Origin of the sequence: Acinetobacter parvus DSM 16617 = CIP 108168, from assembly GCF_000368025.1 — a bacterium.
Lineage (GTDB): Bacteria > Pseudomonadota > Gammaproteobacteria > Pseudomonadales > Moraxellaceae > Acinetobacter > Acinetobacter parvus.
Genome location: NZ_KB849212.1, coordinates 1334435 through 1392105, shown reverse-complemented (window position 1 = coordinate 1392105; position 57671 = coordinate 1334435). Strand labels below are relative to the sequence as shown.

The 57671-nt window shown below is 43.7% G+C and carries 56 protein-coding genes, 2 pseudogenes and 1 riboswitch (1 of these 59 cut by a window edge); of the genes and pseudogenes, 43 read left to right on the top strand and 15 right to left on the bottom strand.

Annotated features, from left to right (window positions below; genetic code table 11):
- From F988_RS13340 to urtE, 7 genes are all read left to right on the top strand, one after another.
- On the top strand, nt 1-214 hold the 3' portion of the coding sequence (locus F988_RS13340) for a YqiA/YcfP family alpha/beta fold hydrolase (RefSeq protein WP_004683583.1). 374 nt of this gene lie to the left of the window's left edge; only the last 214 of its 588 coding nucleotides appear in the window; its start codon lies beyond the left edge, outside the window; it ends in the stop codon at nt 212-214.
- Nucleotides 215-231: 17 nt separating this feature from the next.
- Nucleotides 232-2115 carry a DNA topoisomerase IV subunit B gene (gene parE, locus F988_RS13335; protein WP_004683582.1) on the top strand — a complete coding sequence of 628 codons (1884 nt, stop codon included), beginning with the start codon at nt 232-234 and terminating at the stop codon, nt 2113-2115.
- Nucleotides 2116-2375: 260 nt separating this feature from the next.
- Entirely contained in the window at nt 2376-3653 is a 1278-nt protein-coding gene (urtA, locus tag F988_RS13330) for an urea ABC transporter substrate-binding protein (RefSeq protein ID WP_004683581.1), read from the top strand.
- Between the two features lie 91 nt (nt 3654-3744).
- The gene (gene urtB / locus F988_RS13325; RefSeq protein ID WP_004683579.1) at nt 3745-5367 is read left to right on the top strand and encodes an urea ABC transporter permease subunit UrtB; all 1623 of its coding nucleotides are present in this window, start codon (nt 3745-3747) and stop codon (nt 5365-5367) included.
- Nucleotides 5368-5371: 4 nt separating this feature from the next.
- Nucleotides 5372-6442: an urea ABC transporter permease subunit UrtC gene (urtC, locus tag F988_RS13320; protein WP_004683577.1), complete on the top strand. Its 1071-nt coding sequence runs from the start codon at nt 5372-5374 to the stop codon at nt 6440-6442.
- A complete protein-coding gene (gene urtD, locus F988_RS13315) occupies nt 6443-7270 on the top strand; it encodes an urea ABC transporter ATP-binding protein UrtD (protein WP_004679069.1) in 828 nt (275 codons plus the stop codon).
- Nucleotides 7271-7279: 9 nt separating this feature from the next.
- Nucleotides 7280-7978, top strand: coding sequence for an urea ABC transporter ATP-binding subunit UrtE (gene urtE, locus F988_RS13310; RefSeq protein WP_004683575.1), 699 nt, complete (start codon nt 7280-7282; stop codon nt 7976-7978).
- A gap of 23 nt (nt 7979-8001) precedes the next feature.
- On the opposite strand, the gene F988_RS13305 is transcribed toward urtE, so the two are convergent.
- Both F988_RS13305 and F988_RS13300 read right to left on the bottom strand, forming a co-directional pair.
- Nucleotides 8002-8553 (bottom strand): GNAT family N-acetyltransferase, encoded by a 552-nt coding sequence (locus tag F988_RS13305; RefSeq protein WP_004679067.1) that lies wholly within the window; start codon nt 8551-8553, stop codon nt 8002-8004.
- A 91-nt stretch (nt 8554-8644) separates the two neighbouring features.
- Nucleotides 8645-9370: an outer membrane protein OmpK gene (locus F988_RS13300; protein ID WP_004683574.1), complete on the bottom strand. Its 726-nt coding sequence runs from the start codon at nt 9368-9370 to the stop codon at nt 8645-8647.
- A gap of 367 nt (nt 9371-9737) precedes the next feature.
- Between F988_RS13300 and F988_RS13295 the strand changes: the two genes are divergently transcribed.
- From F988_RS13295 to F988_RS13275, 5 genes and pseudogenes are all read left to right on the top strand, one after another.
- Entirely contained in the window at nt 9738-10109 is a 372-nt protein-coding gene (locus tag F988_RS13295; protein WP_004683572.1) for an HPF/RaiA family ribosome-associated protein, read from the top strand.
- Nucleotides 10110-10249: 140 nt separating this feature from the next.
- Complete coding sequence (locus F988_RS13290; RefSeq protein ID WP_004683570.1) at nt 10250-10795, top strand: ankyrin repeat domain-containing protein; 546 nt, start codon at nt 10250-10252, stop codon at nt 10793-10795.
- A gap of 32 nt (nt 10796-10827) precedes the next feature.
- The gene (locus F988_RS13285; RefSeq protein WP_010589240.1) at nt 10828-11595 is read left to right on the top strand and encodes a transporter; all 768 of its coding nucleotides are present in this window, start codon (nt 10828-10830) and stop codon (nt 11593-11595) included.
- A 77-nt stretch (nt 11596-11672) separates the two neighbouring features.
- Nucleotides 11673-13541, top strand: coding sequence for a protein-disulfide reductase DsbD (dsbD, locus tag F988_RS13280; RefSeq protein WP_004683567.1), 1869 nt, complete (start codon nt 11673-11675; stop codon nt 13539-13541).
- Nucleotides 13510-13873: pseudogene (locus F988_RS13275) on the top strand (glutathione S-transferase); the annotation flags it as partial. The gene dsbD and the pseudogene F988_RS13275, both read left to right, overlap by 32 nt.
- A 114-nt stretch (nt 13874-13987) precedes the next feature.
- Here F988_RS13275 and F988_RS13270 read toward each other — a convergent pair.
- Together F988_RS13270 and F988_RS13265 are read right to left on the bottom strand one after the other, a co-directional pair.
- Nucleotides 13988-15175: a GGDEF domain-containing protein gene (locus F988_RS13270; protein ID WP_004683564.1), complete on the bottom strand. Its 1188-nt coding sequence runs from the start codon at nt 15173-15175 to the stop codon at nt 13988-13990.
- A 273-nt stretch (nt 15176-15448) separates the two neighbouring features.
- A complete protein-coding gene (locus tag F988_RS13265) occupies nt 15449-16360 on the bottom strand; it encodes an alpha/beta hydrolase (protein WP_004679056.1) in 912 nt (303 codons plus the stop codon).
- A gap of 187 nt (nt 16361-16547) precedes the next feature.
- On the opposite strand from F988_RS13265, the gene F988_RS13260 reads away from it, so the two are divergent.
- On the top strand, nt 16548-16985 hold the full coding sequence (locus F988_RS13260; RefSeq protein WP_004679055.1) for a DUF2147 domain-containing protein: 438 nt from the start codon (nt 16548-16550) through the stop codon (nt 16983-16985).
- A gap of 58 nt (nt 16986-17043) precedes the next feature.
- Here F988_RS13260 and F988_RS13255 read toward each other — a convergent pair whose 3' ends face one another.
- Complete coding sequence (locus tag F988_RS13255) at nt 17044-17394, bottom strand: arsenate reductase (protein WP_010589237.1); 351 nt, start codon at nt 17392-17394, stop codon at nt 17044-17046.
- Between the two features lie 484 nt (nt 17395-17878).
- Nucleotides 17879-18703 (bottom strand): exodeoxyribonuclease III, encoded by an 825-nt coding sequence (locus F988_RS13250; protein WP_004679050.1) that lies wholly within the window; start codon nt 18701-18703, stop codon nt 17879-17881.
- A 41-nt stretch (nt 18704-18744) separates the two neighbouring features.
- Between F988_RS13250 and pyrE the strand changes: the two genes are divergently transcribed.
- The 4 genes from pyrE (at nt 18745) to F988_RS13230 (ending at nt 20584) form a co-directional block, all read left to right on the top strand.
- Complete coding sequence (gene pyrE / locus F988_RS13245; RefSeq protein WP_004683560.1) at nt 18745-19395, top strand: orotate phosphoribosyltransferase; 651 nt, start codon at nt 18745-18747, stop codon at nt 19393-19395.
- 241 nt (nt 19396-19636) lie between these two features.
- Entirely contained in the window at nt 19637-19972 is a 336-nt protein-coding gene (locus tag F988_RS13240) for a hypothetical protein (RefSeq protein WP_004683559.1), read from the top strand.
- Between the two features lie 49 nt (nt 19973-20021).
- On the top strand, nt 20022-20201 hold the full coding sequence (locus F988_RS13235) for a hypothetical protein (RefSeq protein WP_004679044.1): 180 nt from the start codon (nt 20022-20024) through the stop codon (nt 20199-20201).
- Nucleotides 20198-20584 (top strand): type II toxin-antitoxin system death-on-curing family toxin, encoded by a 387-nt coding sequence (locus F988_RS13230; RefSeq protein ID WP_004683557.1) that lies wholly within the window; start codon nt 20198-20200, stop codon nt 20582-20584. The genes F988_RS13235 and F988_RS13230 overlap by 4 nt, the downstream gene beginning before the upstream one ends.
- A 1-nt stretch (nt 20585) precedes the next feature.
- On the opposite strand, the gene F988_RS13225 is transcribed toward F988_RS13230, so the two are convergent.
- From F988_RS13225 to F988_RS13210, 4 genes are all read right to left on the bottom strand, one after another.
- On the bottom strand, nt 20586-21137 hold the full coding sequence (locus F988_RS13225; protein WP_004683556.1) for a macro domain-containing protein: 552 nt from the start codon (nt 21135-21137) through the stop codon (nt 20586-20588).
- A gap of 5 nt (nt 21138-21142) precedes the next feature.
- Nucleotides 21143-21826 (bottom strand): hypothetical protein, encoded by a 684-nt coding sequence (locus F988_RS13220; RefSeq protein WP_004679038.1) that lies wholly within the window; start codon nt 21824-21826, stop codon nt 21143-21145.
- A 240-nt stretch (nt 21827-22066) separates the two neighbouring features.
- A complete protein-coding gene (locus tag F988_RS13215) occupies nt 22067-22234 on the bottom strand; it encodes a DUF3565 domain-containing protein (protein ID WP_010589236.1) in 168 nt (55 codons plus the stop codon).
- Between the two features lie 4 nt (nt 22235-22238).
- A complete protein-coding gene (locus tag F988_RS13210; protein WP_004683555.1) occupies nt 22239-22691 on the bottom strand; it encodes a MarR family winged helix-turn-helix transcriptional regulator in 453 nt (150 codons plus the stop codon).
- A 182-nt stretch (nt 22692-22873) separates the two neighbouring features.
- On the opposite strand from F988_RS13210, the gene F988_RS13205 reads away from it, so the two are divergent.
- The 9 genes from F988_RS13205 (at nt 22874) to lpxC (ending at nt 32820) form a co-directional block, all read left to right on the top strand.
- Nucleotides 22874-23353, top strand: a complete 480-nt coding sequence (locus F988_RS13205; protein WP_004683554.1) for a glutathione peroxidase — start codon at nt 22874-22876, stop codon at nt 23351-23353.
- A gap of 215 nt (nt 23354-23568) precedes the next feature.
- The gene (gene gshB / locus F988_RS13200; RefSeq protein ID WP_004683552.1) at nt 23569-24513 is read left to right on the top strand and encodes a glutathione synthase; all 945 of its coding nucleotides are present in this window, start codon (nt 23569-23571) and stop codon (nt 24511-24513) included.
- A gap of 225 nt (nt 24514-24738) precedes the next feature.
- On the top strand, nt 24739-25836 hold the full coding sequence (gene murG, locus F988_RS13195; RefSeq protein ID WP_010589235.1) for an undecaprenyldiphospho-muramoylpentapeptide beta-N-acetylglucosaminyltransferase: 1098 nt from the start codon (nt 24739-24741) through the stop codon (nt 25834-25836).
- A 13-nt stretch (nt 25837-25849) separates the two neighbouring features.
- Nucleotides 25850-27295: a UDP-N-acetylmuramate--L-alanine ligase gene (murC, locus tag F988_RS13190; protein WP_004683550.1), complete on the top strand. Its 1446-nt coding sequence runs from the start codon at nt 25850-25852 to the stop codon at nt 27293-27295.
- Between the two features lie 46 nt (nt 27296-27341).
- Complete coding sequence (locus F988_RS13185) at nt 27342-28268, top strand: D-alanine--D-alanine ligase (protein WP_004683549.1); 927 nt, start codon at nt 27342-27344, stop codon at nt 28266-28268.
- Between the two features lie 3 nt (nt 28269-28271).
- On the top strand, nt 28272-29129 hold the full coding sequence (locus F988_RS13180; RefSeq protein ID WP_004683548.1) for a cell division protein FtsQ/DivIB: 858 nt from the start codon (nt 28272-28274) through the stop codon (nt 29127-29129).
- 67 nt (nt 29130-29196) lie between these two features.
- Nucleotides 29197-30459 (top strand): cell division protein FtsA, encoded by a 1263-nt coding sequence (gene ftsA, locus F988_RS13175; RefSeq protein ID WP_004683545.1) that lies wholly within the window; start codon nt 29197-29199, stop codon nt 30457-30459.
- 165 nt (nt 30460-30624) lie between these two features.
- The gene (ftsZ, locus tag F988_RS13170; protein WP_004683544.1) at nt 30625-31806 is read left to right on the top strand and encodes a cell division protein FtsZ; all 1182 of its coding nucleotides are present in this window, start codon (nt 30625-30627) and stop codon (nt 31804-31806) included.
- Between the two features lie 111 nt (nt 31807-31917).
- Nucleotides 31918-32820 carry a UDP-3-O-acyl-N-acetylglucosamine deacetylase gene (gene lpxC, locus F988_RS13165; RefSeq protein WP_004679015.1) on the top strand — a complete coding sequence of 301 codons (903 nt, stop codon included), beginning with the start codon at nt 31918-31920 and terminating at the stop codon, nt 32818-32820.
- Between the two features lie 97 nt (nt 32821-32917).
- Here the strand turns inward: lpxC and F988_RS13160 are convergent, their stop codons facing one another.
- A complete protein-coding gene (locus F988_RS13160) occupies nt 32918-33358 on the bottom strand; it encodes a hypothetical protein (protein ID WP_004683542.1) in 441 nt (146 codons plus the stop codon).
- Nucleotides 33359-33464: 106 nt separating this feature from the next.
- Between F988_RS13160 and F988_RS13155 the strand changes: the two genes are divergently transcribed.
- The 10 genes from F988_RS13155 to recJ all read left to right on the top strand — a co-directional run bounded on the left by F988_RS13155 (nt 33465) and on the right by recJ (nt 46664).
- Nucleotides 33465-34166 (top strand): M23 family metallopeptidase, encoded by a 702-nt coding sequence (locus F988_RS13155; protein ID WP_004683540.1) that lies wholly within the window; start codon nt 33465-33467, stop codon nt 34164-34166.
- Nucleotides 34167-34370: 204 nt separating this feature from the next.
- Entirely contained in the window at nt 34371-37088 is a 2718-nt protein-coding gene (gene aceE / locus F988_RS13150; protein ID WP_004683539.1) for a pyruvate dehydrogenase (acetyl-transferring), homodimeric type, read from the top strand.
- Between the two features lie 2 nt (nt 37089-37090).
- The gene (locus F988_RS13145) at nt 37091-39034 is read left to right on the top strand and encodes a 2-oxo acid dehydrogenase subunit E2 (RefSeq protein ID WP_004683538.1); all 1944 of its coding nucleotides are present in this window, start codon (nt 37091-37093) and stop codon (nt 39032-39034) included.
- Nucleotides 39035-39157: 123 nt separating this feature from the next.
- Nucleotides 39158-39439, top strand: a complete 282-nt coding sequence (locus F988_RS13140; RefSeq protein WP_010589234.1) for a hypothetical protein — start codon at nt 39158-39160, stop codon at nt 39437-39439.
- A gap of 40 nt (nt 39440-39479) precedes the next feature.
- Nucleotides 39480-39621: riboswitch (yybP-ykoY riboswitch) on the top strand.
- Nucleotides 39622-39705: 84 nt separating this feature from the next.
- Nucleotides 39706-40281, top strand: coding sequence for a TMEM165/GDT1 family protein (locus F988_RS13135; RefSeq protein ID WP_004683535.1), 576 nt, complete (start codon nt 39706-39708; stop codon nt 40279-40281).
- A 161-nt stretch (nt 40282-40442) separates the two neighbouring features.
- The gene (locus F988_RS13130; RefSeq protein ID WP_004679002.1) at nt 40443-41249 is read left to right on the top strand and encodes an oxygen-binding di-iron domain-containing protein; all 807 of its coding nucleotides are present in this window, start codon (nt 40443-40445) and stop codon (nt 41247-41249) included.
- Nucleotides 41250-41366: 117 nt separating this feature from the next.
- Nucleotides 41367-42833 (top strand): IMP dehydrogenase, encoded by a 1467-nt coding sequence (gene guaB, locus F988_RS13125; protein ID WP_004683534.1) that lies wholly within the window; start codon nt 41367-41369, stop codon nt 42831-42833.
- A 126-nt stretch (nt 42834-42959) separates the two neighbouring features.
- Entirely contained in the window at nt 42960-44297 is a 1338-nt protein-coding gene (gene glmM, locus F988_RS13120; RefSeq protein ID WP_004683532.1) for a phosphoglucosamine mutase, read from the top strand.
- Nucleotides 44298-44309: 12 nt separating this feature from the next.
- Nucleotides 44310-44963, top strand: a complete 654-nt coding sequence (gene pdxH, locus F988_RS13115; RefSeq protein WP_004683530.1) for a pyridoxamine 5'-phosphate oxidase — start codon at nt 44310-44312, stop codon at nt 44961-44963.
- Nucleotides 44964-46664, top strand: a complete 1701-nt coding sequence (gene recJ / locus F988_RS13110; RefSeq protein WP_004683528.1) for a single-stranded-DNA-specific exonuclease RecJ — start codon at nt 44964-44966, stop codon at nt 46662-46664. It begins immediately after the preceding gene.
- Between the two features lie 75 nt (nt 46665-46739).
- On the opposite strand, the gene F988_RS13105 is transcribed toward recJ, so the two are convergent.
- Nucleotides 46740-47507 (bottom strand): putative porin, encoded by a 768-nt coding sequence (locus F988_RS13105; RefSeq protein ID WP_004683526.1) that lies wholly within the window; start codon nt 47505-47507, stop codon nt 46740-46742.
- Between the two features lie 409 nt (nt 47508-47916).
- On the opposite strand from F988_RS13105, the gene prfB reads away from it, so the two are divergent.
- The 5 genes from prfB to F988_RS13080 all read left to right on the top strand — a co-directional run bounded on the left by prfB (nt 47917) and on the right by F988_RS13080 (nt 52678).
- Nucleotides 47917-49012, top strand: a protein-coding gene (gene prfB / locus F988_RS13100; protein WP_141629338.1) for a peptide chain release factor 2 whose coding sequence is annotated in 2 segments (ribosomal slippage) — nt 47917-47988 and nt 47990-49012 — 1095 coding nt in all. Because the reading frame shifts where the segments join, the coding sequence is not laid out codon by codon here.
- 151 nt (nt 49013-49163) lie between these two features.
- Nucleotides 49164-49466: an ArsR/SmtB family transcription factor gene (locus F988_RS13095; protein WP_004683525.1), complete on the top strand. Its 303-nt coding sequence runs from the start codon at nt 49164-49166 to the stop codon at nt 49464-49466.
- 26 nt (nt 49467-49492) lie between these two features.
- Complete coding sequence (locus tag F988_RS13090) at nt 49493-50557, top strand: alkene reductase (RefSeq protein ID WP_004683524.1); 1065 nt, start codon at nt 49493-49495, stop codon at nt 50555-50557.
- A 100-nt stretch (nt 50558-50657) separates the two neighbouring features.
- The gene (locus tag F988_RS13085; protein ID WP_004683522.1) at nt 50658-51974 is read left to right on the top strand and encodes a 3-deoxy-D-manno-octulosonic acid transferase; all 1317 of its coding nucleotides are present in this window, start codon (nt 50658-50660) and stop codon (nt 51972-51974) included.
- Nucleotides 51971-52678: a 16S rRNA (uracil(1498)-N(3))-methyltransferase gene (locus F988_RS13080; RefSeq protein ID WP_004683521.1), complete on the top strand. Its 708-nt coding sequence runs from the start codon at nt 51971-51973 to the stop codon at nt 52676-52678. Before F988_RS13085 ends, F988_RS13080 begins: the two co-directional genes overlap by 4 nt.
- Here the strand turns inward: F988_RS13080 and F988_RS13075 are convergent.
- A complete protein-coding gene (locus F988_RS13075) occupies nt 52675-53646 on the bottom strand; it encodes a mechanosensitive ion channel family protein (RefSeq protein WP_010589232.1) in 972 nt (323 codons plus the stop codon). The genes F988_RS13080 and F988_RS13075 overlap by 4 nt on opposite strands.
- Nucleotides 53647-53761: 115 nt before the next feature.
- Nucleotides 53762-54331, bottom strand: coding sequence for a DUF805 domain-containing protein (locus F988_RS13070; RefSeq protein ID WP_004683518.1), 570 nt, complete (start codon nt 54329-54331; stop codon nt 53762-53764).
- Nucleotides 54332-54605: 274 nt separating this feature from the next.
- Between F988_RS13070 and acs the strand changes: the two genes are divergently transcribed.
- The gene (gene acs, locus F988_RS13065) at nt 54606-56549 is read left to right on the top strand and encodes an acetate--CoA ligase (RefSeq protein ID WP_004683516.1); all 1944 of its coding nucleotides are present in this window, start codon (nt 54606-54608) and stop codon (nt 56547-56549) included.
- A 112-nt stretch (nt 56550-56661) separates the two neighbouring features.
- Here the strand turns inward: acs and tnpA are convergent, their stop codons facing one another.
- Complete coding sequence (gene tnpA, locus F988_RS13060) at nt 56662-57075, bottom strand: IS200/IS605 family transposase (RefSeq protein ID WP_004683514.1); 414 nt, start codon at nt 57073-57075, stop codon at nt 56662-56664.
- Between the two features lie 20 nt (nt 57076-57095).
- Here tnpA and F988_RS13055 point away from each other — a divergent pair.
- Nucleotides 57096-57671: pseudogene (locus F988_RS13055) on the top strand (RNA-guided endonuclease InsQ/TnpB family protein); the annotation flags it as partial.

Below are 57671 nucleotides of genomic sequence, written 5' to 3'. Positions count from 1 at the left end.
ATCCATTGCCAACACCAGACTCAATCATGCTGATAAAATTCTTGTGCTGTTGCAACAAGACGATGAAGTCTTGGATTATCGCCAGGCACAACGTTATTATAGTGCGGCGCAGCCATCATCGTTGATTTTAACTGACATGGATGGCAATCATGCAATGGATGATTTTGAAGAAAAACTACCCTTAATCCTCGAATTTTTATCGGCAACCCTCTAATAAGGAAGTCAGACCCAGTGACACAATACACGGCACAATCCCTTGAAGTTCTTTCTGGTTTAGACCCAGTTCGTCGTCGTCCAGGCATGTACACCGATACCTCGCGTCCAAACCATTTGGCGCAAGAGGTGATTGATAATGCAGTGGATGAAGCACTTGCAGGACATGCCAATCAAATTTGTGTCACCGTATATGAAGATGGTTCATTGTCAGTCGAAGATAATGGACGAGGTATGCCAGTCGATATTCATCCTGAATATGGACAAAGTGGTATCGAAATTATTTTGACCAAATTACATGCAGGCGGAAAGTTCAGTACCGATAACTACCAATTTTCTGGCGGTCTGCATGGTGTAGGTATTTCCGTGGTCAATGCCTTATCCACACGGGTTGAGGTGGCGGTACAACGTCAGGGCAATCTGTATCAGATGGTGTTTGAGCAGGGTGAACCTGTGGCACCTTTATCGGTACTAGAGGGGAAAGTGGCAAAACGTGCCACAGGCACAACCGTTCGCTTTTGGCCTGAAGCCAAGTATTTTGACAGTCCAAAATTTGCACTAAAAGCATTGAAGCATAATTTAAAAGCCAAAGCCGTTTTAGCGGCAGGTTTAAAAATTATTTATGACGATAAAATTAATAACGAAAAAATTGAATGGCAGTTTGAAAATGGTCTGGTTGACTATTTAATGGATGAACTTGAGGATCGAGAGATTCTACCTGATCCTGCTTTTGTCAGTAGTGGACAAGCAGAAAGAGCCGTGTGTGAATTTGCAATTTGCTGGAATGTTGAGGGCGGTGAACAGATTCAAGAAAGTTATGTCAACTTGATTCCAACTGCGCAAGGGGGTACGCATGTCAATGGATTGCGTTCAGGGGTCACGGAGGCGTTACGAGAGTTCTGCGAATTACGTAATTTATTACCACGTAATATGAAACTTTCGGCAGAAGATGTCTGGGATGGTGTCAATTTTATTCTATCGCTGAAATTCCAAGAACCTCAATTTTCAGGACAAACCAAAGAACGTCTATCGAGCCGTGAAGCTTCGAATATTGTGCTCAATATTGCCAAAGATGCGTTTGCTTTATGGTTAAACCAACATGCTGAGATCGCAACTCAATTAGCTGAAATGGCAATTGCCAAAGCAGGTCGTCGTTTAAAAGCAGCTAAGAAAGTCGAACGTAAAAAGATCGTCTCTGGTCCTGCGTTACCTGGAAAACTGGCTGATTGTGTGGGTTTAACGCGTGAAGACAGCGAATTATTTATTGTCGAAGGGGATTCGGCAGGTGGAAGTGCTAAACAAGCGCGTGACAAGAACTTCCAAGCGATTATGCCGATTCGAGGAAAAATTCTAAATACATGGGAAGTATCTTCGGATGAGGTGCTCGCTTCTCAAGAGGTACATGATATTGCGATTGCCATAGGGGTTGATCCAGGCAGTGATGATTTGTCTGAACTACGTTATGGCAAAATCTGTATTCTTGCCGACGCAGACTCGGATGGTCTACATATCGCGACATTACTCTGTGCCTTGTTTGTGAAGCATTTCCCGACTTTAGTTGAAGATGGTCATTTGTTTGTTGCAATGCCACCACTATATCGTATTGATATTGGTAAAGATGTTTATTATGCGTTGGATGATAGTGAACTCGAAAGCATTTTGAAAAAAGTGAAAGGCAATAAAAATCCGCAAATCACTCGATTTAAAGGATTGGGTGAGATGAATGCGAGTCAATTGCGTGAAACCACGATGGATCCCAATACCCGCCGTTTAGTCCAACTCGATTTGGATGATGCGCATTTTACCGCAGGATTATTAGATAAATTGCTGGCAAAAAAACGTTCGAGTGATCGTAAGCATTGGTTAGAGCAAAAAGGTAATTTAGCGGATATAGTTGTTTAATTCTTTTTAATTGAAAGATTAAAAGCCAAGCTCATGCTTGGCTTTTCTTTATCTAGGGTCTAGCCATATTTAGGATAAATTAATCTGCATCATTTTAGTTCATCCCGTTCTTTTTGTATGCAATGTTGTATACAAGATTGGATTCTTATTTATCTTATCTTATAAATATTAAAATAAAACAATGATTTAAATTGTTGGCATAGAAATTGAATAACTCCACTCAGTAAAAATCACAATATCCATGTGTGGGGAGAAACAAGATGCAAAATAAATTATCAATGTCCGTTCTTATGGCAGCCATGATGGGGGTAGGACTGGTCGGTTGTTCAAAACCAGCAGAAAAAACAGAACAAACAAAAACTGAAACGAAAGCTGCACCTGCAGCAAGCGGTGACACGATTAAAGTGGGGATTTTACATTCACTCTCAGGCACGATGGCGATTTCTGAGACTTCCCTGAAAGATACGGCATTGATGACTATTAATGAAATCAATGCCAATGGTGGTGTACTCGGTAAAAAATTAGAACCTGTTATCGTTGATCCAGCATCAGATTGGCCGTTATTTGCTGAAAAAGCACGTCAGTTAATTACTCAGGACAAAGTTGCCGTTATTTTCGGTTGCTGGACATCAGTATCACGTAAGTCGGTTCTTCCTGTGGTTGAAGAGTTGAATGGTTTACTGTTCTATCCAGTGCAATATGAAGGTCAGGAACAATCAAAAAATATTTTCTATACAGGTGCAGCACCGAATCAACAAGCGATTCCTGCAGTTGAGTATTTGATGGGAGAAGAGGGCGGTAAAGCACAACGTTTTGTTTTACTCGGTACGGATTATGTCTATCCACGTACCACCAACAAAATCTTACGTGCATTCTTAAAGTCTAAAGGGATTGCCGATGCAGACATCATGGAAGAATACACACCGTTTGGTCATAGCAACTATCAAACCATCGTTTCCAATATTAAGAAATTCTCTGCGGGTAAAAAGACTGCGGTGATCTCCACTATCAATGGCGACTCCAATGTTCCTTTCTATCGTGAGTTGGGTAATCAGGGTATTAAAGCTTCCGATATTCCAGTGATGGCATTCTCGGTGGGTGAAGAAGAATTGCGTGGTATCGACACCAAACCATTGGTGGGGCATTTGGCGGCATGGAACTATTTCATGTCAGTTAAAAATCCGAAAAATACCGAGTTTGTAAATAAATTCAAACAATATGCAGTGGAGTACAAGCTTCCAAATGCCGACAAAGTTGTGACCAACGATCCGATGGAAGCGACCTATGTAGGCATCAATATGTGGAAACAAGCGGTTGAAAAAGCAGGTTCTACAGAGGTTGATAAAGTTCGTGATGCAATGGCAGGTCAAACTTTCGCAGCACCATCGGGTTATACCCTCAAAATGGATGAAACCAATCACCATTTACATAAACCTGTGATGATTGGGCAAATTCGTGGTGATGGGCAATTTGATGTGGTTTATAAAACGCCTCAAACCATCAAGGCTGAGCCTTGGAGCCCATATATTCCTAAATAATTTTCCTATGCAACCTGCTGTTTTGGCAGCAGGTTTTTCTTGGTTTTATTTCTGATTGATTGGTTTAAATAGAAAATATAAGGGGAGTCTTATGGCGAAACACTATGTTTTGGCAATGCTCTGCATCATGGCACAGATCATGTTTAATCCTGCATGGGCAGAAGTTACTTCACCAACAATTGTGACGTCTACAACTTCTCAGGATGCCATCCAGACTTTTGTTAAATCTGACTTTGCTACTCGTCGCGCCATGTTGAATCAATGGCCAGCCAGTATTGAGCAACTGGATCAATTGGTCGCGTATATTGATCAAAATGAGTTATATACCGATAGTTCAGGTCATACTTACATTTTAAAAAACGATGAAAAATTATTAAGTTATCCACAATTGCAAGCCATCGACACTTGGCCCTCAGATTTATCTCAAGTGACGCTGGTCAATACCTTGCGTAAGGCACTGAACTTTGGACAAGCCAAAGTTAAATTGAATTCTGATGATGCATCACAACGTTTAGCCGCTGTTGATATTTTAGAAAATAACTTGGATGAGCTTGATGTCGCAACGATCAAACAACTCTATCTCAATGAAAAAAGTGAAAGTGTTAAAGCCCGTTTAGCACAACTGAAAGCTCGTTTAGATTTTAATAGTTCAGATGAATTCATCAAGATCGAAGCAGTAAAAGTTTTGGCGGATTCAAATCGTCCAGATGTATATGCTTTAATCACACAAAGCTTAGAGCAACCGCAGAGCAATCCAGCACTCAAGACGGCTCTGGTTGAAGCACAAAATAAAATTAAAACCCGTTTGCAAATCAGTGAGTGGTCAGGGCATGTATTTTCGGGTCTCAGTACCGCAAGTATTTTACTTTTAGCAGCGCTTGGTCTTGCGATCACTTATGGTTTGCTTGGTGTCATCAATATGGCACATGGTGAACTCATCATGATCGGTGCTTATACCACTTACGTCATTCAAAGTTTTTTTAAAACGCACTTTGCAGGCTTAGTCGATTGGTATTTATTGGCTGCGATTCCTGCTGCATTTCTGGTGAGTGCGCTGATCGGCATGTTGATTGAACGTACTGTGATTCGTCCGCTTTATGGTCGCCAATTGGAAACATTATTGGCAACCTTTGGGGTGAGCTTAATCTTGATGCAATCGGTTCGGATGATCTTTGGCGCACAGAATGTTGAAGTGTCGAATGTCGCATGGCTCAGTGGTGGTATTGCCCTGACGCCAAGCCTGATGTTGCCGTATAACCGTATTGCGATTATTGGTTTTACTGTGGCGGTGTTACTGCTACTCGTTTTCTTATTAAACAAAACCCGTTTCGGATTATTTGTCCGTGCTGTGACACAAAACCGTCAAATGGCGCGTGCCGTGGGCATTCGATCTGCACGTATCGACATGATGGCATTTGGTTTAGGTTCTGGCTTAGCTGGATTGGCAGGTTGTGCGTTAGCACAAGTAGGGAATGTCGGGCCTGACCTCGGACAAAACTACATTATTGATGCCTTCCTTGTCGTTGTCGTCGGTGGTGTGGGTCAAGTATGGGGGGCAGTACTTGCAGCCTTAGGTTTAGGGATTAGCGGTACAGTTTTGGAGATTGGTCTAGGTGCAGTTTTAGCAAAAATTATTCTCTTGGTTCTTGTGATTTTGTTTATCCAAAAGCGTCCACAAGGTTTGTTTGCCATCAAAGGTCGTTTCGTGGAGTAAGCCAATGAAAATCACTTCTTTATTTGCAGATAAACCCTATAGTGCAATCGCGATTGCCATTTGTTTTGCTGTGTTATTGAGCTTGCCGTGGTTGCATTTGTTATCCCCTGATTCGGCATTTTATCTGTCAGCGTATTGGATTACGTTGATTGGCAAAATCATGTGTCTGGCATTAGTCGCGTTGGCACTGGATTTAGTGTGGGGTTATGCAGGGATTTTAAGCTTGGGGCACGGTTTATATTTCGCCTTGGGTGGTTACGCCTTTGGCATGTACTTGATGCGTGAATCCGCAGGCGATGGTCTGCCTGATTTTATGCGTTTCCTCAGTTGGACAGAACTCCCTTGGTATTGGGTGGGAACTGAGCATTTTGCTTGGGCAATGATCTTGGTTTTATCTGTACCTGCCTTAGTTGCTTTTATTTTTGGTTTCTTTGCTTTCCGTTCAAAAATCAAGGGTGTGTATTTCTCAATTATTACCCAAGCCATGACTTTTGCTGCGGCACTGTTGTTCTTCCGCAATGAGACAGGTTTTGGTGGTAACAATGGCTTCACGGGTTTTAAAACCTTATTGGGTTTTGATATTACTTCTGCGCCGATGCGTGCCACTTTATGTTTTGTCACCGCTTTGGTTTTGATGCTGTGCTTTATCGGCTTACGTCAACTGATGAATCGTCCTTACGGGCGTGTGTTGGGGGCGATTCGTGACAGCGAAAACCGTTTGCAATATTTGGGTTATCGTACGCTGTGGTACAAGCTGTCAGCATGGGTACTGTCTGCGGTAATTGCAGGTATCGCAGGGGCGTTGTATGTGCCACAGGTGGGCATTATCAACCCAAGCGAAATGAATCCAGTCAACTCGATTGAAATGGCAGTGTGGGTTGCCGCAGGGGGGCGTGGTACCTTGATCGGACCCATTCTTGGTGCAGGTTTAATCAATGCGGTGAAAACCTATTTCACTGTGGCCGCTCCCGAAGCATGGTTACTGATCTTAGGTGCTTTATTTATCGTGGTGACGATTTTCTTACCGAAAGGTGTGATTGGTTTATTTGACCGTTTTAAAAAGGAGAGCAATTAAATGAGTGATTTATTCGTAGACTCAGCTCAACATGGCGGTCAACTCGGCGAGGGCTATGGACGCGCCAAAACTGAGGGCGCAGACTTTAGTCATGGGATTGCCTTGTATTTGGAAAAAGTTAGTGTCTGGTTTGATTCGTTTCGTGCCCTCAATGATTTATCACTGTATATCGCTGAAGGTGAATTACGCTGCATCATTGGACCAAATGGTGCGGGGAAAACCACACTAATGGATGTGATTACAGGGAAAACTCGTCCAACCACGGGCACTGCTTTTTTTGGACAAAACTATGATCTTGCCAAAATGAGTACAGAGGAAATTGCGGAAGCTGGGATTGGGCGCAAATTTCAGAAACCAACGGTATTTGAAAATTTTACAGTCATGGAAAATTTACTGCTCGCTGCACCACGTGATAAGCGAGTGAAAAAAAGCTTGTTTAGCCGACTTGATCCACAAGCGCAGTTAGCACTGGAGGAAAGTCTGGAGCAAATTCGCTTAAAGGAATTTGTAAAAAAGCCCGCAGGATTATTATCTCATGGCCAAAAGCAGTGGTTAGAAATTGGCATGCTATTGATGCAACGTCCGAAGCTGATTTTATTGGATGAGCCTGTGGCAGGAATGACCGATGCGGAAACAGAACGCACTGCTGAATTGTGTCTGGAATTGAAAAAAAATCATACGCTGGTGGTCGTAGAACATGACATGAGCTTTATTGATACCATCAGCGAAAAAGTGACGGTATTAGCACAGGGCGCAATCTTGGCAGAAGGCACATTGGCAGAGGTACAAGCCAATGAAGATGTGATTGAAAAGTATTTGGGACGCTAGGAGACTGCCATGTTAGAAGTGAAAGAAATTAACCAGTTTTATGGTGGTAGTCATATTCTTCGTGATGTGTCATTTCAAGCGCCTGTAGGTGAATGCAGTGTGATTCTAGGACGGAATGGCGTTGGTAAAACCACGTTGCTGAAATGCTTGATGGGGATTCTCCCGATTAAATCAGGACAGATTTTGCTAGATGACAAAGATATTGCCAAAATGTCCCCTGAGCAACGAGTACATGCAGGATTGGCCTATGTACCGCAAGGACGAGATATTTTTTCAACTTTGACGGTAGAGGAAAATATTTTAATTGGCATGGCGAAATTTTCAGGTGCAAAAACCCGAAAAGTACCGAGCCATCTCTACGAAATTTTTCCTGTTTTGGATGAAATGAAACACCGCCGTGGTGGAGATTTATCAGGTGGTCAGCAACAGCAGCTTGCGATTGCGCGAGCGTTGGCTTCTGAGCCCAGTGTTTTGATTTTGGATGAGCCAACTGAGGGGATTCAACCCTCGATTATTAAAGATATTGGCCGTGTGATTCGTAAACTGGGGGATCAGGGTGAAATGGCGATTGTCTTGGTGGAACAGTTTTATGATTTTGCTGAAGAGCTTGCGGATAACTATACCGTGATGGCGCGTGGTCAGGTGATTGCACATGGGCAAGGGGTAGAAATGCCTGAAAAGGGGATAAGGGAGTTGGTGGCGATTTAATAAAAGCCTCGTAAGAGGCTTTTTTATTGAGTGGTTGAAAGTTGTAGCTGCATCCACACCAAGTCACGCCATTGCCCAAATTTTTGTCCAACCTGTGGCATATAACCTGTTTGTACAAAACCAAGCTGTTCATGTAGCACAATAGAACCTGTATTTTCACTATCAATCGCAGCCACCATGATATGCATGTTTTGTTGTATCGCGAGATGGATCAGTTGTTGCATCAAGGCTTTGCCTAGACCTTGACGTGCATAACTTGGATCAACAAAAACAGAATGTTCGATACTTTGACGATAACCGCTAATCGCCCGAAAAGCTGAGTAATAGGCATAACCAGCAACTTTGTTATTGAGTTGATCTTCAACCACAATCATTGGAAATTGCCGCTGTTGCATGTCTTGAAAACGTTGTTGATATTGTTCTAAAGCAACGGCATGATCATTCCAGTTGGCTGTCCCTGTGAGGATTTCATGATTATAAATAGCGAGAATCTGTGCTAAATCATCCATTGTGGCAAAACGAATCTGATAACGGGGATTCAAGTTGTGTGCTGCGAGCTTAAGAACGAATGACATGAGAAAATAAAAGAAAGTTCACATCTTCTGAATATGCGTGATTGAAAAAAACAGCAAGACTAAGCTTGCTGTTTTTCAATTGACTGACTGTTTAGAAATGATATTTCACTAACGCACTGACATTGTTTTCGTCACTACCTTTAATACCAAACTTGTTATTCCAAACCGAATGTTCAATACCTAGATACAGGCGTGTTTCTGGTGAAATATGCTTACCGACATTCCACTTGTATTGGGTGGTCCAGTTCAGCTCGCTGGCATGATCTTTCTCACCTGTAGACCAGTCAAGAAAGCCATCCACCAGAAAATCCTCATTTGACAGTTTAAATGGCAATGCGTAGGCAATGGTCATTTGATAGTCATCAGCAGTGTTTTCATTGCTGGCACGGTAGAAATTGACATTCGCATATTGGAAATAAGGAATTGCAAGATCGAAACCTACGCCGTATAAGAAGTTATCAAAACTAGAAAAGTCATCATTATTGCTTTCCCATGTTGTTGAAACCAACACATCCTTTACTGGGCCGAAAGCAAGCTTCTGACCAGAAATCTCACCTAGGCTTAAACGTGGAGAGAGTTCGAAATAGGTGCTTTTATGATCGTCGCCACCACGCATGCGATCCATAAAGAAAAATACATCGGCATATTTTACTTTTGCCGCGTATTCAATGGTTAAAGTCGTTTGCTTTTCATCGACAACTTCGTAGTTTTCGCCGTATAAACCAGTGAGGCTAAAATCTTGCCAAATAGGCTTTGCCTGAACGAAAGCTGCTGTAGATACCAATAAACAAGTCGCTGCAAGTTGCTTCAATTGCATTTAAAAAATCCCCCCCAAAATGGCGTGTCAAGCATACAAGGAATTAAGCAAAAATAAAGCCAAATTTGACCAACTACTCAAAAAATTTGTATGGAACGGCAAATCAGGAATGAGATGGTATTAGGCTGCTTTTTGATCAAGTTTTAATAAAAATGTCAAAAATCAGCTTGCATATTTGTGATGAAAGACAGATATTGGAGTTATACAAGATTTTCTTAACTACTGAAAAGCAACAGATGTGAAGCAAGGAGACCACAAGCATTTACATAATCAAAATATACAACTGCACTGAATGAATGCATGCTCAAAGCGTGCTAAATAAAAAAGTTTAGTAGAACCGTCTCACAGAAAAGAGAGGAAGATATTTATGAATATTGAAGTCCGTACAGATAAGAACATTCAAGGTGGCGAACGTTTAATTAGTTATGTCCGTGCAGAACTTATGCAAGCATTCCAACGCTATAGCGAACGTATTACACATTTTTTGGTTTATATTAGTGATGAAAATGGGGAAAAAAAGGGCGATGATGACAAACGTTGTACGATCGAGGCTCGTCCAGCAGGCCTGAAACCTGTTGCTGTGACAAACAAGGCGGCAAATGTTGATGCCTCCATCCACGGTGCGATTGATAAACTAAAACGCAGTTTGGAACATTTATATGAGAAAAAAGAACATCATCGTGGTGGCTTGCCAAAATATATTGATGTCGATGATGACGTAGACCTGAAAGAAGCATAGGTAGATATGCATAAAAAAAGCCCAAAGTGGGCTTTTTTTATGTGTGTATCAAATTTATACATGATTTTTGGGCTGTTTTATAAAAACCTGTTGGGATATTCGGCATAATAGAAACATTAAATATATTGTGAGAATTGGTCATGTTAAGCAATCAGCATCAGGCCTTGGTGCAAGCCATACAACAACTCGATTTAGCCCAAGTGCAATCTTTACTTGCTGAAGGACTCGACCCGAACTTTATTGATCCAGAACATGGTTTCCCAGTCTCTATTTTATGTGATGGCTTATTTGTCTGGTGGGAGAATGTCTGTGAAGCTTATGAAGCAGGTCAGCCATTGACTGAAGCAGACAAACAACAACAATTACAAGTTTATCAAGACATTTTAGAAGCATTAATTCAAGCGAAAGCCAATCTTCATTTATGGGATGCCGAGGAATTTTATGGACCACTTTGGGATGCGGCAAGCTCGGCCTGTGTGCCTATGGTACAGCGTCTACTGGATGAAAAGGTGGATCCAAATACTCGCGATGAAGAGGGTCTCACCATTTTGTCATCCATTAGCCAGTTATTCTTTGACTGCGATTTTGATGAAATTGACTGGTCGGAGTCCTTGCAGGAAGAGCGTGAAACACTAGAATTGCTACGTCGCCATGGCGCAAAAATGTCAAAAGAGTTAACGGCATAAGCCTAGCCAGTAGAATGAAAAAGGGGAGAATGATGAAAACACTTCAAACATTGGGCTTTATTGCAGCCTCAATGATGGTCAGCACAGCTTTTGCGGCGGATTTTTCTTTTGACCGCCATGGAGCTGGCATGGGCACGGGGATTACACCAGTGGGTCATCTGGCTTGGGAGCAGGGATTGCCTTCTGTCAGCTATCAGCAGGACAATGTCGCTGGGGCAAAAGACAAAACCCTAACACTCAATGCTGACATGCTGTTGCGTACAGGTTTAACCGATGGCCTTGAACTCCAGTTAGGCTGGCAGGGACCTGTCTGGCAGCAAAACAAATATGCGGGCATGAAAAAGGAAACTCATGGTTTGGGTGATGTCAGCATTGGCTTGAAAAAGGCGATTGACCTAAAGGATGACCGTTTAAGCATGGCGTTGCTGGCTGAGGCGGTTATTGCAACGGGCAATGACGAGTTCACTGCACATGACGATATCTATAGCCTGACTTCGGCAGTGGCGTATGAGTTAAGTGACTTGGTTGGTACATCCATTACCATGCGTTATGAGGCGCAGAACAGTGATTGGGCAGTCACCGCCGTTCCGACCATTGACTATAAAATTGCAGGTAAATTGTCTGGTTTCTCAGAGTTTATCTACCGTAAGGCGGAAAGTCAGGACTATGAATATGGTTTAGGTACGGGTCTGGTTTATGCCATCAATGACCGTGCTCAAGTGGATGCCAGTGTTGGTGTCGATTTAAATGGCAGTGGCAAAAGCTATAACGGTGGTTTTGGCGTTTCGGTCCTATTCTAATCAAACCTCTCTCCATGTTCCTCCCTTGAATTCCTGTTGCGCATAGGGAGTGCTGGAGAGAAAGCAGAGAAAACATAATGAAAAAGTGTGTTCAGGGCGGCTACAGTTTTCAGCTGATCCGTTATTTTCTTGGCAGTTTACTGTTGTTATGTGGGACACTCATCCATGCCCAGGATAATGTTTTAGCGCCATTGCTTAGCTCAGAACAGGCTTTTACTTTTTCGGTTGAATCAACCAAAAACAATGAGGCACGCCTGCACTGGACCATTCAGCCCAACTATTATTTGTATCAACACAAATTTGAGGTTCAGCAGGGCAATAAAGCGGTCGCCTTGAATTTACCCAAGGCGGTTGACCAGTATGATGAAAATTTTGGTCATACCCAGGTGTATTACCAGCAGGTTGAATTCAGTATTGCCACGCAGGCATCACAACATTATCGGGTGAGCTGGCAAGGCTGTGCCAAAGACCGTATCTGCTATCCACCGCAAAACATTGAGTTCCAGACCGATGCCGATGGCTTGGTCAGCATGGAAAATACAGGTTTAAACTCACAAAAACGCTTTCTGGATGTCGCTCGTTCCGCCAATGCCTTAAATGCCCAGACAGCCGCAAATGACAGGGCGGAAACATCAGACGCTACCGTTTCTATATCTTCCAACAATTCAACTGGTATGGCGCAAGATCAGAAATGGTCAAGCACGCTGGAACAACATTCCCTTGCCTACAGCCTGTTGTTGTTTCTCGGTTTAGGTATTTTACTGGCGTTTACGCCATGTTCGTTGCCGATGCTGCCGATTTTGACTTCATTGATTGTTCGTGAACATAAAGGGGTCAAGGCATGGACAATTGCACTGACCTTTGTGCTGAGTATGGCGATGGTCTATGCGGTACTTGGCCTGATCGCCTCGGCGGCTGGACTGAACTTCCAGCGCTGGTTGCAGCAGCCTGCCACACTGGTTGCTTTCAGCCTGTTGTTTGTACTGTTCGCCTTAAACCTGTTTGGCCTGTTTGAGATCAAGCTACCGCAAAAACTGCTTAATCGGCTGGATCGTATGCAGTCGGTACAGCAGGGTGGAACCCTGATTGGTGCCAGTGTCATGGGCATGATCTCCGCCTTGCTGGTTGGGCCGTGTATGACCGCACCCTTGGCAGGCACACTCCTGTTTATTTCCCAGACCCAAAACCAGTGGCAGGGCGCATTATTGCTGTTTACGCTGGGTTTTGGCATGGGGATTCCACTGTTGCTTGCCAGCGTGTTGGGGGCGAAAGCCTTGCCGAAAGCGGGTGAGTGGATGCACCAGATTAAGGTGATTTTTGCCTTTTTGATGTTGGCTTTAAGTATTTATTTTATCCGTCCGTTGTTGCCTGAATTAGCGATTCAAATACTTAGTCTTATATTGGGCATGGCATTTATTGGTTTCGCGATATATCGTCTATTTGTGAAGAAAGGACAATTACAGTGGTTATATGCATTGTTGCTGATGATCTCAGTTCCGTTTTTAGCTTTTAACCAATATCAACATATTCAAAATTTAAGCGCAGTTCAGGCAGATAAATTAGCAGAGTGGCATGTCGCAACAACCGCTGTTGAGTTTGAGCAGATTCTAGCTAACGCACCAAAAGATCAGGCCGTTGTGATTGATGTATATGCAGACTGGTGTGTGGCTTGTCAGCCGATTGAACATCGCATCTTAAAGGATGCTGAGGTGCAACAGGCTTTAGCTCCTTACTATTTGATTAAACTGGATTTAAGCCATTATGATGCCTCACATCAGGCACTGCTCAATCAATGGGATATTTTAGGCCCACCGACCTATCTATTCCTGAACTTTCAACAACAGGAAATCCGTCCGCTCCGTTTGACAGGCGCATTTAAAAAGAACGAATTATTACAACAACTCACGACATTAGACAGAAATTTTAAAGCTGAACCCAACAGCTAAGGTTAGTGCTGTTGGATGAGGAACTGGTGGTTTGGGACAGTCTGGCCATCTGTGAATATGTGGCACGGATTGAGCAAATCTGGTCTGAACGTCCAGCTGAGGACAGCTTTTTATGTGGTGAGTTTAGCCTTGCCGATGCATTCTATGCACCTGTGGTGATGCGCTTTGAGTGTTTTAAGCTGCCATTATCGGCGTCAAGCCAGGCCTATATGCAAAAGATATTGTCTTTGGCATCCGTGCAGCAGTGGATTGCGGAAGCCAGACAGGAGCAGATGTTTGTGGCGTTTGATGAGCCTTATCGAAAAAGTCGTGATGAATATTTAAAACCCTAAAAATCTGGAAAAATTGATAAATAAAGCCTAGGGATATATCGAAGTTGAATAGAACTCCAACCTGCATAATATGAAAAATTTCCAGCCATTTCCCCTAAATGGCTGGAAATACCTTTAATCAATGGCAAGATCAGTAAAGATTTTCACCTGATTCCGTCCATCTGCCTTGACCGCATATAAAGCCTGGTCGGCCTGACTAATGATTAAATGGGGTTCATCCGCACTCACTGAACTGCTAATGCCAAAGCTGGCGCTGACCGAAAATTCCTGCTGATATTCCGTGATAAAGTTCAGGTGGGAGATTGCAAGACGGCAGCGTTCCGCCACACTTTGTGCCTGTGCCGTCGTGGTGTTCGGCAGTAGCAAAATAAACTCCTCACCACCAAAACGCCCAATCATATCTCGGTCACGTAAATTATTCGCCAAACATTTTGCAACATTGACCAACACTTGATCACCCATGCTGTGCCCAAACTGGTCATTAATATTCTTAAAGTGGTCTAAATCGAGCAGCACAATTGAATATAACGGGTCTGGCTGCTGATGCAGCTTTTCCAGAGAGCTGCTAATACTGCGTCGGTTCAGTACATTGGTGAGGGGATCAAGACGGCTGAGGAGCTGAATGGCGGTTTCCCGTGTGCGCCACTGGGTCAGCAAAACCTCAAACAGGAATAGGCAGGCCAGCATAACCGGAACAAGGAAGAACATCATGCTGCCCACCCAGAAAGGATGCATGGCAACCTTGTTGATTTCCGCCATCTTAAACAGAGGGGCGTAGGTGAGTGCCCCGATAATGCTCATATAATTGCAGAACAACAGGGCAATGGTGGCAGGCACAAGGGCATAGTAAATCATTTTACGGTTAAACAGGATCAAGCCCACACCCACCACGCTGACATAACCCACCATGGTTGCTGGACTAAAGCTTCCCACCAGATAGCTGTTATGGCAAAGCATTGCGGTAAAGACCTGCACCGTAATGAGGGGAAGAAACTCCTTTGCCCATTTCCGATCCCTATAAAAGTGGCAGGGAAAAATGATGGCCACTAAAACCACAAGCATAATCAGGCTGGTCCATAACTGAGACCAGACCAGGTTTAAATGTACCCATGCTGAATATGCTGGATGGGTGAGGATAAAAATATCCCAGCTGATCCAGAACAGGTTCATAACAGCAGCAAGTATCAGTAATAAAATACTTTTTTTAAGTATGGTCCAATTGACTACAATTTGATGTTCCAAAAAAAGCCTGAGGCCCCATCTCTTTGTGTCAGTTGACCTATTAAAACGAATCTTGACCATTGGCATGCATCCTTATATGCAATGAGATTCCGTAGAAACTGTAGAGTTGTCCTCAAAATATTGAAGAATAATAATTAAAATAACAATAACATCTTTGGAATGAGAAAAAAGTCTAGCTCTAGGCTTTTTAATGCAAATTATAACGGGAAAATTTTTTGAAAACGGGGCGATGATCTGAATATTCAATCAGATTTATTTTATGATGACAAAATTAAATTAACAGTGACAATGGTCAGACATAGCTGACCATTTTTTGGATAAAACTTAAAGGATTTAGTCACGGTCAAGCGAATGGGCGAAATCCGCAATATCCGCCAGTGCCTGTTTTGCTTCAGGGAACCATGCATTGAACATCTGGAAATTATGCCACATGCCTGTGTAAAGTTTAAAGTGTACTTTGACTCCAGCTTTTTCAGCTTTTTCTCTAAAGCGTTTTGAATCATCCAGTAAAATTTCTTTTGAACCGACTTGCACCAGTGTTGGCGGTAAGCCTTTAAGATCATCAAATAGAGGAGAAACACGCGGATCATCCGCTTGTACACCATCTTTTAAGTAATGATTAATTCCTGCTTGTAAGGCTTCAATAGAGAGCAGAGCATCATGTTTTTGGTTAAAGCGTAATGATTCACTGGTGAGGGTCAGATCTAAATAGGGTGACATTAAAATTAAACCGCTTGGCATGAGATCAGGTTGTGCTTTTAATCGTAAGCACAATGCCAACGCGAGATTGGCACCACAAGAATCCCCCGAAATAATAATATCTTTGGGTTGGATACCTTGTACCAGAAGCGCCTGATAGACATCAAAAATGGCGTCAATTGCCTCAGGGTAGGGATGTTCAGGCGCAAGCGGATAATCCATATGAACCACTTGCATTTGCGTGCGCGCAGCAATATCAGTCATGAGGGCCCGATGCGTACTTAAACTCCCCAGGAAAAAAGCACCGCCATGAATATGAAAAATAAGTTGTGTGGCAGACGCTTGTGCCTTGATTTCTTCACCACGCACGCCTGCTAAGCGCAATGGTCGAATTTGTACTGTGGGATTTTGGGGGAATAGACGACAAAGTTGGTCTAATAAAGGTCGCAAAGCATTCGGGGCTAAATTAAACTGACTCGGCGTACGAATGGTCGCTTTTAGTAATGATTCAGTAAAATAATATTTCCAAACAGTACCAAATTTCATAATTTTTCCATATTGTTAGTTCAGTATATAACTAAGAGAGTTTTGACTCATGTGCCTTGCGCTGTAATTACAGCAATGTTTTGTTGTTGCTCAGGCTATACCCAATAGTCATAATCAAGCATTGCAATATTGATAGAAATTCTCAATACTCTTAGTCTTGAAAAGACCCCTTAAGGATATTACAAAAATGAAGAAAATTGCTTTAGCATTTGGATTGCTCGGTTTAACAACTTTTGCCAATGCGGCAGATGCATTAAACGGTAGCGTTTGGCAGACAATCGATGATGAAACGAAGCAGCCAAAGGCGATTGTGAAGTTTACTGAGCAAAAGGATGGTTCGTTAACAGCGTCTATTCAAAAATATTTAGTCCCAGGTCAGGAAGATGCCTGCTCTAAATGTGAAGGAACCTATCACAACAAATCACTTAAAGGCGTGACTATTGTGCATGGCCTGAAAAATGTCGGTGGTGTGAATTACGATGGTGGTTCAATTATCGACCCTAAAAATGGCAAGACCTATAAGTTGAAAGCTGAAATCATCGAGGGTGGTAAAAAGCTTAAACTGCGTGGCTATATTGGTGTGGCCGCTCTAGGCCGTAACCAGACCTGGGTTCGTGCCAACTAATTTGAGTTTGAACTGAAAAAAACCGAGTCCTGAGACTCGGTTTTTTTATTTTTTCTGTTTAAGCGGAGAGATTCTGGTAAGTCGCCTCATCAAAGCCAATAATAAAGCCCTGTGGAGTTTGTAGCACTGGACGCTTAATCAGGCTTGGTTGGGCAATGAGGGTCTCAATCAGGTCTTGCTCGTTGCTGCTGGCATGGGCCTGTTCCGCTTCGGATAACTTGCGCCAAGTTGTGCCTTTTTTATTCAGCACCTTATCCGCACCCATTTCTTTCAGCCAAAGCGCTAAAGTTGCCGCATCAATTCCCTGTTTTTTGTAGTCATGAAATTCATAGGCAATACCCTTTGCCTCTAAGGCATCAAAGGCCTTTTTCATTGAATTGCAGTTTTTAATACCATAAATTTTAAACATGCTGTAAACCATAGAAAACAAGAAAAGATATGGCTGAAAGCCTAACGCAAAAAGAGGGTGATTTGCCAGTTGAGTTTTTTAGCCTATAACTTAATGCATGTTTGAAATGGTCAACAGACCCTGTTTATCAAGTAAATTTATGTAGTGTGTTGAGCAAAATTAAAATGATCAAATCAATCATGCTTTTTGATGAAAAAAGCTAAAGACAAACGGGGTGAAAAATATTTAAGATTAAAAAAGAGAAAACCCGCATTTAATCTTCCTGATCATGTGGGTCTCATTTCAACGTCCAATGTCTCATCCATGCAAATAAACTTAAACTAAGTTTATTTTGTCTTCCTACGGCTTCCTATCCTTTTTTGGTCATCCTGACCGCTTCCTTGTGCCGTGGTGCTATAATGCCGTTACAGCCGATAAATAAAAATACACAAAAAACGACACAATCTGTCAGCCAAAGAGGCGGTCAAAGTGAACAAGTGTTCACTTATTCGTGTATTTTATAGTCGATGATGACAGGGGCGTGGTCGCTAAACCATTGTTCTTTATACACCCATGCGTTTGCAGTCCGCATCTTCCAGTCAGGTGAACAGGCTTGATAGTCAATCCGCCAACCTACATTTTTTGCACGTGCCTGCCCACGATTTGACCACCATGAATACAATTCCGCCTCTTTTCGCACTTCGCGGAATGTATCGACATAACCCAGTTCATCATAAATATGATCAAGCCATTCCCGTTCATGCGGTAAGCAGCCTGAAGATTTCTGGTTGCCTGACCAGTTTTTAATATCAATGCGCTTATGCACGATGTTGTAGTCGCCACACACAATGATTGATTTGTTCTCATCCCGCCATTGTTTTAATATTTGGGCATATTCTTGAAGAAATAAATCTTTACGTGCTTGTGCTTCATCGCCACTTGAACCTGATGGCAAGTATAGCGAGGCAATATGAACAGGCTGTGACAATCCTAGATCGAATTCAGCCGTGATAAAACGCCCTTGCGAGTCAGCAAGTTCAAAGCCAAGTCCATTTTTCACCGTAATAAACGGCAAACGGCTATAAATCGCCGTACCTGCATAGCCCGCACGTTCGGCAGGGAACAGGTGGGTATGCCAGCCTTTAGGCTTGAATTTATCGGTCCACTGTTCATGGGTAATGCGGCTTTCTTGCATACACACCACATCGGCATCGGACTGTTCCAACCATTCCAACAGACCTTTGGTCACAGATGAACGTAGACCATTTACGTTAATTGAAACCACTCGAAGAATTTTTACATCACTTGGATAGCTATCCTTTGGTATCATACGTCTGTTTAACCTCAATTAAAGAATCTGGAGCACCTTATATGACAACGCCTGTGTCATTTCATCCGCAAGCTTTTATCGAACTCGCATTATCACGTGGTGTGCTTAAATTTGGTGAGTTTACCTTAAAATCAGGTCGTGTCAGTCCTTATTTCTTTAACGCAGGTTTACTGAATGATGGTGAGGCACTGTCGCTGTTAGCGCAGGGCTATGCGGATAAACTGGTTCAGTGTGACAATGTCGGTGTGATTTTTGGTCCAGCCTATAAAGGCATTCCGTTTGTTGCTGCAACAGCAGTGGCGTTGTCTCAGGTGCATGGTAAAAGTGTACCTTGGGGCTTTAACCGTAAAGAAGCCAAAGATCATGGTGAGGGTGGTGTGTTGGTTGGTGCATCGGTTGCTGGCCAGAAAGTCTGGATCATTGATGATGTGATCACCGCGGGAACTGCGATTCGTGAAGTTGTGACCATCTTAAAAAATGCGGGAGCAACCATTGCAGGGGTTTTGGTGGCGCTAGATCGTCAGGAACGTGGTCAAGGTGAGCTTTCTGCAATTCAGGAAGTACAAAAAGAACTGGAAATCCCTGTGCATGCATTGATTACCATGAAAGATTTAATGGATTATCTGGATGCCAAAGGTGAGAAAGAAGCTTTAGCAAATATGCAGGCTTATCGTGAAAAATATGGCATCTAAGTTTTAGGTGTAGGAAAGGAAGCTGAGGCTTCCTTTTTTGTTGAGTTTAATTAACGAATTATTGGAAATAATGATTGAAAAATAAGCGTGGAACGTGAAAAATCATGTAAAAGCCGTTCCAGTGCGCCGAACCCTAGAACGACTTTAACTAAAATATTGATACTTATATGAAAATTTAGAGTATTTCGCATAAGGTGTATTATGTTAATTGTAGAAAATCTTAAAATTAAAGGAAAAAATAGTGAAAATTGGAATTTTCTGGCATTGGAATAATAAAGTCATCGGTATAGCTCATGTGTTTAATTTAGGTGATGCTGATTCAATTGGCTTAATTGATAGTCCTTACACGCATATCGAGTATTGGAAAAATGTACAAAGTGAATATCCAGAGCTTAGAGCTTATGAATATGAGCAGATTCCACGAGGTCGGGTAATTTACGATATGAACAAAGATAAAGTAATTGTCTATATGGATAAGACATTATTTACTTCCCAAACCGCATCTAAGATTTATGATTTCTTTGATATAGACTCTGAGTCAGCTATTCCTAGAAAAGATCCTCACTATCACACCTAATTGTAAAATTTGAGCTAAAATAGACATCTCTATTAATGGAGCTATAAATATGAGAAAACGCTTAAAAGACTATAGCCTTGATCAAGTTTCAAATCGCCAAAAGGTTTCAGGTCAAGTATTACCAATTCAATTTAGCAATGATGAAGCAACAAAACGTGTTGTGATGCACAGTGCTAAACGAGTTATTAATCAGCATAAAGCTGAACTTCAAGAGCTTGCTTATAAATGAGTTTGATTAGCTCAACATTCGTGATTGCTGTACATGATGAGATCCTATTACAAACTGGCGTAGGGCGAATAGGTTGTCATATTGAGAAGCTAGAAAGCGTATTAAGTCGTATAGATCAGCAGATGTATTACAGCGATGTAAGCGATATTTTTGAGATCGCAGCATGGTTCGGCATAGCTATATCGAAAGGTCATGCTTTTGTTGATGGCAATAAGCGAACTGGTTTAGCTGTAATGCTGACTTATCTCGAAATTCAAGGTGTTACCATTCAAGAACAAACTGGTTTAGATGATTTGATGGTTGATATTGTTGAATCACAAGAAGAACATGAATTATTAGCCAAAATTGTGGCTGAGTTCTTATATGAGCTATCAATGATTTAAACTAAGAAATTATGATTTGAATATTTGGATCCTCAATATTTAACAAAATATTTTTATAAATTATAAAGTTTTCTTCTTCACGACAAATAAAGAATACCTCTTCGACATACTCGTATTTATGTAATAAAGATAGGATTGTGCCTATGGCAATCTCAGAAGCTAATTGTCGAGGAAAACCATACACACCTGTACTAATATTGGGAAAAGAAACAGTAGATGCATGAAGTGCATTTGCCTTAAAAAGCGCATTACTATAAGCATCACAAAGCAATTGTGGCTCATTACGCTCACCATCTAACCATCTTGGTCCAACCGCATGAATAAGGTATTTAGCAGGCAGATTACCTGCTGTTGTTACTTCTGCTTGACCTGTAGGGCATCCACCTTTTTCTTGATTTAGACGAACACATTCTTCTTTCATCAATGGTCCAGCTTTTTTATGAATCACATAATCAAGTCCACCACCACCAAGCAAAGATTTATTTGCTGAGTTAACGATGGCATGTACAGCAAAAGCTGTTATATCTGCTTGGATGAGATGGACTTTTTTCATAAATTTTATGCAATACCGCGATCTTTTTTAAATTGAGAAATAATAGGATTTAATTCAGATCCACAGAATTCAATATACTCATTTGTAATTCCACGACCACTAGAAGGATGTGGCAACCCAACTACAGTGCAGTTTTCAAATTTATTGATATAAGCCAATGAGCCATGATAATCAGGCATTCTTAATGTTTGCAATTTTTCAATTTCATTGCCCATAATTGGAGTGAATTTATCCCTTACTTTATAAAATTTTAGTACCTTAGTTAAAAGCTCACTTCCCATAAACAGAATTACTTTAGGTCTAAGTTCTTCTATATGTGCTATGAAATTATCAACATTTTCATCTTGTTTGTAGAAAGGAATTGCAGAACGAGATTTTTTTGATTCTACAGCCCAATTAGTTTGTACAATCATTTTGTCGAAAGCATCGCCTAAGCCTTCCTCATTTAGAGGATGCCCCCACATAGAAAACCAAGTTCTAATTCTTTTATCGTATTTAATCCATGTCTTAGCAACATCACCATATCGCAATGATTTATTAGAAAAGGTACATTCTTTAGTCATATCTATTATAACTTCTTGCCCCTTACTTTGTGATTCTTCACCCCATTCATAACCACAAATCATTAATCCGTTTTTATCATTAAAGCCTGCGAAAATTGAATTTGCTAAATTTAGACTTTTTTCCATTTTATCTTCTCTGATACTTTTAAGATTCAAATTATCACATATATTTCACATATATCAATCATTTATATTTATTGGATTAGTGATATAATTGCATCAACGGTTTTAATGAGGCTCTAGGTATCGCAATATTTGTAACAAAAAATATATTTCATATAAATCATTTATATGGAAAGTTTTTTATAGATATTAAAATACACTTAACATAAAATCTCTTATGCGAATCACATCTCATCAAACTTCTTAGTCCAATATCACCCCTAATTTTTCCCTACGCCCTTGTTCCGTCAAAACCCAAGGGCGATTTTGCCAAGGTGGGTCATGACGTACATGCTGAGTATGCCCACAAGCGAGATCAGCAACCCAATGATTCTCTTTATCCAGATGAAATCCAACAATGGCCTGTTGCATTTACTTATTCACCCAAACTTTCAAGTTTAGAATCCTCTAAACCCTTTAAAAAACGATGGCATAGATTATGAATCGCCACCAAATCATTGGGCTCAATACCCAAAGAGCAGGCGAGTTTAAAAGGAATCAGGGTAATTTCATCTTTTGCCGAAAGCGCTTTTTCCAGCAAAATGACTTTTTTCATGCGTTCATCTTCTTTAACCGCAACACGCTTTAAAAACTGCTTTTCTTCCAGTTTTTTAATAATCGGCGTTAAGGTTCCCGAATCAAAAAAAGTCTTTTGTCCGATTTCAGACAAGGTTACGTTGTCTTTTTCATACAACGCCAGCAACACAATAAACTGCGGATAGGTCAGGTCATATTCCTGAAGCAAGGGACGATATTGACGAATCATGGCATTGGTGGCGGAGTACATGGCAAAACAGACTTGATTTTCCAAGTAGGCAATCTCAGTCATGATCCAGTCCTTTAAAGTCGCAATATCTGCAAATTAGTATAAATTGAAAAACGCAAAAAGTATATTGCGTATAATTAACTTGCACACAATATAGTTGTGTGCAATATTGTTTGTGCTATAGCTTAACAAATAAACAAAGCTACTTTGGGAATGGCACAAGTTTTATTGCAGAGAGAATTTTTATGACCAAGATTTATGATTTTCAGGCTGAACTTTTAGAGGGTGAGCAAAAGGACCTCGCAGACTATCAAGGCAAAGTGCTCCTGGTGGTGAATACTGCAAGCCAGTGTGGCTTAACCCCACAGTTTGAGGGCCTGGAAAAGCTATATCAGGACTATCAACAGCAGGGCTTGGTGATTTTGGGCTTTCCATGTAACCAGTTTGCCAATCAGGACCCATCAAGCAATGAGGAAATCGGCAGCTTCTGTCAGCGCAACTATGGCGTGTCATTCCCCATGTTTGCCAAGGTTGATGTCAATGGACCAACTGCCCATCCGCTTTATCAGTATTTAACCTCAGAGGCCAAAGGTCTTTTGGGAAGCAGTATAAAGTGGAATTTCACCAAGTTTTTGATCAATCAAAAAGGTGAGGTGGTGAAACGTTATGCGCCAATCACCAAACCAGAAAACATTGCCAAGGATATTCAACGCCTACTGTCATAAGGCAGTATTCGCATGTTGGGAAATGTATCTGGCTGGAACTCAAACGAGTCAAACATTTCCCAAACCTGCCCATAATTGAAAAAGAAAGATGATAATGTTATAGCTAATTGAATAAAATAGATTTTTTATTATTTAATATTTACATAACTTGTTCAGCCATAAGCAGAAAACTTGGTTATACTTTTCGCTAAGATTAAAAATACGAGCGTCAGGTTATGCGTGTACTTGTGGTGATGGACCCAATTGAAACTGTGAATCTCAAGAAAGATTCAACCATGGCAATGCTATGGGCGGCAAGCCGTCGTGGACATGAGCTGGGGTATGCACTGCAACAGGATTTATATATCGAACAAGGCAAGGCATTCGGTCTGATCTCACTATTAAAGGTGTTTGAAGACTACAGCCATTATTATGAGCTGGGCGAGAAACAAAAAGAGTCACTTGCTACTTATGATGTGGTGCTGATGCGTAAAGACCCACCATTCGACATGAACTTTGTCTACACCACCTACATTTTGGAACAGGCGGAGCGTGAGGGTGCATGGATCATCAATAAACCCCAGTCATTACGTGACTGTAATGAAAAGCTGTTTGCGACCCAGTTTCCAGAACTTCAAGTTCCGACCTTGGTGACATCACAACAAAGCCTGATTCGTGAGTTTATCAAGGCGCATGGTGATGTCATCGTGAAACCTCTGGATGGCATGGGGGGCATGGGAATTTTCCGCCTGTATCAGGACGGTGTGAACATTGGTTCGACTCTGGAAATGCTGACGGAAATGGGAACACGTCCAATCATGGTGCAACGTTATATCCCTGAAATTGTCGAAGGCGATAAACGTATCCTGATGGTCAATGGTGAGCCAGTTCCTTATTGTCTGGCGCGCATTCCACAAAATGGTGAGGTGCGTGGCAATCTGGCGGCAGGTGGTTTGGGGCAGGCGCGTCCACTGACTGACAATGACAAAATGATTGCTGCAAAGGTTGGACCTTTCCTGCGTGAAAAGGGTCTGGTGTTTGTCGGTCTGGATGTGATTGGAAATTATGTCACTGAAATTAATGTCACCAGTCCAACCTGTATTCGGGAAATTGATGCCCAGTTTGGCACCTCAATTGCCGATGACTTGTTTACTGTGCTTGAGGCTGGACGACAGAACTAGACTCCCTGTTTATTGACCGAATTGCCCATTTGTTTTTGACGCTGATTGCAAGGTAAATGGGCAATCGGATGTAGTGCTCCCCTGTTTTTAATAAACAATTGAAAAAAGCGGGGCTTTCTGTTGTAAACAGGTGAAATTCGCTTTTCGTGAATGAAGCTTTAGGATTAAAATAACTTCCGAAAACAATAGACGATAACTTTCTTTTTTGAGTTGAAGAATTAGACCGTGACCAATTCACCGCAGAACAAACCCAAACATGTCATGATGATGGCCGCTGGTACAGGTGGGCATGTTTTTCCAGCACTGGCTGTTGCAAAACAACTTCAACAGGAAGGCTGTCAGGTGTCGTGGCTTGCGACGCCTACAGGTATGGAAAATCGGTTACTCAAAGACCAAAATATTCCAATTTATCAAATTGACATTCAGGGTGTGCGTGGCAATGGCCTGTTGCGTAAACTCAGTGCACCTTTCAAGATTCTCAAGGCGACCCTGAGCGCGATGCGCTATATGCGGCAGCTCAAGGTTGATGCGGTGGCGGGCTTTGGTGGCTATGTGGCTGGACCAGGTGGTTTGGCTGCACGTATCTTAGGGATTCCGATCCTGATTCACGAGCAAAATGCCATTGCGGGATTTACCAATACGCAATTGGCTCGTATCGCAACAACAGTTTGTCAGGCTTTTCCAAATACTTTCCCAACTAGTGATAAAGTGGTGACCACAGGCAATCCTGTGCGTGCTGAGATTACTGCGATTTTGAATCCATCATGGCGTTATCAGACCCGTGAACAGGAGCAGCAGCCCCTTAGTGTTCTGATTGTCGGAGGGTCTCTGGGTGCGCAGGCTTTAAATGAGCGTTTGCCTGAGGCGTTAAGCAAGGTGAATATTCCTTTAAAGGTGTTTCACCAATGTGGGCAGAACCAGCAGGATTTAACCCGTGTTCGCTACCATGATGCGCCTAAAAGCCTACAGGTGCAGATTGAGCCATTTATTCATGATATGGCAAAAGCCTACAGTGATGCTGATTTAATTATTTGCCGTGCTGGCGCATTAACGGTTACAGAAGTCGCAACTGCAGGTCTTGCTGCGGTGTTTGTTCCGCTACCTATCGCAGTGGATGATCACCAGACTGCAAATGCGAAATTTTTAGCAAATGTCGGCGCTGCGAAGATTTGTCAACAAGCAGACATGACACCCGCTGTTTTAGATGAATTGTTAGCCACATTATTAAATCGCCAACTACTGTCTGAAATGGCAATTAAAGCACGCCAACAAGCACAACCGAATGCAACTCAGCATGTGGTTGATCTGATTAAAAAATTGTAATTCGAGTTTATCTATGTCTCCTACAAATCCAAACCAATCCAAAAAGCTGATTAAAGTGCCAGAAATGCGCCGTATTAAACATATCCACTTTGTTGGTATTGGTGGTGCAGGGATGTGTGGTATTGCCGAAGTTCTAAAAAATCAGGGCTATAAAATTTCGGGTTCGGACATTAAGGAATCCAAAACCACCACGCATCTCGAAGCAAATGGCATCAAGGTTTATATTGGGCATTCAGCCGACAATATTAAGAATGCCAATGTATTAGTGGTTTCAACGGCAATCGACCCTGAAAATCCAGAGATCAAGGCGGCCATTGAGCAACGCACCCCGATTGTGCGCCGTGCGGAAATGCTGGGTGAACTGATGCGTTACCGTCATGGCATCGCGGTTGCGGGTACACATGGTAAAACCACCACCACCAGCTTGTTGACCACCATGCTGGCTGAGGAAAACCTTGATCCAACCTATGTGATTGGCGGTTTGCTAAACAGTACAGGGGTTAATGCGGCACTGGGCGAAAGCCGTTTTATTGTGGCGGAAGCCGATGAGTCGGATGCATCATTCCTGTATTTACAGCCAATGGCGGCGATTGTCACCAATATTGATGCCGACCACATGGATACCTATGAGGGTAGCTTTGACAAGTTAAAGGATACGTTCATCCAGTTTTTGCATAACCTGCCGTTCTATGGCTTGGCGGTGGTCTGTGGTGATGATGCCAATATCCGTGAGATTCTGCCGCGTATTGGCCGTCCAATCCTGACCTACGGTTTTGGTGAGGATAATGATATTCGTGCGGTTGAGGTGGTGCAGGATGGCATGCAGTCGCACTTTACTGTGTTGCGTAAAGACCGTGAGCCATTGCGTGTCACCATCAACCAGCCAGGTCTGCATAATGTCCTGAATGCATTGGCGGCTATTGGTGTGGCAACTGATGAGGGCGTTTCTGATGGAGCGATTTGTCGCGCATTGGAGGGCTTTAGCGGTGTCGGCCGTCGCTTCCAGGTTCAGGGTGAGTTTGAAGTTGGCGAGGGTTTGGTGAAGTTGGTGGATGACTATGGCCACCATCCAAAAGAGGTTGAAGCAACCATTAAGGCGGCCCGTGCCAGCCACCCAGACCGTCGCTTGGTGATGATGTTCCAGCCACACCGTTTCAGCCGTACCCGTGACTGTTTCGATGATTTTGTCGATGTGTTATCGCAAGTGGATCAACTGTTATTACTGGAAGTCTATCCAGCGGGTGAAAAACCGATTGTGGGTGCGGATAGCCGTGCTTTAGCACGCAGTATTCGTTTACGTGGTGAAGTTGAACCGATTTTGGTTGATCCCGTTGAAGGTAATTTGCCAAATGTTTTACAAAAAGTGTTACAAGCAAATGACCTGTTATTAACACAAGGCGCGGGTAACGTGGGCGCAATTTCGGTAGAATTGGCCCAGCATCGCCTGTATGCCAAATAATGTGTGTTATGAATATTAAAAGTTTTACAGTTTTAAGGATATAAACGTGTCAAATGCTGCAAAATTCGGCAAAGTTGCCGTGTTGTTTGGTGGGAAATCAGCTGAACGTGCTGTGTCACTGGATAGTGGTCAGGCTGTTTTAGAGGCGCTACTGCGTTCGGGTGTACAGGCAGAGGCATTTGACCCGCAGGATCGTAGCGTGACGGAACTGGTTGGCTATGACCGTGCCTTTATTGTGCTGCATGGCCGTGGCGGTGAGGATGGCCAGATTCAGGGTGTTCTAGAATGGCTAAACATTCCATATACGGGGACTGGCGTACAGGGCTCCGCAATTGGCATGGACAAGGTCAAGACCAAGCAGATCTGGCAGGGCAGTGACTTGCCAACCGCGCCTTATCGCATCGTCACCAAGGATTCTGACTTAGATGCGGTGATCGCGGATTTAGGCCTGCCTGTGATTATCAAGCCTGTGCATGAAGGCTCAAGTGTCGGTATGAGCAAGGTTGAGAAAGCAGAGGATTTTGCCAACGCAATTGAAAAAGCCACACAGCATGATGCGGTGGTGATGGCCGAAAAATGGATTACAGGCCGTGAATTTACCATTTCATTCCTGAATGGTCAGCCATTGCCCGTGATTCGCTTGCAGCCGCCAGCAGATGTTGCCTTTTATGACTATGAGGCGAAATATCAGCGTGATGATGTGCAGTATGGGATTCCTTGCGGTTTAAGCGAGGCTGAGGAGAAAAGCCTACAGGCGCTTTGTCTGCGCGCGTTTCAGGCGGTTGGTGCAGAGGGCTGGGGACGTATTGATGCCATGCAAGACCAGGATGGAAACTTCTGGTTGCTGGAGGTGAATACCGTACCAGGCATGACCAGCCACTCTTTGGTGCCTAAGGCGGCCCAGGCGGTGGGCTATGGTTTTGATCAACTGTGTGTTGCGATCCTAGAGCAAACCCTGGCGAAGTCGGCTTAATTCATGGCTCAACTTCCTGCATCCATGCGCCGCAAACCACGGGCAGCAATCAGTTCTATCCATGAGAAACCGCCATCACCCAAGCAAAAAATGGTGAATGCGGGAGGGTGGATACTGTTGCTGATCGCTTTCGCTGTGCTCACAATCGGTCTTTATGGCTTGTATAAAGTCATGACTGATGCAACCGTGGCGCAATTGCAGATTGTTGGGACCAATTCAGATGTTGAAAATCAACAGCTGGCACAGCACTTAAATCCGATTATTAAACACAACTACTTTACTTCAGATTTAGAACAAATTCGGGACCAGGCTTTAAAGGTCTCATGGGTTGACCGTGTGGTGGTGTCACGAGCTTGGCCAAATGCGATTCGGGTGCGGGTGATGCCACGCCACGCAATTGCACGCTGGGGAACAGGGCGTTTGCTTAGTGACAACGGTGAGGTGTTTAGCGAGGCGCTACCTAAAACACACCCAAACCTGCCGCTGCTTCATGGTCCAGTCAGCCAATCCAAAATGATGATGCGTCGCTATAATGAAATCAACCAGTTGTTTCATCCAGCGAACCTGCGTTTAAAAGAACTGTATTTAACCGAGCGCATGACATGGTTTATGCAGTTTGATTCGGGTCTGCGTATCATTGTGGATCAGGACCAGACCATGAACAAGTTGCAGCGACTCAGCCATTTGGCACAAACGGATCTTAAACCTGTATGGTCAAACATCTCGGCGATTGACCTGCGTTACCGCAATGGCCTTGCCATTCAGTGGAAGAACGCGGCACCGCCCAAGATTGTCAATGGTCAGTTAGTTGTAACGATTGATGACACAAAGCTTGCAGGTGCAATTCAGGCAAAGCCATAATACGTGGCTTAAAAATAACGGGAGATTTTCCCCCGTACTACACAACAAAAGATATGGTATTGAAGTAATGAGTGAAGCTGTTCCCTCAGTTGTTGCGATTGATATTGGGACCCATAAGGTCTCAGTCTTGATTGGTAAGATCCATGCGCCAGATAAGATTCAGGTCATTGGCATGGCAACTGCTCGCAACCGAGGTATGGTTAAAGGCAAGATTGTCAGTCTGGACAAGGTGATTGCCGCCATTAAAAATGCGGTATCTGAGGCCGAGGATATGGCAGAGTGCCGTATCCATAGTGCGTGGGTGTCCATTCCAAGTACAGAGTTGCAGAGTTTTTATGCTTCGGGCCGTACCCCTGTGTCCAACCATGATCATATTATTACAACCAATGAAGTGGTGCGGGCTTTGGAACTGGCAAAAGCCAGCCATATCTCGCCAGACTATTATCTGGCCAGTGCGGTGCCGCTTGGTTTTGAGCTGGGCAACTCTGGTGAGTGGGTGCAGAACCCAGTTAATATGTCGGCGCATAGCATGACAGGGCATTATCAATTGATGATGATGCCGATTAGTACCATGCAAAACCTTGATCGTGCCATGAAAGGTGCGAATATCGGGGTAGAGAAAATGGTGGTATCTAGTTTAGCTACGGCTGAAGCTAGTTTGCTCAAAGATGAAAAAGAATATGGCGTGTGTTTGGTTGATATTGGCGCTGGCACTACCAATCTCGCCGTCTATCTTGATGGGCGTTTGGCATTAGTACGTACCTTGCAACGTGGTGGTGAAAATGTGACCCGCGATATTGCCGCTGTTTTACAGACCACCACTGAAGAAGCCGAACGTATCAAGATTCTGCATGGCTGTGTAGACCTGAGTGTGGTGAAGCCAGACCACATGATTCAGGTGCAGGGCATTGATGGCACACAAACCATCAGTCGCATTGAGCTTGCAGAAATTATCATTGCACGTTATGAAGAAATCTTCACCTCAATTCGTGAAGAGCTGGAACGTAGTGGCGCGATTCATGGCTTGTATCATGGGGTGGTGCTTACAGGCGATGCCTGCCAGATTGAGGGTATGGTCAATTTGGCCCGCCGTATGCTTGGAGTGTCCGCACACCTCGGTAATCCACCCTTGCAGGTTTATGCCGATGACCAGCACTTGCCAGCCTTGCGCCGTTCCATGTACGCAACGGCTGCGGGTTTGCTGATGTTTAGCCAGAGTGACTTGCAGGATGCGGTGGAGGAGCCAGAAGAAGCAAATGACCGTAGCTTTATGGATCGGGTTGCCAATGGCTGGAACGCATTGAACAGCAAACTGAAAGCGATCTTTTAAGTTGTAGGGATTTTGGGGGAAATTGTTAGGAAGTTGTAATCGTAAGTCACTGGACTTGACAAGCTCGGTATTATTGAACAGCATCCTAAACATCAGTTGTTTTAAAAATCAGGGCAGTAACGGGCTGAAGTAACTGCCATTTATATATTAGGAAATCTAAAGGTCATGGCCTCATTTGAATTTATAGAAGATGAACTAGACGATGACAACGGTCAAGCCCGTTTCACAGTATTTGGGGTTGGCGGTGGTGGTGGTAATGCTGTCCAGCACATGGTGCAGTCTGACATTCAGGGTGTAAAGTTTGTCTGTGCCAATACAGATAAACAGGCACTGGATAGCATGAATGCACCTTTTAAAATTCAGATTGGTGAACAAAGTACACGTGGTTTAGGTTGTGGTGGTAAACCAGAGATGGGGCAAATTTCTGGTGAAGAGAGTCGTGAAGTGATTCGCCAGCACCTTGAAGGCACCGATATGGTCTTTGTCACCGCGGGTATGGGTGGCGGTACGGGTACAGGTGCCGCTCCAGTGGTTGCAGAGGTCGCCAAAGAAATGGGGATTCTGACAGTTGGTGTTGTAACGACCCCATTTAATTTTGAAGGTCGCCGCCGCCAAAAGTTAGCAGAAAAAGGTATTGAAGCTTTAGAAGTGCATGTTGATTCATTGATTATTATTCCAAACCAACGCTTACTGAGCGTTTATGGTGATATTTCAATGAAAGATGCCTATAAAAAGGCAGATGATGTATTACTTAATGCGGTACGGAGTATTTTTGATCTTGTAGTGAACCATGGGCATATGAATCTCGACTTCGCTGATCTGAAAACAGCTATGAGTACTCGCGGTTACGCAATGATGGGGTCGGGTACAGGACGTGGTGAAGATCGTGCTCGTCAGGCGGCTGAACAGGCTATCCGTAGTCCGTTGCTTGATAATGTGAACCTCACCAATGCAAAAGGTGCCTTGGTGAATATCACAGGTGGCGAAGATATTACTGGACGCGAAATTGACATTATTTCAGAAGTAGTCAACCAGATTGTTGATTTGGATGAAGGTGAGATTTTCTACGGTACAGTGTTTGATCCTGATGCGCGTGATGAACTGCGTGTGACTGTAATTGCAACAGGTTTGACACGTAATGCGAATGATACCGAACCCAAAAAACGTACAGTCACTCATACGCCAACAACAATCGCTCAAACCCAACAACCTGTGGATGAAGATGATGTACCTGCGATCAGTAAGCGTGCAAATGTAGAGGCGCCTGCGACAGTAGCGCCAAGTTCTACACCAAGGTCATCACCAATGAGTATTCAAGACTATCTGAAAAATCAACAGCGTAAATAATAAAATCATATGTTTAGAGAAAGGGGGCAAATAATTGCTCCCTTTTTTATTTTTTAAAAATGGCAAAATATGCTAAGTTATAGCGGTTTTTGCAAATGAAGTTAGCATGGCATGGTGAAACAACGTACTCTTAAACGTGTGGTGAAAGCGAGCGGTATTGGTCTGCACAGTGGTCAAAAAGTGCTGATCAATTTTGTTCCACACCATATTGATGGAGGCATTGTCTTTCGCCGCATTGACCTGAACCCACCTGTTGACATCCCTGCAAATGCCTTGCTGATCCAGGAAGCATTCATGTGTTCCAACCTTGTCCGTGAAGACATTAAAGTGGGAACCATTGAGCATGTCATGAGTGCGATAGCAGGGCTTGGCATCGACAACCTGATTGTTGAGGTGTCTGCCTCTGAAGTACCCATCATGGATGGAAGTGCGGGACCATTTATTTATTTGCTCATGCAGGGTGAACTTGCCGAGCAAGATGCCGCCAAAAAGTTTATTCGCATTTTAAAACCTGTTGAGGCATTGCTTGATGATAAGCGTGCGATCTTTACCCCCCATGCAGGTTTTCAGCTGAATTTCACTATTGATTTTGACCATCCTGCTTTTGCCAAGGAATACCAGTCGGCCACCATTGATTTCTCAACGGAAACATTTGTTTATGAAGTGAGTGAGGCAAGAACCTTTGGTTTTATGAAAGACCTGGATTACTTGAAAGCCAACAATCTGGCACTTGGTGCTAGCCTGGAAAATGCCATTGGCGTTGATGATACAGGCGTGGTCAATGAAGAAGGACTGCGTTTTGCAGATGAGTTTGTAAGGCATAAAATTCTGGATGCAGTTGGTGATCTGTATCTGCTGGGACATCAGGTGATTGCCAAGTTTGATGGTTATAAATCAGGGCATGCGCTGAATAACCAGTTGTTGCGCAATGTTCAGAATGATCCAGACTGCTATGAAATTGTAACATTTAATAACGAGAATGACTGTCCGATTCCTTATGTGAGTGTGATATAAGTCATTGTCTTTTCTTGGTAACATTATATTGTATCAATGTAAACTGAGATTTTTGTCACATAAGCAGATTTGTATTGCAATGTTTAAGATAAGCGATTTACTTTTTATTGCTTGCCAAACGTAGTAAAGCTTGGCTAAGCTTAGCATCGCTCACATATTCAGCGGCGCTGCGTAACTGCTCTTGGGTTTCTGAAGAAAGTGTTTTAGATAGTCGAGGAGGTTCACGAAGAACATTCATTTTGTTTCTTAGGCGAACTTGAATTTTTCGTAATTCCCTGAGGCTTTCTAATTGAGCTAACTGCGCAACGTAGTTGCTTTGTAAATAGCTGAGTTGACTAATCATCGCTTGATTTTCACCAGTTATGGTCAAGACACCATGTTGATAACAAACAACCTGCCATTGCTCTGGTTGGGGCAGCAAGGGTTGAATAATTTTCGTAAGTTGTTTCCATTGGGTAACTTGCGTCGTTAGAAACGTTAAGTTTCCAGTTTTTATGTGTTGTCCTTTCTGTTGAAAAACGTTGCTAGGTTCAGACATGTAAACTTCCTCGGAGGTTGTGTGTCCATCTTAAGCGTTTAGTTCGACTCTGATCAAGGAACAGATGATAAAGGGACTTTTAAAGGACGGTTTCAAGAGGTTTTTTATGCATCATACGCGTCGTATTTTACTCGCATTTTCATTGGCTGCTTCAGCTGCTTCAGTTGCTTTTGCAGACTACCAGAATATCACCCAGGCAACAGAGGGTGACCGTTTAGAACAGTTGTCGCAAACCTTGGCACAGGGTTCATATACTCATCCAGATGATCTGGATCTGCCAGCCATTTCGAACGTGTCTGTTAAACTACGTGAAAAAACCATTGAACTAAACAACGCAACCATAGAGAAGAAGTATGGTCGTTCAGCAATCTCCCCTCAGGACAATGCACCGACATTCTCTGCAAACACAGGTTATTCGTGGATGGTGAGCCATCCATTACAGGAAGGACGTGTGAGTTCCACTTGGGGAACCCGAACCTTACTGGGTTCAACCCGTCATCATTCAGGTGTTGATTTATCGGCACCATCAGGTACACCAATCTACTCTACAGGTGCAGGTGTGGTAACCAAATCGGGTTGGGGTACAGGTTATGGGCAATATGTTGAAATTGATCATGGCAATGGCTATATCACTCGCTATGCCCATGCATCACGCCTATTGGTGAATGCAGGCGACCGTATCAATGCAGGTGAGCATATTGCCAATGTCGGTTGTACAGGCCGTTGTACAGGACCACATTTACATTTTGAAGTGGTTAAGGATGGTCAACGTAAAAATCCATCAACCTATCTTGCAATGTTACCGTAATTTAATTTGTTAATAGTTGTATATAAATACTCTGAAAAATCGCCTTTATTGGCGATTTTTTTTATTTTTGTTTGAATTAGGTCAATGACTATTTAGTAAGAAAATAATAAGGAGTTTTATATTCATCTGGGGCAATACCCTTATCAAAGTAAAACATGATAGAAATAGTACCGACAAAATGACTTAAGGGAAAAGGTGAATTGTATGGCGTTTTATGGCGACTCTGACGCGCAGGAAACCCAGGAATGGCAAGAAGCATTTGATTCAGTACTACAACATATGGGCACGGAACGCGCCGCTTTCTTACTAGAAAAACTATATCAACGGGCAATTGCAAAACATGTTCCAATCCAACGTCTCAATACACCTTACCTCAACACCATTTCAGTTGAAGAGCAACCTGCGATGCCAGGTGACCAGGACATGGAGCGCCGTATTCGCGCCCTGATTCGCTGGAATGCCCTGGCGATGGTGTTGCGTGCCAATAAAACGGGGGATGACCTCGGTGGGCATCTTGCCAGCTTCGCATCCTCCGCCACCTTGTATGATGTGGGCTTTAACCATTTCTTCCGTGCCGCCTCGGATAATTTCGGCGGTGACATGATTTATTATCAGGGCCATTGTGCACCTGGTATCTACGCGCGTTCTTTTCTGGAAGGCCGTTTAACTGAAGAACAACTCAATAATTTCCGCCGTGAAGTGGGGGGTAATGGTCTCCCAAGTTATCCGCATCCCTACCTGATGCCTGACTATTGGCAGTTCCCAACGGTGTCGATGGGGCTTGGCCCCATTATGTCGATCTATCAGGCACACATTCAAAAATACCTGATGAATCGTGGCCTGATCAAGGAAGAAGACCGCAAGGTTTGGGCTTATCTGGGTGATGGAGAAATGGATGAGCCTGAAAGCCTGGGTGCCATTTCACTGGCAGGTCGTGAGAAGCTGGATAATTTGGTTTGGGTGGTGAACTGTAACTTGCAGCGTCTGGATGGACCAGTGCGGGGCAATGGCAAGATTATTCAGGAACTGGAATCTATTTTCCGTGGTGCAGGCTGGCGTGTGATTAAGGTGGTCTGGGGTCGCCACTGGGACCCGTTACTTGCCCAAGACAGTTCAGGGGCATTAAAGGCACGCATGGAAGAAGCAGTGGATGGCGATTACCAGCGCTATCAGGTGAAAGGTGGTGCCTATGCCCGTGAAAACTTCTTTGGCAAATATCTAGAAGCGGCTGAACTGGTCAAGAATCTCAGTGATGAAGATATTGATGCACTCAACCGTGGTGGACATGATCCATACAAGGTCTATGCCGCCTATGCGGAGGCAACCAAGAGCAAGGGACAGCCAACCGTTATTTTAGCCAAGACAGTTAAAGGCTATGGTTTGTCCGATGAAGTCGAGGCGGTCAATAAAACCCACCAGATCAAGAAAATGCAGCTTGATTCATTGAAGTATGTACGTGACCGTTTCAATTTGCCGATCAATGATGAGCAGCTTGAAGAGCTGCCATTCTATCGCCCAGCGGAAAACTCGCCTGAACTGAAATATATGAAAGCGCGTCGTGAGGCGTTGGGGGGTTACCTGCCTGCGCGCCGTAAGAACAGCACCTCCCTGCCAATTCCAGAGCTTTCCATTTTTGATGCTGTATTGAAAGGCAGTGGTGAGAAGCAGCAGTCCACCACCATGCTGATGGTGCGCCTGATCTCGGCATTATTGAAGGAAAAGGCCATCAAGGACCATGTGGTGCCGATCGTACCCGATGAGGCACGTACCTTTGGTCTGGAGGGGATGTTCCGTCAACTGGGCATTTATGCGGCACACGGACAGAAATATACGCCCGAAGACAATGAGCAACTCATGAACTACCGTGAGGCCAAAGATGGGCACATGCTACAGGAAGGCATTAACGAGGCGGGTGCAATGAGCGCATGGGCGGCATTGGGCACCAGTTATTCAACCAATAACCTGCCGATGATTCCAATGTATATGTACTACTCCATGTTTGGTTTCCAGCGCATTGGTGACATTGCATGGGCAGCGGGTGATGCACAGGCACAGGGCTTCCTGCTTGGCGCAACCGCTGGCCGTACCACACTGAACGGTGAGGGCCTGCAGCATCAGGATGGCCATTCTCATATTCTGGCGAGTACCATTCCAAACTGTGTTGCCTATGATCCCTGCTTTGGTTATGAGCTTGCGGTGATTGTGCATGATGGCCTGAAACGCATGTATCAGGATCAGGAGCGGGTGTTCTATTATCTTACGGTGATGAATGAAAACTATGAGCATCCTGAAATGCCAGCAGGGGTTGAAGAGGGCATTAAACGCGGCATGTATTTATTAGAGAAAGATGAGCAGGCAACTGTTCAATTGCTCGGTTCAGGTGTGATTCTGCGTGAAGTGATTAAAGCCGCGAAAATTTTGCGTGATGAATATCAAATTCATTCCAATGTGTGGAGTGTCACCAGTTTTAATGAGCTGGCGCGTGATGGGATGGCATGTGATGAATATAACCGTCTACATCCACTGACAGAGACAGCACAAGAGTCATGGGTATCAAAACAGTTACGCCATACTGATGGTATTGTGGTTTCTGCGACAGACCATATGCGTGCCTACAGCGAGCAAATCCGTGGCTATCTACCAGACAACCGTCCATACGTGACTTTGGGTACCGATGGTTATGGCCGTTCGGATACCCGTGGCAACCTGCGTAGTTATTTCGGTGTAGATGCGGCCCATATCGTGGTAGCAACCCTGAAGAAACTGGCAGATGAAGGTGAGGTGGAAAACCGTCTGGTCAAGGATGCGATTTCATCATTTGAGCTGGATACAGATCGTCCAGTGGCATGGGCACCGCAAGAGCATCCTCAGGTGCAGGCGGTGGCTGAATATCATGAATATCAAGCAGGTGAGGGGAACTGATTATGCAAATCCAAACACCTGATATTGGCGTAGATAAGGCGCTGGTTGCGGAAATTCTGGTGAAAGTCGGTGATCATGTTGCGGTCGATGACAGCCTTTTGGTGCTGGAGTCCGACAAGGCAACGGTCGAAGTGCCAAGTACCAAGGCAGGCATCGTCAAAAATATTTTGGTTCAGCAAGGTGATGAGGTGACAGAAGGCGTGGCACTGATCGAGCTGGAAGATGAATCTCAAACTGCTGAATCACCTGCGCAGGATAAGCCAGAGTCCGATGCAGCAAAAGCAGAACAAAAGCCTGTGGTGGAAGCAGAACCAGAAGCTAAGCCAGCAGTTGAAACTACTCAGGCAGCAGCTTCCAGCCAAGTGCTTGATGTGAAAGTTCCAGATATTGGCGTGGAAAAGGCGCTGGTTGCGGAAGTGCTGGTGAAAGTCGGTGATCAGATTGAACCTGAACAGAGCATTGTGGTGGTTGAGTCGGACAAAGCTACAGTGGAAGTACCCAGTACAGTTGCTGGTATTGTTGAGGCGGTCCAGATCAAGGAGGGCGACAGCGTTAAGGAGGGTGTGGTATTGATTCAGGTCAAGACTACACACACCGATACGCCATCTGAACCAGAGGCCAAACCAGATAAAACGCAGGAAACTGACTCATCCAGTACAGAAACAGGTGAGCTAGAAATTACCGTGCCTGATCTGGGTGTGGAAAAGGCATTGGTTTCAGAAATTCTGGTGAATGTGGGTGACCATGTCGAAGCACAGCAAAGCCTGTGTGTGGTTGAGTCTGATAAGGCCTCGGTTGAGGTGCCAAGCCCATCTGCGGGTATTGTTAAAGCCATCCATGTGTCACCGAATCAGGAAGTCCGTCAGGGCATGGCGCTGGCAATCATTGAGGTGAGTGGCGAGGAGGTTGTCCCAGCAAAGCCTAAGGCTGTGGTTCCAGCAGAAAGTAAAGCCACAGCGAAGCCGCAACCGACAGCATCGACACCAGCCACTCCTGTGCAGACAGAGAAACTGACCAAGGCACAGGAAGCAGATAATGCCAAAGTCTATGCAGGCCCCGCCGTGCGTAAACTGGCGCGTGAACTGGGAGTGGTGCTTGCTCAGGTAAAAGCTTCGGGTGAGCATGGCCGTGTGATGAAAGAAGATGTGTTTGCCTATGTGAAAACACGACTCACCGTGCCACAGGCTGCGTCCTCATCCCAAGCGGCAGCAGTCACTGCTGGTTTACCAGCATTACCAGATTTTAGTGCCTTTGGCGGTGGTGAAGTAAAGGCAATGACACGCTTGCAGCAGGTGTCTGTGCCGCAATTGTCATTAAATAACTTCATCCCTCAAGTGACACAGTTTGACTTGGCGGATATTACTGAACTGGAAGCATGGCGCGGCGAACTTAAAGACGGCTTTAAAAAGCAGGGCATTAGCTTGACCATCCTGGCCTTTATTGCCAAAGCGGTTGCCCATTTGCTGAAAGAGGAGCCTTATTTTGCTGGGCACTTGGCAGATGACCAGAAGTCGGTGCTGCTGCGTAACGAAATTCATATGGGCATTGCGGTGGCAACCCCTGATGGATTGACCGTTCCTGTATTGCGTAATCCTGACCAGAAATCCATTAAGCAAATCGCGATGGAATTGGCTGAGCTAAGTCAAAAAGCGCGTGATCGTAAGTTATCACCGAAAGATTTGCAAGGGGCCAACTTTACCATTACCAGTCTGGGCAGTATTGGTGGAACAGCGTTTACGCCATTGGTGAACTGGCCGCAAGTGGCAATTCTGGGTATCTCACCTGCAACCATGCAGCCTGTGTGGAATGGCAAAGACTTTGATCCTCGTTTGATGTTACCTTTGTCACTGTCCTATGACCATCGGGTGATTAATGGTGCGGATGCGGCGCGTTTTACTAATAAATTGACCAAACTGTTAAAGGATATTCGAAGTTTGTTGCTGTAAAGATTTTTAAATTGAGAATACCTCGCCTAAGCGGGGTTTTCTTTTTATGATGATCATTTATTTGGTAATTGCGATAAAATAAAAATTCATTATTCAAAACACTTTTTTAGAATTGGTGCAAGGATGTTGGTGATTTATCGGGTGATGCTGCCATTGCTACTCATCGTTTTTGTCCTGATGGGGTTGTGGGTCAGCTTCCTGCATTTTCCATGGAATTGGGTGATGTATGTGGTTATGGGGTTGGAAATGCTGGTGGCGACGATGGTCATGGCAATGGAATATCAGGCACAGCATGTGGGTGGCGCAAGTGGCTGGGGCAGCTTTGGTTTTCTTGGCCTCAGTGTCTATTTGGCCTTTTTACTGGGCATCGTCCGTATGCTAATTTGGACTTACCAAAAATTTTGAGTCTAGCGATTTAAAACGATTTAATTCTTTGGTAAAATAAAACCACTTCATTGGGGAGTAGCCGCTCTTTACGCAAAGTAGAGAGGTGATGATCAACATAATTGTTCAACAGAACATGGTCATCATAGCAAAGAACCAAAAACAGCTTTTCAGCTGTGCTTTTGTTGGCAAGACCTTTGATTTATCACTCTGCAATCAATCCATTTGATTTTGGCTAGCAGGAGGGATAGGTCATCGGTATATTTTGCTAGCCAGAGCATTCAACCATGTATGAATTTCTCATCTCCACCTCAGTTGTTGCCCTTGCTGAAATGGGTGACAAGACCCAACTGCTGGCATTGCTGCTTGCGGCGCGTTTCCGTAAACCGATTCCCATCTTAATTGCCATTTTACTGGCCACCACCATTAATCATGGTCTTTCGGCTGTGTTGGGACAATGGATCACTACAGTATTGAGTCCTGAAATTCTATTGTGGATTCTTGCGCTTGGTTTTATTGGCATGGCGATCTGGATGCTGATCCCAGATGAACTGGGTGATGAAACTGAAAGCATCAATAAATGGCAGAGATTTGGTGTGTTTGGTGCCACCTTTATCCTGTTTTTTCTGGCAGAAATTGGTGATAAAACCCAGATTGCCACGGTTGCCCTTGCGGCACGTTTTGACAGTGTGTTTTGGGTGATGTGTGGAACAACGGTAGGGATGATGATTGCCAATGCGCCAGCAGTATTTATTGGCGACAAACTGGCAGATAAGCTCCCCATCTCATTGATTCATAAAATTGGTGCCGCGATCTTCCTTGTTGTGGGTATTTCGGCATTGGTGCAGCATTATTATTTCTAGTACCCATTCCCAGGCATATAAACAGGACCCATACCTTGTTATGGGTTTTTTCTTATAAATTACGATAAAAGTCCAATATTAGATTGAAACATGGGCTAAACCCCATTATTTTGTTATGGAATTAAAATATTTCATATCTAAAGGTTTTTTCTGGGGTTGTTATGAGCTTTGAGCGGACTACATCGCAAATACTATTTGATAATGGCACACATAAATGCATTAGTTTTACCAGTTTAGTGAAAGGTGAGGGCATTCAGGCCAACCAGTTCCTGATTATTGACCATGACCGCGCCGCAGTGCTTGATCCAGGGGGAGACTTGACCTATGTGCCCTTAACCATGGAGTTAAACCGCTATACTAAACTGAAAAACCTGGACTATGTTATGGCATCGCATCAAGATCCTGACATTATTACCTCAATGCCGCGCTGGCTGGTCTACACTGATGCCAAGGTGGTGGCATCCAAGCTATGGGCACGCTTTTTACCGCACTTAAACTCTGCATTTATGAGCGACCGCATGAAAGGAGACTGGGAGGAACGACTGATTGAGCTACCTGATACAGGTCAGGTGATTGCATTGGGTGAGTCTGCGATTGTTGCCATTCCAGCCCATTTCCTGCATTCGGTAGGCAACTTCCAGTTTTATGATCCAGTCGCCAAAATTCTTTTTTCAGGGGATATGGGCGCCTCAATTGTTGATGATGCCAACCAGCCGATTACCGATTTTGAAGCTCATATCAAGAAGATGAAAGGCTTCCATCAGCGTTATATGTGTTCCAACAAGGTCATTCGTTTGTGGGTGAATATGGTTCGTCAAATGGATATTGATATGATCGTGCCGCAACACGGGACTGCATTTGTTGGAAAAGAGATGATCAACCAGTTTCTGGACTGGATTGAGGGACTTGAATGCGGGGTGGACCTGATGAATGAATATGTGTTCAGTATTCCAGCCGAGATCAGTTAGAATTTTTTAAGGCAGGACAGGGATAGTCAGTGCCTATAAATTATTTTCATCATAGAAAATGAAAATCACGGCAAAATTTGTTTATAATAGCTCACGGAAATTACCAGTGAGATTGTTATGCTGACCATCGTTCAAGAAGCCTTGACCTTCGATGATGTCTTATTACTTCCTGCCTACTCAACTGTTCTCCCAAAAGATGTCTCCTTAAAGACACGTTTAACTCGCGGAATTCAACTTAATATCCCTCTCGTTTCTGCTGCAATGGATACGGTGACTGAGTCTCGTATGGCGATTGCAATGGCGCAAAATGGTGGTATTGGTATTTTGCATAAAAACATGGATATCGCTGCACAAGCTGCGGAAGTACGCCGTGTAAAAAAATTCGAAGCTGGAATGGTGAAGGACCCAATCACCGTTACCCCTGAAACCACTGTGCGTGAACTTATTGCAATCACCCAAGCGAATAATATTAGTGGTGTACCTGTTGTAAAAGATGGCAAAGTTGTGGGTATTGTCACAGGTCGTGATACACGTTTTGAAACCAATCTTGAACAACCAGTAAGCAACATCATGACAGGTCAAGACCGTCTGGTGACTGTTCGTGAGGGCGAGTCTAAAGAAAACATTCAGGCACTGCTGCAAAAACACCGTATTGAAAAAGTGTTGGTCGTTGGTGAACACAATGAACTCAAGGGCTTGATTACGGTGACTGATTTCCGTAAAGCTGAAAGCTATCCAAACAGTTGTAAAGATGACCTTGGTCGTTTACGTGTGGGTGCCGCGGTGGGTACAGGTGTAGAAACACCAAGCCGTGTGGAAGCATTAGTCGATGCGGGTGTAGATGTGATTGTCGTAGATACGGCACATGGTCACTCAGCGGGCGTAATTGAACGTGTACGTTGGGTAAAAACAAATTATCCACAAGTTCAAGTAATTGGTGGAAACATTGCAACAGGTGATGCAGCTTTAGCATTGTTAGATGCAGGTGCAGATGCCGTTAAAGTGGGTATTGGCCCTGGTTCGATCTGTACGACACGTATTGTGGCAGGTATCGGTATGCCGCAAATTTCGGCAATTGATAGTGTTGCCAATGCACTAAAAGATCAAATTCCATTGATCGCAGATGGCGGTATTCGTTTCTCTGGCGATATGGCGAAAGCGATTGGCGCAGGTGCGAGCACGATCATGGTTGGTTCACTCCTTGCTGGTACTGAAGAAGCGCCAGGTGAAGTTGAATTTTTCCAAGGTCGTTACTATAAAGCGTATCGTGGTATGGGTTCATTGGGTGCAATGGCGGGAGCAACAGGTTCTGCTGACCGTTATTTCCAAGACTCTAAAGCAGGTGCTGAAAAGTTGGTCCCAGAAGGCATCGAAGGTCGTGTTCCATACAAAGGTCCAATGGGCAATATCATCCATCAAATGATGGGTGGTTTACGTTCTTCTATGGGCTATACAGGTTCATCTATGATTGAAGATCTTCGTCAAAATGCAAAATTTGTGAAAATTACTTCGGCAGGCATGTCTGAATCACATGTTCATGATGTGACGATTACTAAAGAAGCACCAAACTATCGTGTAGGTTGATCTTTAGTAATTTTGGCAATAAAAAAACCGTCAGTCCACTGACGGTTTTTTTGTTTTGGTGTAAAGTAAAACAGATGAAAAATGATATGACGATACGTCATATAAAGATAAAAAAGCGAGTAAAGAATGAGCTATTTTGGAACTGATGGAATTCGTGGCAAATTTGGACAAATGCCGATTACCCCTGAATTTGCATTAAAATTAGGATTTGCAGCAGGAAAAGTATTAAAAAGAAATAGTCCTAAAAACAAACCAATTGTGGTTATGGGTAAAGATACGCGTTTATCAGGCTATATTCTGGAAGCGGCTTTACAAGCAGGCCTAAATGCCGCAGGTGTCTATGTGCATTTACTTGGGCCATTGCCGACCCCTGCGATTGCCCATTTAACACGTGCTTTGCATGCACATGCAGGCATTGTGATTTCAGCATCACATAACCCTTATTTTGATAATGGGATTAAATTTTTCTCAGGTGAAGGTAAAAAACTCCCAGATGCCTTACAAAATGAGATCAATCAAGAATTAGAAAAAGATTTAGTGATTGATGATACGGCTAACCTAGGTAAAAGTGTTCGTGTGGAAGATGCCAACGGGCGATACATCGAATTCTGTAAATCAACATTTCCATACCATTTTGACTTAAATGACTTAAAAATTGTGGTGGACTGTGCCCATGGTGCTGCGTATAGCGTTGGACCATCTGTATTCCGTGAGCTTGGGGCGAAAGTGATCCCGCTTTTTAATGAACCAGATGGTTTAAATATCAATGAAAACTGTGGCTCAACCCATCCTGAATTTTTACAAAAGGCCGTGGTTGATCACCAAGCCGATTTAGGTATTGCGTTTGATGGTGATGCAGATCGTGTCGTGATGGTGGATAAAAATGGTCAGCTGGTAGATGGTGATCATATTCTGTATATCCTTGCAACTCAGGCCAAAAATAAACCAACAGGTATTGTTGGAACAGTCATGAGTAATATGGCACTTGAGTTAGCATTACAGAAAGCGGATGTCGATTTTGTACGCGCAAAAGTCGGTGACCGCTATGTATTACAGGCATTAGAAGAAAATGGTTGGGTCACAGGTGGTGAGCCATCTGGTCATATCTTAACGCTGGATAAAAGCACCACTGGCGATGCGATTATTGCCGCTCTACAAGTGTTAACGGTGATGGTTGAGCAAGCCAAAGCATTACATGAATTAGTTGCAGACTTTGAATTATTTCCACAGGTGTTAATCAATGTTCGTTTGCAACAGATGATTGAGCCCTACTCAATCCCTGCGCTGGTTGAAGAGTTTGAGAAAGCTGAACAACAATTGAAAGGTCGTGGACGTATTTTGATTCGTAAATCAGGTACTGAACCTGTGGTTCGGGTCATGGTTGAGGGAGATCAACAGCAGGAAGTGGATGACATCGCAAATCATTTAGCCGATGCAGTCAGAGCTCATGCTCAAGCTGCTTAAAGGAGAGTAATAATGAATGATGTCATTAAAGACCTGAGCGAACTTCGTTTAAGTTATGAACAAGGTGAGTTACACGAATCCCAGATGAGTGTAAATCCCCATGAGCAATTCTTGAATTGGTTCAATCATGCACTCACTGCTCAATTACATGAACCCTATGCGATGTCTTTGGCGACAGCAAATGCTCAAGGTCGCCCACACGTGCGAACTGTTTTGTTACGTGGTGCGACAGAAGCTGGTTATGACTTCTACACCAATTATGATAGTCAGAAAGGCATTGATCTTGCCGAGAATCCTTATGCTGAACTTTTATTTTACTGGCCGAGTTTAGAGCGTCAGGTACGTATCGGTGGTCAGGTTTCCAAGATTCCAGAACAGGAATCGACGGATTATTACCATAAGCGTCCACGTGATAGTCAGATTGCAGCACATATTAGTACGCCACAAAGTGGTGTCATTGAAAGCCGTGAGTTATTACAACAGCGTTTTCAAAACTTACAAAACCAAGTACATGAAGCTGAGTTGGATAAACCCGAATTTTGGGGTGGTTATCGCTTAGATGCTGATTATTATGAATTCTGGCAAGGGCGTCCGAACCGTTTACATGACCGTTTAAGTTATGAAAAACGTAACGGACTTTGGATTATTCAACGCTTGATGCCATAAATGACCATGATTCAAATTCAACAAAGACCATTTTTGACACGCCCTGAACAATTTCAGGGCGTGCCTACGTTTATTGCTGAAATATTGGCACGACGTGGCGTTCAGTCTGAACAGGAACTTGAGCTTAAACTCAAGCATCTGCTTGCACCCACTCTCAAGGGACTGGACACGGCGGTTGAACTGATCGATCAGGCGATTGACCAGCAGCAGAAGATTGTCATTATTGGTGATTATGATGCCGATGGCGCGACCAGTACCGCCCTGATGGTCTTGGTGCTGCAAGAGATGGGCGCGGTGGTTGAATATTTGGTGCCTGACCGTTTCAAGTATGGTTATGGACTCACGCCTAAAATTGCTGAACTGGCACAGCAGACCTATCAGCCAGATTTACTGATTACCGTGGACAATGGTATATCGAGCCATGCAGGGGTGGAGACTGCCCAAGCTTTAGGGATGCAGGTCATCATTACCGATCATCATTTGACGACAAAACCTACGCCAAACGCTGAAGCAGTGGTCAATCCGAATCAACTGGGTTGCATTTTTCCAAGTAAAGCACTTGCAGGTGTTGGCGTTGCGTTTTATGTACTAGCAAAATTAGCCAGTTACCGTTCTCAGCAGGGAAAAAGTACTAGTAAAGTCACTCAGTATTTAGATTTGGTTGCATTGGGGACTTATGCTGATGTTGCATCGCTTGATTATAATAACCGTATTTTAGTGGATGCTGGCTTAAAACGAATTCAGCAATATCAATGTCGTGCAGGAATTTTAGCATTATTGGATATTGCCAAAAGAGATGCGGCAACCTTAAAAGCACAGGATCTGGGTTTTGTGCTTGGACCACGTATCAATGCGGCGGGTCGCATGGAAAGCATGCGAATAGGGATCGAGTGCTTGCTTGCGCCCGATATGGCAACTGCCTATCCAATTGCACAGCAATTAAACCAGTTAAATATCGAGCGCCGTCAGGTTGAGGGGGCGATGAAGCAGCAGGCGCTCAGTGCTTTACAACATATTCAACTGGAAACGGAACATTTACCCGCGGCTTTGGTGATGTTTGATGAACAGTGGCATCAGGGTGTGATTGGGATTGTCGCTGGGCGATTAAAGGAACAGTTCCATCGTCCCAGTCTGGTGTTTGCCCCTGATGAGGATGGCATTCATATCAAGGGTTCGGCGCGTTCCATTGAGGGTATTCATATTCGCGATACCATTGAGCGAGTAGCAGAACAATCTCCGCATTTGGTCAGTCATTTCGGTGGTCATGCGGCAGCAGCAGGGTTGACCCTTAAAAAAGAATACTTTGAAGAATTCAGGCAGGTATTTACCCAGCACATTGCGGCAATGGATCAGGACCTGTTTCAGGCAACCTTGTGGACGGATGGGATATTACCTGATACGGCAGTGAGCCTTAGCACACTGGACCAGATCGAACAACTTGGTCCGTGGGGACAGAAGTTTCCGTTGCCCCAGTTTGAGGGAAACTTTAAGGTCATCGACTATCGCTGGTTGAAAGACCAGCATTTAAAGCTAAAGCTGGCACTCGGACAGCAAGTTGTAGATGCCATAGCCTTTAATGCGGCAGACCGTTTTGAGTTCAATCCGATGCTGAGCTATGTCGACCTGGTGTATACGCTGGAACGCAATGTTTTTAATGGCATCACCAGCCTGCAACTTCAGGTTGTATATTTAAGCCAATAAAAAACCCACCCATAAAGGGTGGATTCCTTAGGGTCTGTTAAAGATCAACAGACCCTATATTCTCTCTGGAGAGAATTAGAAGCGGTATGCACCACGGATACCATAGGTATTGTAGTCATCACCGAAGCCAATACGGCCTTCAAGGCTGACCTGCTGGTTGAAGAATTTCTTCGCAGAAATACCCCACTCATCACGATCAGTTAAGTCGTTGTTGTAGTAGTCAGCGCCGACACTGAGGGTTTTGTCAAGATAGTAGTCACCCTTAACTCGGTATTCATCCAGGTCACCAAACGCACCGTAGGCTTCAAGGTTGACGTCATTGCCACCTACCTGAGTCACGTACTTGGCACGCACGGTTGGGTCTGCACCATCTTTACCGTCTTTCTCATCGTAGCCAGTCACACCCACTGCAAGCAACAAGCCTGGTGCTGGTAAATAACCCACTTCAGCGCCATAAGTTGTTACTTTTCGATCCACTGGGGTGTTGTCCACTTCAAGTTCGGTACGGCCCAAACGACCACTTAAGTAAAAGTCGCTGTTTGGTACGAAGTATTCAACCCCAGCGCCATATTCAGAGTTTTTCACACCGCTATTGCTGGCATAGTCAATCTTTGCATTCACGTTGCTGGCACGGTTTAAGAACGCAGCCTCAGCAAGTGGTGCGTTACGGGTTTGCACAGGATTGAAATAATAAGTCCCATCCACACCAAAATTGTTTGTGCTATCAAAATCGTCCCAATCTGTATAGGTATATGAACCACCCACTTCAGCTTGATACGCATGAGCGGTTCCTGTCACTGCAAGTACAGATAACAGTGCCGATGCAATTGCTAATTTTTTCATGGTTATGCCCCTTTTGAGATAATGAACCAAGTGAATATTGATTACATTTTTTGTTACAACTTTTAGTCTAGTGGAAAAAAAATGATCGTCAATTGCTGGAAAGTAATTTAACATTAAAAATGTAAGTGAATTGTAAAATTTACATTTTATCTATTTGATTATTATTAATAATTTTTAAATGTTTTGATTTATTAAAACTTAGGAGATATTGTGTATATTGGTGTTTTTCGTGTAATTTTTACTCATTTCTATGAAAAAAACAGATAAGTATAAATATTAATCCATTAGAAAAACTATTCTGAAAAAATTCTTCTTATCAATAAAACTTGTCAAAATCAGGTGGCTGTGTCGTATAGGGCAGTTATGTTAAAATAGTGAATTGTGTGAAAAATATTGAGAGAAAAGACGCGTGGAAATTAATCCGTATTTAAACCAATTGAAAGATTTATCTGATCGTAGCCAAACACTACGGAGGTATCTTTGACTACGATCTAAAGGCTGAGCGTTTAGAAGAAGTTTTAAGAGAACTAGAAGACCCAACGATTTGGAATGATCAGAGTCGTGCGCAAGCGATTGCGAAAGAAAAGGGCAGTTTAGAAAATACTTTAGGTGTATTTGATCGTCTTGCAGAGCAGCTAGATGATGCCAAAGCCATGCTTGATTTGGCTGTAGAAGCCGATGATGAAACTTTACTGGAAGATGTTCAGGCTGAACTTGATAGTGCTGAACAGGCTTTAGGTAATTTAGAATTCCGCCGCATGTTTAGTAATCCAATGGATCCAAATCCATGTTTCCTTGAAATTCAATCAGGTTCTGGCGGTACGGAAGCACAAGACTGGGCATCGATGTTACTGCGGATGTATCTGCGTTGGATCGAACGTCATGGCTTTAAAGCTGAATTGATGGAAGTGTCTGATGGTGACGTGGCAGGCATTAAATCTGCAACCATCCGTGTTGATGGCGAGTTTGCTTATGGCTGGTTACGAACTGAAAGTGGCGTACACCGCTTGGTACGCAAGTCACCATTTGACAGTAATAACAACCGTCATACTTCATTCTCGGCAGTGTTTGTATCGCCAGAGATTGATGACAATATCGAAATTGATATTAATCCCTCGGATGTCCGTACCGATACCTACCGTGCGTCGGGTGCGGGTGGTCAGCACATTAACAAAACCGATTCGGCAGTTCGTCTCACTCATGCACCAACGGGTATCGTGGTGGCATGTCAGAACCAACGTTCACAGCATGCGAACCGTGATCATGCGTGGAAGCAATTACGTGCCAAACTCTATGAGTTAGAGATGAGCAAACGTAATGAAGCAGCTCAAGCATTAGAAGACTCAAAGTCAGATATTGGCTGGGGAAGTCAGATTCGTTCTTATGTTTTAGATGATTCACGTATTAAAGATTTGCGTACTGGTATTGAGAATTCAAATACGAAAGCAGTCTTAGATGGTGATTTAGATCGGTTTATTGAAGCAAGTTTGAAACAAGGTCTATAACTTTAAAACGGCATTTTCGTTCAGCAAATTTTAGTTAATCGGAAAAATATGATATTAATATCGTAAAAAATAGATATTAATATTTATTAAATTCGATATACTGATTTTAGGTGCTGAACGAAGTTTTGCCTGTTGAAAATGTGATGAGTCTATGGATATTGATGTTATAAGCAAAGCCTTAGCCAATCCATTACGCCGACAGATTTTGCAGTGGCTGAAACAGCCTGAGCAATTTTTGCCTGTGCAGGAATGTGGTGGCAGTTTTGAACGTGGTGTCTGTGCAGGGCACATTGAACGTTTAGGCAAAGTTGCACAATCAACCATGTCAAATCATTTGTCTGTGTTACAGCAGGCAGGTTTGATTCAGGTTGAGAAATATGGGCAGTGGTCCTATTTCACCAGAAATGAAGCTTTGATTCAGCAATATATCGAACATTTAAAACAAACACTTTAACTGAATAAGTGTAAATTGAGGCGATCATGGCTGAACTAAATTCTGCGTTACAAGTGGGTGATTTTACGATTAAAAACCGTTTGGTTTTATCACCTTTGACCAGAGCTCGTAGTGGTGTTGAGCGTATTCCAAACGATTTAATGCTGGAATACTATCAACAACGTGCCAATGCGGGCTTAATTATTACTGAAGCGACGGTGATTAGTCCGAAAGCTGTTGGCTACGCCAATACGCCAGGCTTATGGTCACAAGAACAAGCTCAAGCGTGGAACAAAATTGTTGAAGCTGTGCATGCGCAAGGTTCAAAGATTGTGGTTCAGCTATGGCACGTCGGTCGTATTTCACATCCTGACTTATTGGATGGTGATATTCCGGTCGCACCAAGTGCGATTCAACCTGCGGGGGAAGTGAGTTTACTGCGTCCGAAACGTCCTTTCGTTACACCTCGTGCTTTATCGCATGAAGAAATCCAAGAAATCGTCGCACAATATAAACATGCGGCTGAGTTAGCGAAAGCAGCAGGTTTTGATGGTGTTGAGTTGCATGCAGCCAATGGTTATTTGATCGATCAATTTCTACAAAGTACGACCAATCATCGTGATGATGAGTATGGTGGTTCAATTGAAAACCGCGCGCGCTTGTTGTTGCAAATTGTGGATGCCTTTATTGAGGTATGGGGTGCAGGTCGGGTGGGTGTGCATCTGGCACCGCGTGGTGATTCACATGACATGGGTGATGCAGATCCATTAGCGACTTTTGGTTATGTGGTTGAGCAATTGGATCAGCGTAATGTTGCGTTTATCTTTACTCGCGAGTACGAAGCTGAGGATAGTTTACAACCAAAGTTGCGTCCTAAATTCAAAGGTGCTTGGATTGCCAACGAAAAATTAACGCCAGAATCAGCCAAGCGTATTTTAGCAACTGAACAAGCGGATGCAGTTGCATTTGGTTTAGCATATATCGCAAATCCTGATTTATTCGAGCGTTTGGAAAATGATCTACCGCTTAATCAGGTTCAATTCGATACCTTGTATGGTCCGAGTGCCGAAGGTTATACCGATTATCCTGTTTTTGAACAACTGGAAGCTTAAGTCGTTTTTAGAATTACTCATGTCATTTACCAAAATGGCATGAGTTTTTTTTTGAAATTCCGCATAATGAACGAAATCAAATTGTAAATCTTGGTCTCGGATGGCGCAGCACAACGCAGTACAGCAAACCCCGTTCTGGTATAACTTTTTACTGGTATGTCTCAAACCGCTCTATCGCTGGAAAATAAGACAACGGGCTGAAAGTGATGCGCTATATCAGCAAGAGTGCCTAGAGCGTTTTGGACCGTTTCAACCCCCTAAAAATTTAAATACGATTTGGTTTCATGTAGTATCAGTTGGAGAAACCAACGCTGCTCAACCTTTGATTGAGCACTATCTAAAACTTGGACATTCGGTTTTAGTGACCAACACCACAAAAACAGGGCAAGCCAGAGCCAAGAGTTTATTTTACGAAAAATATTCGACACTTTTTCAGGCAGTCTATTTGCCTGTTGATCAGAAGCCGTTACTGAAACAATTTTTTGAGCTGTATCAACCGAAACTTCTTGCTTTAGTTGAAACTGAGATTTGGCCAAATTTGATTGCACAAGCCAAACAGAAGCAAATTCCATGTATCTTATTGAATGCTCGTCTTTCAGAAAAATCAGCGAAAGGTTATGACAAAGTTCGTCGTTTAACACAGCCAATGTTGCAGCAACTCACATGGTTATTGGCTCAAGATATCGCGACACAACAGCGTTATGTGGGTTTAGGGTTAGATCAAAGCAAAAGTCAGGTTGTTGGAAATATTAAATTTGATATTAGTGCTCCGACCTCCTTTATTGAGCAAGCTGAACAGTTAAAACAGGAATGGCAGTTAGAGAAACGCCAAATAATTACTTTAGCCAGCACACATGCACCTGAAGAAGAACAGTTACTTAAGCAATTACAGACACATTTAAATTCCAACCCTGATTTGTTATGTATGGTTGTACCGCGTCATCCAGAGCGCTTTGATGAGGTGTATAAAATTTGCCAGAGTTTAAATTTAAATACGCAACGTCGTAGTCTTAAACAGCCAATTCAAATCGATACACAGGTTTTTCTTGCCGACAGTATGGGTGAAATGTGGTTATGGTATGCCTTGAGTCAGGCCTGTTTTGTCGGTGGTTCATTGAATGAACCTGGGGGAGGACATAATATTCTGGAACCGATGGTGCTGAATATCCCGACAGTCATTGGTCCTCGCTATTTTAATTTTCAAAGTATTGTCGATGAATTTGTGGCAGCGCAGGGAATTTTAATTGGAGAAAATGCAGCACAAGTGGCACAGCAACTTTTAAGCTGTTTGGATGATCCAGTGCAAACCCAACAACAGGTTGCGCACGCTCAACAGGTATTGCAGCGCAATAAGGGTTCTCTAAAAAAACATATCCAGTTGCTTGACCACTATTTACAGCAAACCGCATCATCATGAATATTGTTTTACTTGAAGCTGAACAAACCCAATCCGAGTTCTGGAAAATTGAAAGTCCAAGACAACTGCAACATTTAAGCCAGCATGTGCAGTTAAATGCTGGAGATACCTTAAAGGTGGGTATCCGCAATGGTCAGCGTTATCTCACCGAAGTTGTAACGATTTCAGAACAACATATTTTACTCAGGCCAATTCAGGTGGAAGCCGTGCCTGCAAAGTTGCCTGTACATTTGATTCTGGCCTTGCCACGACCCAAAGTATTACGCCGTATCATTATGGATGCTGTGACTTTGGGTGTGCAACGGATTAGCCTGATCCATAGTTATCGGGTGGATAAAAGCTATTGGCAAAGCCCATTTTTACAGCATCTGGATGATTATGTAACGCTGGGGCTGGAACAGGCTGGTGATACTATCGAGCCAGAAATCCAGCTTTACAAAAGGTTTAAACCTTTTGTTGAAGATGTTTTGCCTACATTTATTTCGGATCAAAAACCTGCTTATGTCGCACATCCCTATGCAGAACAGCAGATGCCACATGCGATTCAGCATTCATGTTGCCTGATCGTTGGGCCAGAAGGCGGATTTATTCCTTTTGAGGTTGATCTGTTCAAAAAAAATGGCTGCCAAGCAAGGCGCTTAGGCAACCGAATTTTACGAACTGAAACGGCGGTATCGCATATTTTAGGGCGATTATTTATCTAGGTGGTTGGTTCGTTGATTGGTTCTGATTGATCACCACGATACACTTTAACTTCCTGTACAGGGTAGGGAATTGAGATACCCTGTTCATCAAAGGCTGCCACCACCAGTTCCTGAATTTCGCTGATTGAGCTTCCAGTTGAGGTTTCAGTGGTGTTGACCCACCAGCGTACTGTCAGGGTAATCGAGAAGTCGGCCAGTGCGGTAACATTTACTGAAAAGGCAGGCTGACTCAGCACGTTACGGTTATGGTCCAGAATCTTCAGGATAATGTCCTTGGCCTGCTGGATATTGTCTTCATAGCCAATACCCACCATAAACTCACAACGGTGGCGCTGGTAGGCATTGTTTACCGTCACGGCACTGGTATAGACCGTCGCATTGGGAATGACGATACGGCGGCCATCTGGAGAACGCAGGAATGTGGCACGAATCTGGATATCCTCAACATTGCCCTCCATGCCATTCACCACAATGTCATCACCAATGCGGAAAGGTTCACTCAGTAGAATCAGCACGCCTGAAAGTAAATTCTGGAAGATGTCCTTAAATGCAAAACCAATGGCGACCGAACCAATCCCCAGCGCCCCGATCAACTGACTTGGGGTAAACCCTGGAATAGCAATCACCAGCGCGATCAGGAAACCAAAGAATAAAATGAACGTCTCACCAACGCGGTGTAGGACTAAAACCAAATTCTGTTTTGCATATGATCGGTTGCTCAGTGTTTTGTTCACGAAAAATTTAAAAAGCTTGGTTAGCAGCCAAAAAATGATAAACACCGCAATCGCGATGCAGATATAGGGAACCCGCTGCCAGAAACTGTCGATGATCTTATCAATCGTGGTATAGGCATCATGGTATTTTTCAGTATGAGCCAATACAGTCTGCGTGGTTTTGGCACCTGCCTGCTGGATCAGTTCACCTGTGTCCTTGGCGACATTGGTCAGTGTTGTTTGTTCATTTGCCACAGAAAAATCTCTATTTCGCAAAGTGGGAATGGAGTGGGAAGCAATCATAATGAATTTATCGCAAATATGCATGTAAAGTTCAGTTGTTGTTTCACCCTACTTATGCTCTGGAAACCTAGAAGTATCCAGTGGTGTTCTGGATCATCTGTGTTGGCCCCTCCCATAAGTCTGGGCTGGCAAAATAATAGAAAAACATGAAGATAAACAGTAGCATCAAGATACTCAGGATGATCACGATCCATGCCAGCAGCTTTTCCCATGTGGTGGATGGGCGGATATCGCCATAATCATTGCGATAGGGCGTACCTGGGGCAAGTAACACATAGAATGTAAACAGCAACTGGATAAGGGGGACGAGCAGCAGCAGGCTCAGCCAACCTGTTTTATTCAGATCGTGTAAACGTCGGATCAAAAAAACGATCTGAAAATAAAAGCCAGCAAACCAGAGTGCAATCAGCGCAAATCCTCCGATTCCTGAAAATGCAGATAAGATCGGTTCATGAATCTGTACATTATTTACACTTAGACTCGCCGAAATTGTGATAATAAGAATGAAAAGAACCGTCCAACTGATACTCAGGAAACCATACCAACCTAGATAGCTGAGTCGGTTAAACCGCCCCTTGGCGGATAAGGGATGGTCATTGATAGGCTGTGTCTGGGAGGAGAGGGGAGGATTCAACATCATATTTTCCTATTTTTTGTTTATTAAATCTTTTAAGGTATGGCCAATGATCAAAATAATCACTTATTTTAAAAACAAAAAACATAGACAAGCAGTTCAAATTTAAATTATTTTGAGTAAATTTTTGAAAATAAACTGAGCGTAACATTCCTACGACCAAAGCCGCATTGTTTAGTCTTGTAAATGTTGTCCATACTGCAAGAGAGAACAAAACATACCAGAAGAATAGATATGACCATCTAGGGTATGAAATAAAAAACAAAGGAAGTGAGCTATGAAAGAAATCTACCCAGTGCCTGATAAATTCAAAGAAACGGCAAGAATCTCAGAAGCAGACTATTTCAAACGTTACCAGCATTCCATTGAGCAGCCTGAAGCATTTTGGGCGGAAGAAGCGCAAAAGATTGACTGGATTAAGCCCTTTACCCAGGTCAAGAATACCAGTTTTAGTCAGGATGACTTCAGGATTGAATGGTTCGCCGATGGTGAGCTGAATGTCTCCGCAAACTGCCTGGACCGTCATCTCAAGGATAATCCATTAAAACCTGCCATTATCTGGGAAGGTGACCATCCATCACGCCATAAAATCATCTCCTTTGCCGAGTTGCATGATGAGGTGTGCCGTTTTGCCAATGTGTTGAAGAAACAAGGAATTCGAAAAGGCGACAGAGTGGTGCTGTACATGCCAATGGTGCCTGAAGCTGCGATTGCCATGCTGGCATGTGCCCGCATTGGTGCGGTGCACTGCGTGGTGTTCGGTGGTTTCTCACCCGATTCATTGGCAAGCCGTATTGAGGACAGTCAGGCCAAACTGGTGATTACCGCCGATGCGGGAATGCGTGGTGGCAAGCTGATCCCATTGAAAGAAAATGTTGATGCCGCCCTGGATATTCAGGGAACAGACAGTGTAGAGAACGTAATTGTGGTGCACCGTACAGGCAACCCGATTCAGTTTAATGAGGCGCGTGACATCTGGTATCACCTTGCCATTATGGAAGTGGATGAGCACTGTCCGCCTGAGCCGATGAAATCGGAAGACCCACTTTTCATCCTTTACACCTCTGGTTCAACAGGCAAGCCAAAAGGGGTGCTGCATACCACGGGTGGCTATCTGGTTTACGTCAACACCACCTTTAGGGAAGTGTTTGACCTTAAAGAGGATGACGTGTACTGGTGTACCGCAGATGTGGGCTGGATTACAGGGCATAGCTACCTGCTGTATGGTCCACTCAGCAATGCCACCACAACGGTGATGTTTGAGGGGATTCCACAGTATCCAACATGGGCGCGTATCGGCCATGTGATTGACAAGCACAATGTCACCATCCTCTATACCGCACCAACCGCCATTCGCGCCATGATGCGCGAGGGTGATGCCTATGTGCGTGAAAGTGACCGCAGTAGCCTGCGCCTGTTAGGTTCAGTGGGTGAGCCAATCAACCCAGAAGCGTGGAACTGGTACTATGAAGTCGTTGGTGAAAGCCGTTGCCCGATTGTGGACACATGGTGGCAGACTGAAACAGGTGGAATCCTGATCTCACCACTGCCAGGTGCAACCGCATTGAAACCAGGTTCTGCGACCCGTCCATTCTTTGGGGTGCAGCCTGCCCTTGTTGACGGTGAGGGCAATGAGCTGGAAGGAGCGAATGAGGGCAATCTGGTGATTAAAGACTCATGGCCAGGTCAGATGCGGACTATCTGGGGCGATCCAGAGCGCTTTATTGAAGCCTATTTCTCCACCTTTAAAAACTGCTATTTCACTGGCGATGGTGCGCGCCGTGATGAGGATGGCTACTACTGGATTACTGGCCGTGTGGATGATGTCCTCAACGTTTCAGGTCACCGTTTAGGTACAGCCGAAATTGAAAGTGCCCTGGTTGCACATGAGGCGGTTGCCGAAGCTGCGGTAGTCGGAATGCCGCATGACATCAAGGGGCAGGGAATCTGTACTTTTGTCACCTTACAGGCTGATGTCGCTGAATCAGAGGAATTGCGTAAGGAGCTGGTCAACTGGGTGCGTAAGGTACTTGGACCAGTGGCAACGCCTGATGCCTTGCACTGGGCACCTGCCTTGCCAAAAACCCGTTCAGGCAAGATTATGCGCCGTATCCTGAGAAAGATCGCCGCCAATGAACTAGATACACTGGGTGATACCTCAACCCTGGCTGAACCAGCGGTGGTGGATGCCCTCATTGCAACGGTCTATCCAGACAGGTAAGCCCTATCCAAATAATAAAAGAAAAGAGTGTTCAAGTGAACGCTCTTTTTTATCCATTGGAGCGTAAAACCTCGGGGTTTAGCCCGAGGATATAAGCGACTGGCGTAAGCCATTAATGCGGTGTTTGCTGTTGTTGAATATACTGCTTAATAATCCCAATAGGCGCACCTGCGCATGATGCAGCGAAGTAACTAGGCGACCACAAGGCATTACCCCATAATTTGCTTTTAATTTCAGGGTGTTTTGTTCGTAAAATTCGACTAGATGCACCTTTCAAGCTATTTACCAAACTAGAAATAGCGACTTTAGGCGGATAATTGACGAGCAAATGTACATGGTCATGTTCACCGTCAAACTCTACCAACTCAGCTTCAAAGTCCAAGCATACACGCTCAAATACTTCACGCATCGTTTCAAGCATTGCTTTAGTAAAAACATCACGCTGATATTTAGCTACAAAGACTAAATGAACGTGCATATTAAAAACACAGTGGCGACCTGTTCTAATCTCTTGACTATTACTCATAGACCAAATATATTTTAAGTATGAAAACACTTAAATTACGCATAAAAGACAAACATTGCAAGGTGCTAAATCAGATGGCATCTGAGGTGAATTTTGTCTGGAATTACGTGAATGATTTGTGTTTTAAACATCTACAACGAAAACAACAATTCTTTTCAGCATACGATATTGCTAAATACACAAAAGGCACATCGAAAGAATGTAATTTGCATAGCCAAACGATTCAGGCGGTCACAGAAGAATTAGTGACAAGACGCAAGCAATTCAAAAAAGCAAAACTGAAATGGCGAGTCAACAATAAAAAATCAGCTAGGCGTTCATTGGGCTGGATACCATTCAAAAAAGTTGCAATCAAATATGCTGATGGATATGTTCAATACGGCAAGCATCAATTCAAACTATGGGACAGCTACGGACTAAGCAAATACAATGTTAAAACAGGCTCGTTTGTAGAGGATAGTCGTGGGCGTTGGTATGTCTGTCTTGTAGTTGATTCAATTAAAACAGAGAAAACCAGCGCTAAAACCTCAATTGGTATAGATTTGGGATTAAAAGACTTAGCTACTTGTTCAGATGGTATAAAGCTCAAAGCCCCT

What these genes read in the sequence shown, in the direction of transcription:
- urtA (WP_004683581.1), top strand. Translation starts at nt 2,376, where the DNA reads ATGCAAAATAAATTATCAATGTCCGTTCTTATGGCAGCCATGATGGGG.
- urtB (WP_004683579.1), top strand. Translation starts at nt 3,745, where the DNA reads ATGGCGAAACACTATGTTTTGGCAATGCTCTGCATCATGGCACAGATC.
- urtC (WP_004683577.1), top strand. Translation starts at nt 5,372, where the DNA reads ATGAAAATCACTTCTTTATTTGCAGATAAACCCTATAGTGCAATCGCG.
- urtD (WP_004679069.1), top strand. Translation starts at nt 6,443, where the DNA reads ATGAGTGATTTATTCGTAGACTCAGCTCAACATGGCGGTCAACTCGGC.
- urtE (WP_004683575.1), top strand. Translation starts at nt 7,280, where the DNA reads ATGTTAGAAGTGAAAGAAATTAACCAGTTTTATGGTGGTAGTCATATT.
- F988_RS13305 (WP_004679067.1), bottom strand. Translation starts at nt 8,553, where the DNA reads ATGTCATTCGTTCTTAAGCTCGCAGCACACAACTTGAATCCCCGTTAT.
- F988_RS13300 (WP_004683574.1), bottom strand. Translation starts at nt 9,370, where the DNA reads ATGCAATTGAAGCAACTTGCAGCGACTTGTTTATTGGTATCTACAGCA.
- F988_RS13295 (WP_004683572.1), top strand. Translation starts at nt 9,738, where the DNA reads ATGAATATTGAAGTCCGTACAGATAAGAACATTCAAGGTGGCGAACGT.
- F988_RS13290 (WP_004683570.1), top strand. Translation starts at nt 10,250, where the DNA reads ATGTTAAGCAATCAGCATCAGGCCTTGGTGCAAGCCATACAACAACTC.
- F988_RS13285 (WP_010589240.1), top strand. Translation starts at nt 10,828, where the DNA reads ATGAAAACACTTCAAACATTGGGCTTTATTGCAGCCTCAATGATGGTC.
- dsbD (WP_004683567.1), top strand. Translation starts at nt 11,673, where the DNA reads ATGAAAAAGTGTGTTCAGGGCGGCTACAGTTTTCAGCTGATCCGTTAT.
- F988_RS13270 (WP_004683564.1), bottom strand. Translation starts at nt 15,175, where the DNA reads ATGGTCAAGATTCGTTTTAATAGGTCAACTGACACAAAGAGATGGGGC.
- F988_RS13265 (WP_004679056.1), bottom strand. Translation starts at nt 16,360, where the DNA reads ATGAAATTTGGTACTGTTTGGAAATATTATTTTACTGAATCATTACTA.
- F988_RS13260 (WP_004679055.1), top strand. Translation starts at nt 16,548, where the DNA reads ATGAAGAAAATTGCTTTAGCATTTGGATTGCTCGGTTTAACAACTTTT.
- F988_RS13255 (WP_010589237.1), bottom strand. Translation starts at nt 17,394, where the DNA reads ATGTTTAAAATTTATGGTATTAAAAACTGCAATTCAATGAAAAAGGCC.
- F988_RS13250 (WP_004679050.1), bottom strand. Translation starts at nt 18,703, where the DNA reads ATGATACCAAAGGATAGCTATCCAAGTGATGTAAAAATTCTTCGAGTG.
- pyrE (WP_004683560.1), top strand. Translation starts at nt 18,745, where the DNA reads ATGACAACGCCTGTGTCATTTCATCCGCAAGCTTTTATCGAACTCGCA.
- F988_RS13235 (WP_004679044.1), top strand. Translation starts at nt 20,022, where the DNA reads ATGAGAAAACGCTTAAAAGACTATAGCCTTGATCAAGTTTCAAATCGC.
- F988_RS13230 (WP_004683557.1), top strand. Translation starts at nt 20,198, where the DNA reads ATGAGTTTGATTAGCTCAACATTCGTGATTGCTGTACATGATGAGATC.
- F988_RS13225 (WP_004683556.1), bottom strand. Translation starts at nt 21,137, where the DNA reads ATGAAAAAAGTCCATCTCATCCAAGCAGATATAACAGCTTTTGCTGTA.
- F988_RS13220 (WP_004679038.1), bottom strand. Translation starts at nt 21,826, where the DNA reads ATGGAAAAAAGTCTAAATTTAGCAAATTCAATTTTCGCAGGCTTTAAT.
- F988_RS13215 (WP_010589236.1), bottom strand. Translation starts at nt 22,234, where the DNA reads ATGCAACAGGCCATTGTTGGATTTCATCTGGATAAAGAGAATCATTGG.
- F988_RS13210 (WP_004683555.1), bottom strand. Translation starts at nt 22,691, where the DNA reads ATGACTGAGATTGCCTACTTGGAAAATCAAGTCTGTTTTGCCATGTAC.
- F988_RS13205 (WP_004683554.1), top strand. Translation starts at nt 22,874, where the DNA reads ATGACCAAGATTTATGATTTTCAGGCTGAACTTTTAGAGGGTGAGCAA.
- gshB (WP_004683552.1), top strand. Translation starts at nt 23,569, where the DNA reads ATGCGTGTACTTGTGGTGATGGACCCAATTGAAACTGTGAATCTCAAG.
- murC (WP_004683550.1), top strand. Translation starts at nt 25,850, where the DNA reads ATGTCTCCTACAAATCCAAACCAATCCAAAAAGCTGATTAAAGTGCCA.
- F988_RS13180 (WP_004683548.1), top strand. Translation starts at nt 28,272, where the DNA reads ATGGCTCAACTTCCTGCATCCATGCGCCGCAAACCACGGGCAGCAATC.
- ftsA (WP_004683545.1), top strand. Translation starts at nt 29,197, where the DNA reads ATGAGTGAAGCTGTTCCCTCAGTTGTTGCGATTGATATTGGGACCCAT.
- ftsZ (WP_004683544.1), top strand. Translation starts at nt 30,625, where the DNA reads ATGGCCTCATTTGAATTTATAGAAGATGAACTAGACGATGACAACGGT.
- lpxC (WP_004679015.1), top strand. Translation starts at nt 31,918, where the DNA reads ATGGTGAAACAACGTACTCTTAAACGTGTGGTGAAAGCGAGCGGTATT.
- F988_RS13160 (WP_004683542.1), bottom strand. Translation starts at nt 33,358, where the DNA reads ATGTCTGAACCTAGCAACGTTTTTCAACAGAAAGGACAACACATAAAA.
- F988_RS13155 (WP_004683540.1), top strand. Translation starts at nt 33,465, where the DNA reads ATGCATCATACGCGTCGTATTTTACTCGCATTTTCATTGGCTGCTTCA.
- aceE (WP_004683539.1), top strand. Translation starts at nt 34,371, where the DNA reads ATGGCGTTTTATGGCGACTCTGACGCGCAGGAAACCCAGGAATGGCAA.
- F988_RS13145 (WP_004683538.1), top strand. Translation starts at nt 37,091, where the DNA reads ATGCAAATCCAAACACCTGATATTGGCGTAGATAAGGCGCTGGTTGCG.
- F988_RS13140 (WP_010589234.1), top strand. Translation starts at nt 39,158, where the DNA reads ATGTTGGTGATTTATCGGGTGATGCTGCCATTGCTACTCATCGTTTTT.
- F988_RS13135 (WP_004683535.1), top strand. Translation starts at nt 39,706, where the DNA reads ATGTATGAATTTCTCATCTCCACCTCAGTTGTTGCCCTTGCTGAAATG.
- F988_RS13130 (WP_004679002.1), top strand. Translation starts at nt 40,443, where the DNA reads ATGAGCTTTGAGCGGACTACATCGCAAATACTATTTGATAATGGCACA.
- guaB (WP_004683534.1), top strand. Translation starts at nt 41,367, where the DNA reads ATGCTGACCATCGTTCAAGAAGCCTTGACCTTCGATGATGTCTTATTA.
- glmM (WP_004683532.1), top strand. Translation starts at nt 42,960, where the DNA reads ATGAGCTATTTTGGAACTGATGGAATTCGTGGCAAATTTGGACAAATG.
- pdxH (WP_004683530.1), top strand. Translation starts at nt 44,310, where the DNA reads ATGAATGATGTCATTAAAGACCTGAGCGAACTTCGTTTAAGTTATGAA.
- recJ (WP_004683528.1), top strand. Translation starts at nt 44,964, where the DNA reads ATGACCATGATTCAAATTCAACAAAGACCATTTTTGACACGCCCTGAA.
- F988_RS13105 (WP_004683526.1), bottom strand. Translation starts at nt 47,507, where the DNA reads ATGAAAAAATTAGCAATTGCATCGGCACTGTTATCTGTACTTGCAGTG.
- F988_RS13095 (WP_004683525.1), top strand. Translation starts at nt 49,164, where the DNA reads ATGGATATTGATGTTATAAGCAAAGCCTTAGCCAATCCATTACGCCGA.
- F988_RS13090 (WP_004683524.1), top strand. Translation starts at nt 49,493, where the DNA reads ATGGCTGAACTAAATTCTGCGTTACAAGTGGGTGATTTTACGATTAAA.
- F988_RS13085 (WP_004683522.1), top strand. Translation starts at nt 50,658, where the DNA reads ATGGCGCAGCACAACGCAGTACAGCAAACCCCGTTCTGGTATAACTTT.
- F988_RS13080 (WP_004683521.1), top strand. Translation starts at nt 51,971, where the DNA reads ATGAATATTGTTTTACTTGAAGCTGAACAAACCCAATCCGAGTTCTGG.
- F988_RS13070 (WP_004683518.1), bottom strand. Translation starts at nt 54,331, where the DNA reads ATGTTGAATCCTCCCCTCTCCTCCCAGACACAGCCTATCAATGACCAT.
- acs (WP_004683516.1), top strand. Translation starts at nt 54,606, where the DNA reads ATGAAAGAAATCTACCCAGTGCCTGATAAATTCAAAGAAACGGCAAGA.
- tnpA (WP_004683514.1), bottom strand. Translation starts at nt 57,075, where the DNA reads ATGAGTAATAGTCAAGAGATTAGAACAGGTCGCCACTGTGTTTTTAAT.